Origin of the sequence: Brevibacterium ravenspurgense (assembly GCF_001584615.1) — a bacterium.
In the GTDB taxonomy this organism is placed as follows: domain Bacteria; phylum Actinomycetota; class Actinomycetes; order Actinomycetales; family Brevibacteriaceae; genus Brevibacterium; species Brevibacterium ravenspurgense.
In genome coordinates, this window is sequence record NZ_LQQC01000007.1 from 56480 (window position 1) to 104220 (window position 47741).

Here is a 47741-nt window from a genome sequence, read left to right on the forward strand (position 1 = left end):
AAGCGAGAAAAAGCGGTTGTCGCCCAGGCACAAGAAGCTGACTCCGGCAAACACCCCGACGGCTTCCTCGCTCACCTGAACCTCAAACCAATCTGGTTCTTCATCGCTTTTGCAGCACTCATCGGAGTGATGTTCATTCCCACCGGTGACGACCTGACGTTTGCTGGGAAAATGGGTCTGGCCGTGCTGGCCTTCGCAATCGTCATGTGGGTGACAGAAGCAGTTTCCTACACGGTCTCGTCCATCCTGATCGTCGGAATCATCACCGTCATGCTGTCCTTCACGCCAGCACTCGACGGTGAATCCCCCGAGGCGATGGGCACAACCGAATCAATCAAACTGGCACTGAGCGGATTCTCCAGCGCCGCCGTTGCGCTCGTCGCCGCAGCACTTGCGCTCGCGGCCGCGATGCAGGCCACCGGCCTGCACAAGCGCCTGGCCCTCTTGGTACTGAAAGTCGCCGGCGAAAAGACCAGCAGCGTGCTCATCGGCGCGATCGTCATTTCGACGATCCTCGCGTTCTTCGTCCCCTCCGCAACAGCCCGCGCAGGTGCCGTCGTGCCGATTCTTCTGGGCATGGTCGCTGCCTTCGGCCTGCCCACCAACTCACGACTGGGCGCCCTGCTCATCATCACAGCAGCCCAGGCCGTGTCCATCTGGAATGTCGGCATCAAAACCGCAGCAGCACAGAACCTCGTGGCCACAGGCTTCATCGAAACCTCCATGGGCCAGTCGATCTCCTGGGGGCAGTGGTTCTTGTGGGCCGCCCCGTGGTCGGTTCTTATGAGCATCGCGCTGTTCTTCATCATGCGCCGCGTCATCAAACCCGAAGTCGATCACATACAGGGTGGCCGGGCAGTTGTTGAAAAAGAACTCGCCGAACTCGGCCCCATCACCGGAAAAGAAATCCGCCTGGTCATCGTCGCCGTGTGCCTGCTGTTCCTGTGGGCAACCGAAGAAGTGCTGCACCCATTCAGCTCGGCAACCGTCACCATCGTCGCCATCGGCTTCCTCCTGCTTCCCCGCGTGGGAGTGTTCTCCTGGAAGACCGCAGAAAAGCTCATCAACTGGGGCACGCTCATCGTGTTCGCCGTCGGAATCTCGCTCGGCTCGCTCCTGCTGAACACGGGAGCGGCAACGTGGCTGTCAGAGAAAACCTTCGGCGCACTGGGTGTGACCGACATGCCGATGCTCGCCATGATCGCCCTCGTCGGCATCTTCACAATCCTCATCCACCTGGGATTCGCATCGGCAACATCCCTCAGCTCCGCGCTCATCCCGGTGTTCATCGCACTCGCCCAGTCCATCCCCGGTGCGGCAGGCGGCGGAATCGGGTTCGTCATCATCCAGCAGTTCCTCATCTGCTTCGGATTCCTGCTTCCCATTTCCGCCCCGCAGAACATGCTCGCCTACGGAACCGGCGCGTTCACGGCCAAGCAGTTCCTCAAATCGGGCATTCCGATCACCATCGTCGGCTACCTGCTGGTCCTGCTTCTGTCCGCCACCTACTGGAAGTGGATAGGCCTGGTCTGAGGACCGGGTTAGGGTGGAAGTCCACGCAGTTTGACCATGGCGGTCAATACCCAGGGAGGTTCAATGACGAACGCACAAGCTCACACAACAGCAGCCATGCCCGTGAGCGAACAGCTGGTGCTAGTCACCGGTGCCGCACGCGGGCTGGGCGCTGCTCTCGTCAAAGCCTTCCACGCCGAAGGTGCGGCTGTTGTCATCAACTACCGCAACTCGGAAGACCAGGCGGTTCGCCTTGCCGAACAGATCCGGGCGCAAGGCGGCGAGGCGCTGGCCGTGCGCGCGGACGTCACTGACTTCCGCGAGGTCAAGGCCATGTTCGATGCCGCACGCGAAGAATTCGGCAGGCCCGTCACCACCGTGGTCAACAACGCGCTGGTCGACTTTTCATTCAACGGCGACGAACGCCCGGACGCGGACTCCATTTCCTATGCCGCTTTTGACGACCAGTTCCGCGGCACCATCAGCGGCGCGGTGCACGTCATCCAGGCGGCTATGAACGGGTTCCGGGAAATCGGCTCGGGCCGGATCATCAACATCGGGACCAACCTGTTCCAAAACCCCGTCGTGCCCTACCACGACTACACAGCCGCCAAAGCTGCCCTGCTGTCGCTGACCCGCACCTTCGCAAAGGACCTCGGCCCTCTGGGCGTGCGCGTCAACATGGTCTCCGGCGGTCTGCTGCGCACCACCGACGCTTCGGCCGCCACTCCGGACGAAGTCTTCGACGCAATCGCAGCAACAACACCGCTGGGCCACGTGACCACACCGGAGGAATTCGCCTCGGCCGCCACGTTCTTCGCCCAGCCGGCATCGCGCGCGGTCACGGGCCAGAACCTCGTGGTCGACAACGGCCTCGTCATGGACTGAGTTCGGCAGGGGAGCCCGGGGCCCGGTGGGCGAGGCGTAACACGGCTGCCCTCGTCTCCGGGGCCGCCGCCCCACTTTTGGGGCTGTCGCCCTCACCCCAGCATCTGCTGCAGCAGCCGGCGGGCGGCGTCTTTGTCCAGCGGCTCATTGCCGTTGCCGCACTTGGGGCTCTGCACGCAGCTGGGACAGCCGCTGATGCATTCACAGCTGGTCAAAGTGTCCAGAGTGGACTGCCACCACCGGCGGAACTCAGCGAAGCCACGTTCGGCAAAGCCCGCCCCGCCGGGCTGACCGTCGTGCACGAAGACCGTCGCCATGCCAGTGTCGGCGTGCCTATCGGATGACACCCCGCCGATGTCCCACCGATCGCACCCTGCAAACAGCGGCAGCAGGCCGATCGCGCAGTGTTCAGCCGCGTGAACCGCACCCGGCAGATCAGCTGCCTCCACCTCGGCATCGGCAATCAGCCCCTCCGGGGCGGTCCACCACACAGCCGAGGTCTGCAGGGTGCGAGCCGGCAGGTCGAGCTCGAATTCGCCCAGCCGGACTCCAGTGCGCTTCTGTTTGCGCACAAACGAAGTCACCTGGTCAGTCACATCGACTATCCCGCTGAAAACCCGCACTCCGCTGGGCAAGGCGAACTGGTCGTGGGTTTCGACAATGTTGATTTCCGTTGTTGACTGCGCCTGCGTTGTGAAGTCGACGGAAACCTGCTGGACCATCGCGAGCGAGTTGTCCAAATCGAGATCCATCACCTGATATTCGATGCCCTGGTGGACGTAGATCGCACCGGTGTGGGTTTGCGTGTGCGCGCTGGCGTCGTCAACCGTGCCCAGCAGCTGCCCGGTTTCGTGTTCCACAAGCCGCACCTGGCCGCCGCCGGAACCGCGGATGTCGGTCAGCGCTGCCGCCGATTCCGCTTTCGTCCAGAACCACCCGGTTGGGCGGGCCCGCAGCATTCCGTGTTCGGTCAGCTGGGCGACAAGCTGGGCTGCCTGGGATGACGAGGCGCCGCCCGGTTCTTCTGTCTGTTCCGGCTGGTCAGGGGTGGAGTGGTGGGCGCTGGGGCTGTCGGCGGTGGGCTGGTGGGCGCTTGGGTGAGTATGGGCGTCGAAACGGGGGAAGTCGGCGGTGGTCAGCGGCAGTTCGGCGGCTGCGGCCAACAGGTGACCCGCTAGGACATAGGGGTTGGCGGGGTTGATGACGCCGGCGTCGACAGGGGTGTCAAAGATCGCCTCGGGGTGGTGGACCACGTAGGTGTCCAGTGGGTCATCGCGGGCGATGAGAACCGCGGACCACTGCTGGCCGGAGCGGCCGGCCCGTCCCGCCTGCTGCCACAGGGCGGCCAGGGTGCCGGGCCAGCCGGCCATGACGACCACATCGAGCCCGGATATGTCGATGCCCAACTCCAGAGCGTTCGTCGACGCGACCGTGCGCAGCTTGCCGTTGCGCAGGGCGGTTTCCAACATGCGGCGCTCTTCTGGCAGATAGCCGCCGCGGTAGGCCGCAATCGTCTTCGTCAGTTCCGGTGCGATGGTTTCGACTTCCTGGCGGATGGCCGAGGCGAGGGCTTCCGTTCCTTTTCTTGAGGCGATGAAGGCAATCGACCGGTAGCCGGCGCACGTGGTGTCGGTGAGCATGTCGGCAGCTTCGGCAATCGTGGAGCGGCGGGCTGCGTCTGCGGGGAGGGCGTCGTCGGCGTCGTCGGACCCGGGCGGCGAGGTGTCAGGGGTATTTGCTGGATCGGTGGGTTCCGGTGTGGTCGGCGCGGTCGGTGCGGTGGAGGGAATTCCGAGGTTCCCGTCGTCAGAGCCTGGCAGCAGCGGCGGTTCCCACAGGATGAATTCTCCGGCGGCGCGCGGGGAGCAGTCCTCGGTGATTGTCGTGGCTGGTCGACCGGTCAGCCGAGAGAAGGTTTCGGCCGGTTCGCTCATGGTGGCCGATGCGCCGATGACCACCGGCTGGGCACCGTAGTGTTCGGCTATGCGCAGCAGTCGCCGCAGCACGAGTGCCACGTGCGAACCGAAAACACCCCGATACCGGTGCGCTTCGTCGACGACGATGAACCGCAGGGACTTGAACCAGCGGGCATAGCGGGAGTGGGCCGGAAGGACTGAACGGTGCAGCATGTCCGGATTGGTGAACAGCAGGTTGGCCCACCTGCGCGCCCAGTCCTTTTGCTCGCGTGAGGCGTCACCGTCGAAGGCCGCCGGCCGCAGTCCCTGCAGGGGCAGGTTCTTCGCTGCCGTCAGCTGGTCATGCGACAGGGCTTTGGTCGGCGCCAAATATATGGAGGTCGCCGGCCGGATGCTGTCGCGGGTTCGGGCTATGGAATCGAGGATCGGCACCAGGAAGGTCAGGGACTTACCTGACGAGGTGCCGGTTGCCACCACTGTGTCAGTGCCTGATGCAATGCTGTTCACAGCTTCGACTTGGTGCTTGTACGGCTTGGTGATGCCCGTACCGGCGAATACGGCGGTGACGTCGTCGTGCACCCAGTCGGGCCAGTCACCGGTAACTGCTTGCCGCTGCGGAATGCTCTCAATGTGCGTCACGCGGTCGGCACGTTCGCCAAAGCGAGTGAGGAGGTCGGTAAGAGCGGACGGCATGCGCGCATTCTCTCACGTGCCCGGTTGTGCGTAGGCTTGATATGCGCTGTCTGCCGCCTGCTGTTGGAAGGAAATATGCGAAGCTCGCTGCCCGCTGTGCCCCGGATTGACTCTGCAGGGGCTGCTGGAACGTTCGCAGGCTGTGAAACATCCGCGGGTTCTGGCAGCCCCGTGGCCGCTGGCCAGACCGCGGGGTCTGCGTGGCCCGCGCAGCTGCGCGTAGCTCTGGAAGGTCTGGAGTACACACAGCCTGGCCTGAAAGCACTGTGGGGACCGGACGTTGACCACGCGCTGTCGACAAACGATGCCGCGCCCGCCCTGTGGTTTGCGCGCACAAGCTCGGCATCGCTTGCTGTTGTCGCACGGCTGTTTCTGCTGGCGGATGCTGTTCCCGCAGCCAGCGCTGAGGACGCTCTGGGCGCCGAACTCGTCAGTGCGCTGCAAGCTGCTGGCCTGCTGGTTTCACCCGATGCTGGTGAGTCCCACTCAGGTGACCCGAGCCCGGGTGAGTGCTCGGAGGAAAGCGAGCGGCGCCTCGTGAGTTCCGTGTCGATCGCTCCGTACTCCCTGCCGGTGGGTGTGCCGCGGCTGGCTGGCAGGCGCAAACCTGACACCCTCTACCTGGCATCGGATTTCGGGACGCTCACACGGCCGGAAGTGCTTGACGGCGACTTCGTGCTGGGACTCGGCGGAGCAGGGCGCACTCTCATCGAGATCACACCGCGCGAAGCCGTGACAACAGCGGCTGACATTGGCACGGGCTGTGGGATTCAGGCGCTCGCTCTGGCGCTGCACGCAGACACCGTCATCGCAACCGATATCTCTGAGCGCGCCCTGGAGTTCACGCGCCTCAACGCAAAGATCAACGGGATCGGCAACATCGAAACCCGGCAGGGAAGTCTGCTGGAGCCTCTGCACGGACAGACGGTCGACCTCTTGGTGACTAACCCGCCGTTCGTCATCACGCCGCAGGCTGCCCGCGGGCAGTTTGAATACCGCGATGGCGGGATGCCAGGCGATCAGCTGATGCGCTCGCTCGTGCGCGACATTCCGCATCATCTGAGCGACGGCGGGCAGGCCGCCATGCTCGGCAACTGGGAGGTCGGCCAGCCGGATGCCGAGGCCGGTCCTGCTGCCTGGCACAAGGCGGCGCAGGATGAGGCCGCATCAGCAGACGAGGCGGCGGTTGGCACAGCTGCCGCCGGCCAGACATCGCTCATGGTGATTGAACGCGAGCAGCTGTCGCCTACCGCCTACGCGCACACGTGGATTCGCGACGGCGGTGTGGTTCGCGCCAGCGACAAGTGGAACGCAGATACCGCCGCCTGGCTTGACGACTTCGCTTCGCGCGGCGTCGAGCAGATCTCGTTTGGGTGGGTGCGGTTCAAGAGGGGCGCTCGTGGCGTGCCGGTTGTTGCCGCGCATCGTGTCAGCGGACCGCTCGGGGCGAATTCGGCAGGGGTGGCGGCGTTTCTCGACACCCGTATGGCAATGCTCGAATGGCTTGCCGGTGCCGAAGACTCGGAAATAGCCGACACGGCTTTTGTTCGCGGCTCCGACATCGTCGAACACCGGCACCACACACCGGGCACCGAAAATCCCTCCGTCATCGAAATGGCGCAGGGAACCGGTTTCGGGCAGACGCTGACAGTTGACACCGCGCTTGCCGCGTTCATCGGAGTGGCCGACGGGACCATGACTCTGCGCACCGTGGCAGGGGCGCTCGCAGCCTTGCTCGAAGTGGATTCTGACAAGCTGTGTCAGCAGCTGGTAGAGCAAGTGCGCGACATACTCCCGCTTGGATTCGTCTACCCTGTACTCGAGTAGGACCGTTACAGTCAGGTGACGGCTGCAAGAAGCCTGGATGTGGCTATCAGCATCAACGCCGTGTCAGTGCCCGGTGCTACATTCGCAGCGTATCCGTGGAAAGGAAAACTGTGGCTGAGAAGAAACCACGTCGTTTGGTGATCGTCGAATCCCCGACGAAAGCGCGGACGATTGTCGGCTTTTTGGGCGACGGCTACACCGTCGAAGCCTCAGTGGGGCACATTCGGGATCTCCCACAGCCCTCTGAACTGCCCGCGGACATGAAAAAAGGGCCCTACGGCAAATTCGCAGTCGACGTCGAAGACGGCTTTAAGCCCTACTACCGGGTGGACCCTGACAAGAAGAAGGTCACCGAGCTTCGCAAGCTGCTGAAAGAAGCCGATGAACTTTATCTGGCAACAGATGAGGACCGCGAAGGTGAAGCCATTGCGTGGCACCTTCTGGAAGTGCTCAAGCCGAAAGTCCCGGTTAAGCGCCTGGTGTTTCACGAAATCACCCCGGAAGCCCTTGAACGGGCACTCGAAAACACCCGCGAAATCGACTACGACCTCGTGTACGCGCAGGAAACCCGCCGCATCCTCGACCGTCTGTACGGCTACGAAATCTCGCCCGTTCTGTGGCGCAAGGTCCGTGCCGGTCTATCCGCCGGCCGTGTGCAGTCCGTTGCCACCCGCCTGGTTGTCGAGCGCGAACGTGAGCGCATGGCGTTCGTTTCGGCTGATTACTGGGACCTCGACATCGATCTGCAGGCTCCCGGGCAGGCCGAAAGCTTCGCGGCTAAGCTCACCGCCGTTGACGGGCAGAAGATCGCCCAAGGCCGCGACTTCACCGACGAAGGCACGCTGAAACCGCGCACTAAGGCGCGCATTCTGGGCCAGCAGGACGCCGAAGAACTCGCTGCCAAGCTCAGCGGTGAAGCCAAAGACCGACTGTCAGTCACGGCACTTGAGACCAAGCCGTACTCGCGTCGTCCCGCGGCGCCCTTCACCACCTCGACCCTCCAGCAGGAAGCCGGACGCAAGCTGCGCATGAGTGCTCGTCAGGCCATGCGCACCGCCCAGTCGCTGTACGAAAACGGCTACATCACTTACATGCGTACGGACTCACCCGTGCTGTCATCGGAAGCGCTTTCGGCTGCTCGCCGTCAGGTGGGTGAGCTCTACGGCCCCGAATTCGTGCCGTCGAAGCCGCGCATCTACGCCTCCAAGCAGAAGGGCGCGCAGGAAGCCCACGAAGCCATCCGCCCCGCCGGTGACCACTTCCGCACGCCGGCCCAGGTGTCGAGTCAGCTGCGCGGTGACGAATTCAAGCTCTACGAACTCATCTGGAAGCGCACTGTCGCATCGCAGATGGCCGATGCCAAGGGTTCGACCGCAACCATGCGGATCAACGCGGACCTCGGAAGCGGCAGCAGCGCCGAACTGACCGCAAGCGGCACCGTCATCACGTTCAAGGGATTCCTCGCCGCCTACGAAGAGGGCCAGGACCTCGAGCGCTATGGCTCGGACAAGAAGGACAAGAGCCGACTGCCGGACGTCAAAGAAGGCGACGCCCTGTCGGTCGACCGCGTGGAAGCCGATGGGCACACCACGGCACCTCCGCCGCGCTTTACGGAAGCCAGCCTGGTCAAGCGCATGGAAGAGCTCGGCATCGGCCGTCCTTCGACCTACGCGGCCATCATCTCCACCATCCAGGACCGCGGCTACGTCACCACGCGCGGCAACGCGCTCATTCCCAGCTGGTTGGCGTTCTCGGTGGTCAAGCTGCTCGAAGAGCACTTCGATGACCTTGTGGACTACCAGTTCACCGCCGGGCTCGAAGCTGATCTCGACGAAATCGCCAAGGGCCAGGAAGACAGCGCCGAATGGCTGCGTGATTTCTACTTCGGCAGCACGGCCGAGGACGGTCACGATGCGCCGGCTGGCATGGACTCCGACGTCGGTCACGCGGGGCTGAAGTCGATTGTCGACAACCTCGGAGACATCGACGCGCGTGAACTCAACACCGTGAACATTGCCGATGGAATCAACCTGCGCGTTGGCCGCTACGGCCCGTATCTCGAAGCCGAAGGCGACAACCCGGATCAGCCCAAGCGAGTGTCGCTTCCGGATGACCTCGCCCCGGATGAACTCACGGCAGAAAAAGCTCGTGAGCTCATCGAAAAGCAGGGCGACGGCGACCGTGAGCTCGGTGCCGATCCCGAAAGCGGACACACGATTGTGGCGAAGAACGGCCGCTTCGGCCCCTATGTCACCGAGGTTCTGCCGGAATCTGACGAAAAGCCCAAGCGGGGAACCAAGAAGCCCAAGCCGCGCACAGCAAGCCTGTTCAAGTCGATGGACCTCAACACCATTGGTCTTGAAGAAGCGCTGAAGCTGCTGAGCCTGCCCAGGATTGTCGGCCAGGACGCCGAAGGTGTCGACATCACCGCGCAGAACGGCCGCTACGGTCCGTACCTGAAGAAGGGAACCGACTCCCGGTCTATCGAATCTGAAGAGCAGATCTTCACCATCACGCTTGAAGAAGCCGAAAAGATCTTCGCTCAGCCCAAGACCCGCGGACGCCGTGCTGCGAAGCCGCCGTTGAAGGAATTCGGCACCGATCCGAACTCCGAAAAGCCGGTTGTGCTCAAGGACGGACGTTTCGGCCCGTACGTCACCGACGGCACCACGAACGCAACTCTGCGCAAGGACGACACCGTCGAAGGCATCACCGCCGAACGCGCATTCCAGCTGCTGGCTGAAAAGCGCGCTAAGGGGCCGGTCAAGAAGAAGACGACCACGCGGAAGACAACGGCGCGTAAGACGACTGCGAAGAGCACTGCGTCGAAGACGGGCACGGCGAAGAAGACAACCGCGAAGAGCACTGCGAAAAGCAGCACCGCGAAGAAGTCGTAACAGCGGACTGGCCAGGCCGAGTGTCTTCCATGCGCGGTTGCTCTTCGACCGTCGGCGCAGAGAATCCTTGATATGCCCTGAGAACGCTCCTTGCGCCTTGAAGGTGCAGGGAGCGTTTTCCTAGTGTGAACGAGGTACGGATTTCTCAATACGACCTCACAGGAGGCGCCGTGTTCACTCGTTCCGTTAACGATGTCGAAGCTGTTGAGTGGGGTGCTGGAACCAGCCAGCGCGTCCTGACTGCAAAAGACAATATGGGCTTCGCCGTTGCCCGCACCGTTGTGCGCAAGGGCACCGAATCGAAGCTTGAGTACCGCAATCACCTGGAAGCCTGCTACTGCATTTCGGGCTCCGGCAACGTTGAGGACACGGAGGGCAACGTGTACCCCGTGACTCCCGGCGTCATCTATGTCCTGGACAAGCACGACCCGCACTACCTGCGTGCCTCCGACCACGAAGACATGGAGCTGCTGAGCATCTTCAACCCGCCGATCGACGGCACCGAGAAGCACGTGCTCAGTGAGGACGGTTTCTCGAGCTACTGAGCTGCGACAGACTGAGCTTGTAAAGACAGCGCCCGGTCAGCATGCAGTTGTGCACGCTGACCGGGCGCTTCTGTGTCTGGTTGCTGGGCGGGGCTGTGTGCGGTGGCGGGGTGGGGCTGAAGATCAGCCGCGGCGGCTCGGTTGGATTTACGCTTTAATGCGGATTTGCGCTTTAATGCGGCGCATTAGCGCGTGAGGTTGCATTTAAGCGTGAGTTTGGCGTTGTTGGGCGCGTGAAGTGTGCCCGGTGTCGGCTCATCCGCGCCGCCCTGCCCAGCCCTTCAGCCCGTCCGGCACCTCCGCCTCGTCCGTTCCTGCTGCCAACCTGGATTTACGCTTTAATGCGGATTCACGCTTTAATGCGGCGCATTAGCGCGTGAGGTTGCATTTAGGCGTGAGTTTGGCGTTGTTGGGCGCGTGAAGTGTGCCCGGCGTCGGCTCATCCGCGCCGCCCTGCCCAGCCCTTCAGCCCGTCCGGCACCTCCGCCTCGTCCGTTCCTGCTGCCAACCTGGATTTACGTTTTAATGCGGATTTGCGCTTTAATGCGGCGCAGTAGCGCGTGAGGTTGCATTAAAGCGTGAGTTTGGCGTTGTTGGGCGCGTGAAGGCTGCTAGTGCTGACTCGGGTCGGCAACGAGACTGGTTTTGCGCGCAGATGCAGATTCACGCTTTAATGCGGCGCATTAGCGCGTGAGGTTGCATTTAGGCGTGAGTTTGGCGTTGTTGGGCGCGTGAGGTTGGCGTTGTGGGATGCCCGCACCTCCGCCAAAAAGTTATCCACAGATTGCGAATGCCTCTTGTGGAAACGCTGCTGTTTCGGTGACATAAAAGGATGCATAGCGTATTCACCAACAACATGGCAGCGACCTGCGGCATCCAGATGGGAGAGTTGAGGTCAGCTGCCTCGTGCTGCGTCGAGCGATTGCATCGAGGGATGTACGCGGTCGTGAAGCTGTGCTCGAGACACCCGCTTTTTACACAACTCGCAGATCAGACGATGGTCGATTTGTTCGCCCGCGCGGATGCACAGAAGCGCAACCCTGCATGGCGAAAGGCGCAAACAAACCTCCACACCGCGAAAGCCGAACTCATTGCTGAGTCAGCACACCCGGACGATGTGCTCAGCCATTCCACCGCAGCCCTGCTGCACGGCCTGCCGATCAAAGCCGTGCCTGACGCTGTCGAAATGATCAACCCCAACCTGTCACGCGCAGGAGCCACTTTTCGCAGGCGCTACAGGCAGATCGGCGAAAGTGAAATCGATGACTGGCGCGGTTTCGCCATAACCAACCCCGTCAGAACCGCTGTAGATCTCGCCGCAGATGAGTCCATCGAATACGGCACAGCAGTCCTCGATGCGATCTTGCGCGAGGCACCTCTTCAGCGCGAACAGCTGCTTGCCCAGGCTCACGAAATCGCTGAAGCCTACGGCCGTCGGGCAGGATGCGCGCGTGTGCGCAGCGCCCTGAGCTTCGCCAACGGACTTGCTGAGTCCTACGGCGAAAGCGTGTGCATGGTGAAGCTGCGCATGCTTGGGATCGACAACCTCGAACAGCAAGTCGAAATCTTCGACGAAGACGGAATCTTCGTTGCCCGCGTTGACGGGCTGATCCGGGATAAGCACATCATCATCGAGTTCGACGGCGCCGTGAAATACCTATCCACAGCCGACGGCGGCTTCAATGGCGACGGAGACCAACTGCTGCGCGAAAAAGAACGCGAACATCAACTGCATCGGCTGGGCTACACGGTCGTGCGGATTATGTGGAATGACCTGTTGGGCCTCGACCGACTGCGCGCCCGACTCAAAGCGCTCGGCATTCTTTCCTGAGCCCACGCCGGACACGCGGGCAATCTGTGTACTGGTGAGCACCACCTCGTGCGCGGCAGCGGGGCTGGTTTTGCGCGCAGATGCAGATTCACGCTTTAATGCGGCGCATTTGCGCGTGAGGTTGCATTTAAGCGTGAGTTTGGCGTTGTTGGGTGTGCGAATGGTGCCAGTGGTGATCCGCACCGCCAGCGGGGCTGGTTTTGCGCGCAGATGCAGATTCACGCTTTAATGCGGCGCATTTGCGCGTGAGGTTGCATTAAAGCGTGAGTTTGGCGTTGTGGGGTGTGCGAATGGTGCCAGTGCTGATCCGCACCGCCAGCGGGGCTGGTTTTGCGCGCAGATGCAGATTCACGCTTTAATGCGGCGCAATTGCGCGTGAGGTTGCATTTAAGCGTGAGTTTGGCGTTGTTGGGTGTGCGAATGGTGCCAGTGCTGACTCGCGCCGGTACCCGGGCTGGTTTTGCGCGCAGATGCAGATTCACGCTTTAATGCGGCGCATTTGCGCGTGAGGTTGCATTAAAGCGTGAATCTGGCCTGTCGGCTAAGCGGGTGGGGCCGAGTATCAGCCGCGGCGGCGAGCCAAAGCGCGCAGGCCGAAGCCTCCGCCGATGAAAGCAGCCGCCGCAGCAAGTGCCGCAGCGATGCTCACACCCGTGCGCGGCAGAGCTCCGCCCTTCGAGGAGGGCGCCTTCGCCTTGGGGCCGGCCTTGTCGCCGGCATTGCCGGTGGCCTTGTCGCCGGCCTTGTCAGTCGGCTCGTCGCCGGCTTCGTCTGCGCCGCCATCACTGCCAGCATCGCCGGAGTCTCCCGAGGTGCCGCCCTCCTGGCCGTCTTCAGAGCCTCCCGTGGGGTCATCGGAGGGGCCGTCAGCGTTGTCATCGCCCGGCTCTTCTTCTGCAGGGGGCGCATCTTCGCCGAAGACCTTGCCCAAGCGCAGGAACACAGTTTCACCGGTTGCGTCATCGAGAGCGTCGTTGTCGGTGACGGCGTAGGCCTCGCCGTCAGCCGCGATGGTGAAGCCTTCCAGCTTTTCCTGCGTCCAGCCGTTGAGCGCCTGCAGCTTCGGCAACACGTCAACCGCAACAGCCTTCTTGACCTTCTGCGGCTTTGCGCCTTCCTCTGCACCGCCGGCCGCGCCACCCGAACCCGAGCCGTCGGCACCCGGAGCGCTGCCGCTGCCGGCGATTGGCGCCTCGTCAGCCGAATCAGCCTCAACTGCACCGCCCGCCTCAGCGCCATCAGGCAGCGTGACCTTCATGATGCGCTTAATCGCAGCGTTGGGGCCGTTCTGCTTGTCGCGTTCGATCACGGCGAGGGTGTTCTTGTCGACCACGGTGAGTTCGGACAGACCGATCCAGTCGCCGTCCTTGTCAGCGGAGTCGAGCTCGTAGGAGAACCACTCCCAGGTCTTGTCGGTGGTGCTGTAGCGGCCGATGCGCACAATGTTGTCGCCCTCGAGCCCTTCGAGCGGCTTGGCTTCGGAGTCTTTCCACAGGGGACGCTGGATTGCGGCGTAGACGTATTCGCCGCCCTTGCCGTCGTCAATTGCGTCAACGCCCTCAAGCCCCCACTTGCCGATGTGCTTGGCAACATCGTCCGGCAGGCTGATGGTCTCCTTGATGTTGAGCTCGCCGTCCGTGCGGTGAATCGCATTCTTGTCACCGGTCTTGCCTTCTGAGGCAATCCAGAAACCGCCGTCTTCACGTGCGGAAATGCCCTCAATGTCGAGGCCCTCGGCAGGCTTGCCGTCCTGCATGACGGAACGAGCGTCAGTGATGCGGGCGGGTGCGTTCTTGTCGCTGACATCGACCGTGTACACGCGGCCTTCGGCCAGAGCGGAGTCCGATGCGGCGTACAGGGTCTTTGCGTCAGTCGGGTGGGCGGTCAGAGCGCCCAGAGCGCTGAAGCCCAGTTCGGACTTATCCGCCACGATTGACGGCTGGGGGTCCTTCTTGTCGGACAGCTGGTAGACGTTGACGGCCGAACGCACGCCGTTCTTGGCTTCGTCGACCTCGCTGGAGACCAGCAGCATGTTGCGGTTCTCCACCGGCAGGATGCCCTCGGGACCGTTGGTGGTGAACAGCAGCTGCACGAATTCGGGCTTGGCAGGGTTGTCGACGTTGTAGACGGCTACGAAGTTCGAACGCTCCGAACCGACGAAGGCGTAGCGGGTGCCGTTCATGGTGGCCGTTGCAATGCCCTCGATTTCCGGGCCCTTCTTTTCGGCGCGCTTGTTGTTGTGCAGGCCGTAGCGGTTGGCGATGTCCTCAATCGACGAACCCGCATCCCACACGACCTTGCCGCTGCTGTCGAAGACCGACCATCCGCGGCTGCCGCCCTTCCAGTCGCCCTCGTTGGCGGTGGCCAGGTGCTCATCGTCAATCCAGGCAATCGCATCGGGCTCACGCGGCACGCTCTTCAGCGAGTCCGTGGGCTTGATGAGCTTGTCCTTCTTGGCGTCGACGTTCTCAAGGTCAACGCTGCCGGTGCTGAAAACGCTCGTAATTTCGTTGGTGTTCAGGTCGATGATCGCCACACCGTTGTTTTCCTGCAGCGTGACGGCCAGCTGGTTGCGGCCGTTGATCGACACGTACTCAGGTTCGAGGTCCTCAGGAGTGTCAAGACCAGCCTCGGCGACCTTGGGCAGGGGAGTGCCGTCCTCATTGTGGAAGCGAACAGGTTCGGGCTTCCAATCCGAGGCGGGGTCGCCTTCGAGCTTGATCGTCTGGACGAAGCCGGCAGGCTGCTGGGGGAGCCCGCCGTCGCCCTTGTCTTCGTCACGTTCGTTTTCAATCGCAATTGCGGCGCGCTTGCCGTCGGGGCTGATGGCAATCGAGTCGGGCTGGCCGCCCAGATCGTAGGAGCCGACCTTTTTGTGGTCGCTCAGCTTGATGACGTCAACGCGGCCCTTGGGGTTTTCGTAGTCCTTGCCGGTCTCGCTGATGACGACGAGCACGTATTCGCCGACCACTGCGACCGAGGTCGGTTCATCGTCCGCGTTGCCAAGGGTTGCCAGGCTGACAGTGCCGAGGCCCTTGGGGCTGCCGGGGTCGCTGACATCGAGGAATCCGATGCGCTTGCCCGCAGCGTCGGTGTAGACCATCGTCTTGCCGTCTTCGGAGATGTCGGAGATCTCGGCAACGGTTTCGTCTGCGATGTCGACGCCGTCAGGGCGGTTTTCGTAGACGGGGTAGGTCGCGGTCCGGGCGAACGAGGCGCCGGAAGCGGCCGTCTGCGCGTTTGCCGGGGTCGTGTCTCCGGATGCGCTGAGGACAGCGGGGGTGATGCCGATGCCGGCGATCAGACCGGCGGCGAGTACTGCGGGGGCAAGACGAGTGAGCTTCACGGGTGAACTTTCTGCAGGCCGAAATCGAACCTATTCACCGTCGTACTTGCTGGTGAACTCACCGTTTCACTGAGAGTAAAACTGCGTGAACGGGCTGGGCGGGGGAGTGCGGAGCGGCGGGCCGTTCTCACGCTTTAATGCAACTTCACGCGCTGATGCGCTGCATTAAAGCGCAAATCTGCATCAGCGCGTGGATTCGAGCTGGCTGACCGAGTTGTACGCGCCGGCCGCCTCGATTTCCTCGGCTGAGAACTCCGACGGCTCAAGGTCATAGCCACGCGCATATTCCGCCAGAAAGGCCTGCTCGACCGCATCGACAGTGACGTCCGGATGGATTTCGCTGATCGCCCCGCCGGTAGCGGGGTCCCAGTCGACCCCGAGCGCCGCCTCGACATCCGTCAGGACGGAGCGGATGGGGGCCGGGTCGGTGATGATGACCGACGATGAGAACAGCCACCCCGTCTTCGTCACCCGCTGTGCCGTGCCGATCGCCTTGATCTTCCCGGCGACGTTGACGCTGTGTTCACCGGGACAGTACTCGCCGGGGATCTCCCCAAGCCGCGCGTCGACCCCCACTGACTGCAGGGCCCGCACATACATGTCACCGAACGAGGTGAAGCGTGCCTGAGTGCCCGTGAACATCTGGTCTGCGGGCTCCACGTGGTCGATCACGAGGCTGCCGTGGTGGTAGGCCGCAACTCGTCCGCCGAGTGTGCGCAGCAGGGGAGTGAACCCGGCCTCAAGCGCCTTGCCGACCGCGTCGTCGAACCCTGCGAGGAACCGGTCACGCCCGCCGAAAACAACGGTCGACTCGGGCCGGTAGATGCGCAGTGCACCGGGCCTGCGCCCCGCACGCACCGAGTCGAGGAGCACGCGAGCCAGGGACAGCGTGGTCAGCGGGTCGTCGTGACCTCGGGGCAGAAAATGGAGTGTCGACACGAAAACACTGTAGCGGGACGCTTTCGAACGGTGTGTGTTCAGCGTCGTGTCAGAGGGTCAACGTAGGCTGGGATGGTCAGGACACAGGAGGTCATCAGATGAGCAATGACAAGAGGCTTTCGGCCAAGCAGCCCTTCGGCGGCCCGAACGCAGACACCTCTGACCGGATTGCGGCCATCACCCCGCAGCGCGGTGTCATCGGGCATGCGGTTCTTGAAGCCGCGACGTGGCTGGCCGTGATGTCCTCTGTCCTGCTGACGTATTCTCTGGCCGGTGTCGTGGGCTTTGCATCTTCGGCCCGCGGGGGCGCGCTCGCAGCCGTTGTGCAGCGCGAAGCTGATGGCGACTTCAACCGCAATTTCGCCAATCCTGCGTACTTGGCGGTCATCGTGCTTTTGGGCATTGGAAGTTTCCTGCCGCTCAAGCGGGTCCGCTCGATGGAGTTTTCGCAGCGCACTCTGATTCTGACCATCACGTCCGTGCTGACGGGCATCACCCTTATTGTCTTCGGCGTGTACTCAACTGTGTGGATGGGTGCGATTGCCGCGTTGTTCCTCGGTGCGCTGATTTCTCTGCAGGTCATTCACACCCCGGAACTGCACACCAAGCCCTGGCGTGCAGGCACCGTGTCTGCGGTGATCTTCTTCTTCATCGGCGCAGTCGCCCAGATTCGGGCGGGCATCGGCGCCGGCATGCCCGCCGTGCCATGGACGGTCTTCGCTTCCGGCATTGTCATCATCCTGGCCGGTGTGCTCATCATCGTTTCGCCGCTGCAGCGCTCTCGCATTCCCTCCACCGGGGCGTTCCCGCTGACCCGTGCGCTGCAGCAGGCTCGCGCCCACGTGGATGTCGGTGCACCGTGGCCGGTATACGCGCTGTTCGGCGTGATCGGCTCAATTTTCGTGGTGATTGTGCCTACTGCTTCTGACGAATCGTTCGGCATCATGAGCCTCGGGCTCATGGTGTGTGCCGTTCTGGTCGGTTGGGCTGCCGGGTACGAGGCGGGGCCGACTTTCGCTCCCGGCATGACCCGGCCCAGGCTCACCGCCTTTTCGCTTATCGGCGCGGGCGTTCTCGCCATTCTCGGCGGCATGGTTCACGAAGTCTCCGGCACTGCGCTGCTGTTCGCCGCGGCTGCCTTCGCCGTCGGTGTGGGCGTGCGGGCGCAGGACTACCAGATTTCACGGCGCATCGGCCTGGGCATCGGTGCCATCATCACACTGCTCATCCTCAGCCTGGACGCACGCTTCACAGTCGTGCTGAGCGAAGCCTCAACCTGGAACATCACTGGCTCTGCAGTCGCAGTGTCCAGCGTTGGGCTCCTGGCCACCGTCGGCGGCATCATCGCGCTGTTCCTGTTCTCACCCACCGGTATTCACGGCATCGGCGTCGACATCGTCCACGCGTTCCGCACGCGGACAGCAGACGGGCAACCGGGTCAGTCTGCCGGTTCTGCAGGCGCGCACGGCCCCAAACAGCCGCACGCACCGGCCGCACCTGCTGGGCACGGTGGGCAGGCGGCTCAGTCCGGTGGCGGCCTGCAGACGCCCTCCGTGCGGACTGCGCAGAGCGGTTTCTTCATCGCGGTCGAAGGTCCCGACGGTTCGGGCAAGACAACGCAGATCGACTTCATCCGCAAGCACTTGGCCGACCGCGGCCTGCACAATGTCGAAACCACCCGCGAACCCGGCGGCACCGACAAGGGCAAGCAGATCCGCGCCGCAATTCTCGACGGCCAGGGAGTCACCCCGAAGTCCGAGGCGCTGCTGTACGCCGCCGACAGGTCACACCACGTGGCCTCGCTGATCGACCCCACCCTGAGGTCCGGCGGAGTCGTCGTCACCGACCGCTACATCGACTCCTCGCTTGCCTACCAGGCGGCCGGCCGCGAACTTGCAGAAGAAGACATCTTCGCCCTGTCCGCGTGGGGAACTGATGGGCTCATGCCCAATCTCACACTGCTGTTGGACATTTCCCCAGAAGCCTCCGCACAGCGCACATCACAGCGCGGCAATGAAAATCACCTGGACAAACAGTCCGCAGAGTTCCGTGGCCGAGTGCGCGCACGTTTCCTGTCTCTTGCGGAAGAAAACCCGCACCGCTACGTGGTCATCAACGCCGATCAGCCCGCACAGAAGGTCTCTGAGGACATCGCCGCGGCTCTCGATGCGGCACTTGATGCTGCGGGCCTGGGCCGCAGGCCGCAGGCGCAGCAGCCGGGCTCGCAAACGCAGCGACGCTCCTCAGCGGATCTGCTGACATCGGACGATCCCGATGCCACACAGGCCATGCCTTCGCTCGAAGCTGAGAATGTTCCTGCCGAATCAGAGCAGCGCTCACAGGGCGCGTCTGGCCAGTCAGCTGCGGCGCAGGGTCCGGCGGTTTCGCAGATGCCCGTCGTGAAACCGGCAGAAGAACAGCAGAAGGCAGCTGACGGATCGCAGGAAGCAAGCGAAGGCCAGAAGCCAGCTGACGTTCAGTCGAAACCCGCGAAGGAACAGCAGGAGTCCGCTGAACCGGAACACGTCGAAACCGCTGCGGGCAGTGCTGAAAGCGCTGACACTGCCGCAGACTCTGACAGCAGTGTTCCGCCGAAGCCGGAAGCGAAACCTGCTCCCGTGCCGGAAGCTGACACGATCCTTCCGGACACACCGTCTGTGAGCGCTGACGACGATGCCGCAACTCGCATCCTGCCGTCCCAGCCGGAACAAAGCGCTGAAAAGCTGCGCAAACAGGCGGAAATCGAGCGTCAGGCGCGTGAACGTCTACGTCAGGCCCGCAGGGGCAAACGGTGAGTGTGTGGGACGACCTCGTCGGCCAAGAAGCAGCCATCAGCGAACTGTCCGCTGCTGCTGCCGGCCAGGGGATGACACACGCGTGGCTCATCACCGGCCCACCCGGTTCGGGCCGATCAAATGCGGCCCGGGCCTTCGCCGCCGCGCTGCTCACTGAGGACCACGGCGCAAGCCTCAGCCCGGAGGCTCAGCGAGCCCTGTCCGGCACGCACGAATCGATGACAATGCTGCGCACCCAAAAATCCGTCATTTCGATTGACGAAGTGCGCCAGCTGGTCAGCACCTCGCAAAGCTCACCGGTCAACGCCGATTGGCGCGTCATCATCATCGAAGACGCTGACCGTATGGCTGAGCGCACCTCCAACGTACTGCTCAAAGCCATCGAAGAACCACCGCCGACCACGGTGTGGATCCTCTGCGCGCCCAGCCCCGAAGACGTCCTGACCACCATCCGGTCGCGCTGCCGGACCGTGGGCCTGCGCATCCCTCCGGCAGAAGCCGTCGCCCAGCTGCTGGTCAACCGCGACGGCGTCGACCCCGAGCGAGCCAAATGGGCTGCTGCCGCCGCCCAAAACCACATCGGACGGGCCAAACATCTGGCACTTGACGACGATGCGGCGCAGGCTCGCCGCCGAATCCTCGAAATCCCTCAGCGGCTCACATCCGTCGGCGCAACAGTGCGGCTGGCGGGTCGAACGGTCGAAGCGGCGTCCGAACGCGCGGAAGAGCGCACAAAAGCCCGCTCAGAAAAGGAACGCGCTGAACTGCTTGAAACCTTGGGAGTCGAACCCGGCAAAGCAGTGCCGCCAGCTCTGCGCCCGCAGGTAAAGAAATTAGAAGAAGAACAGAAGCGTCGAGCAGTTCGCGCACGGGCTGACGAACTCGACTCGATCATGCTGGAACTTCTTTCGCTGTACCGCGATGTTCTGCTGACCCAGCTGGGCAGCGGCGACACACTCATCAACATCAGCGAAGCCGAACTCATCCGCGAAATCGCTGCACAAGACGACGCCACAACTACGCTCAAGCGCATCAACGTGCTTGAACTGGCCCGCGAACGCCTGCAGACCAACACCGCACCCCTGCTGATCGTCGAAGCCGCGTTCATTGGTCTGGCCAACCCCTGGCTGGAAACTCACACGACGCTCTGAGCCGATGCCCTGAGTCCGCGCGCTCGGGAGCAGTACGCAGGAACGGCGCTGCCAGCAAACGGAGCCCCGCATAGCACCTGCCGCACCACATCACCTCAGCGAACGGGCGGCTTCCACAAGCCGGCGAAGCCCCGTGTGCAGTTCGTCCTCCGGCCCGCCGAAGCCCACAACAATCCCATCCGGCAGTCCACCGTCACCCACACCGCCAGGCCCCTGCCCAGCCCAGTACTCCGACAGCGGCTGCACCCGAACCCCGTGCGATTGAGCCGCGGCAACCAGCTCAGCTTCCGGCAGATCGACCGTGACAACAGCGGCGAGGCCGCCCGGCACCTCGTCAACATGGAATCCGGGAACCCGCCCCAGCACCGTCCGCACAACATCCAACTTGATCCGATGCTGTGCGCGCACCGCCGCCGCGTGACGTTCCAAACCACCCGACTCAATGAGTCCAGCCACTGCCCGCTGCAGAATCCGGCTCACCGGCGCTCCCAGCTGTGCGCGCAGAACCGCAAGATCCTCGATCCACTTCACCGGCACGTGCAGGTGGCCCAAAGCAATGCCGGGGCTGATGAGCGACGCCAATGATGACAGCAGAACGACCGGTGCGCGCTCCGAAACCGCAAGCCCAGCCAAAGTCGGCAAAGGCGCTGCGTCCCATCGGAACTCGGCGGTGTGATCATCCTCGATCACAGTGAAACCATGCGCTTCGGCTGCAGCCAATACCGCCAGGCGCCTGGCCAGCGGCAGCGAACCGCCCAGCGGGTACTGGTGCGACGGCGTCACAATGAGCGCGTCCAGACCATCTGGGATCTGCTCGGGAACCAGCCCGTGATCGTCAACGGGCACAGGAATCAGCAGGTGCCCCAAAGCCTCGACAGCTCGTCGCAGGCCCGGATACCCGGGGGACTCAATGCCGATGTTCAGCACTGGCCGTCCAACTGACACTGCCGACCCGGTCGCGTCTCCACCTCGTCCCATCCGGTGCTGCAGACAGTCCAGAACCAGGCGAAGGCCGTCGCGAGCACCCGCGGTGACGACAACTCGCTCGGCAGAGGCGGGCATACCGCGCACACGCCGCAGCCGGTCGGCAAAAGCGACTCGCAGTTCGGCAAGACCCAGTGGTTCTGAGCTCCCCTCCCGGAAGTCTTCTTCGGCTTCACGCGCGGCCGACCGCCAGGCCGCCCGCCACGTGGGCGACACCACCCCAGAGCCGTCCACACGGGAGGGCAGGAGGCTGATTGACGAGGTGGAGCCCGCTCCTGCGCTGCCACGGCTGCTCCTGCGGGCCGCGTCGGTCTGGCCATTCGCACGGAACTCGTCGGCCGCTGCGCCTTCACTCTCACTTTCGCGAGATGCCCGAGGTGCCTGCCCGCGGTTGTGCGGCTTGGTTGGGGTCGGCGGGTGCTCGGCTGCCGCTGGGCGTGGGACCGCGGCGAGGTCGGGGCTGACGATCGTGCCAGAGCCTTCTGCCGACACAATGCACCCCTCAGCGGTCAGCTGTTCGTAGGCGGCGACGACGCTGCCACGGGATACTCCCGCCAGGCGGGCGAGGCTGCGGGTTGACGGCAGTTCGGATCCGGGAGCAAGAGTCCCGGTTTCGATGAGTGCGCGCAGCTGACCGGCGATCTGAACGGGAAGCGAAACGCCTGTGCTGCGGTCAACAGAAACCGGAAGCGTCACTGGGCGAGGGGCGCGGGCCATGCTCAGACAGTAGCCGCCCACTGTCTAAGTGGTCTAATGCTGGGATGCAGAACTGGACCTGGCTTTGATCCGCTTTACGGGCCACGATGGGCGAAGTCACATCAGTTGGCCGCCCCGGCACAGTGCCGCAAATGTCGCAGGCATCGCACGCCCAAGCGGCCGAAGCCCGAAAGGATTTCCCATGGCAGCACCCGGACATCAGACAGCCGCTCAGTCGAGCATGGTCAAGCGAGGCCTGGCAGACCAGTTCAAGGGCGGCGTCATCATGGACGTCGTCACTGCCGAGCAAGCTCACATTGCCGCTGATGCCGGTGCGTGTGCCGTCATGGCCCTTGAACGCGTGCCTGCCGACATCCGCGCGCAGGGCGGTGTGGCCCGCATGTCCGACCCGGACCTCATCGACTCGATCATCGAAGCCGTTGACGTGCCCGTCATGGCCAAGGCCCGCATCGGCCATCAGGTCGAAGCGCAGGTGCTGCAGTCGCTCGGTGTGGACTTCGTTGACGAATCCGAAGTTCTCAGCCCCGCCGACTACGTCAACCACATCGACAAGCACGCTTTCGACGTTCCGTTTGTCTGCGGTGCCACCAACCTGGGTGAAGCGCTGCGCCGCATCAACGAGGGTGCCGCCATGATCCGCTCCAAGGGTGAGGCCGGCACGGGCGATGTTTCGGAAGCCACCAAGCACATCCGCACGCTCAACCGCGAAATCAACGAAATCGCAGCCCTGTGCGAAAACGCGCCCGACGAACTCTACGTCCGCGCGAAGGAACTCCAGGCGCCGTACGAACTGGTCGTCGAAACCGCCCGTGAGCGTCGCCTGCCGGTCCCGCTGCTGGTTGCCGGCGGTGTCGCCACCCCGGCTGATGCCGCGTTCATGATGCAGCTGGGTGCTGACGGCGTGTTCGTCGGTTCGGGCATTTTCAAGTCCGGCAACCCCGAAGCACGCGCCAAGGCCATCGTGACCGCCGTGCAGAACTACAACGACCCGACCGTCATCGCGGATGTGTCTCGCGGCCTGGGCGAGGCGATGGTCGGCATCAACGTCGCAGACCTTCCCGCGCCGCACCGCCTGGCCGAACGCGGTTGGTGAGCCTTCTGGGCTGACCCGGGCCCAGCACGGCCCGTGTCAGCCCAGAGTAGCCTGGCTCAGTCCAGCCCGGCTCAGCTTGGCAGACCTTCTGTCAGCAGGTGTTCGAGCATGCCGGCGGTCAGCGTGGTGCGCGGACCGATCCAGTCGACGAGCGCGTGTTCGTCATCAGCGTGCGAACCCCCGCCGACCGTGCCGAGACCATCAACGGTGGGCACTCCGATACCGGCGGTGAAGTTGCCGTCGGACCCTCCGCCAACCGAAATCGGCCGTACTTCCGGCAGTCCCTGACTGTCGGCGATGTGCTGAGCCAGTTCGATCAGCGGTCGGCTGGAACGCTCTTCCATGGGCGGGCGGTTGATGCCGCCGGTCAGTTCGACCAGCGCCCCGGGCAGGTGAGGGGTGAGCGAATGCAGTGCCGAATCGACGCGCAGCTGTTCGGCGACCGTCAGTGCGCGCGAATCAATGTCGAGCTGCGCCTCTGCCGGCACGGTGTTGGTTGTAGTGCCCGAGTGCATGGCAGTGGGGATGACGGACGTGCCGACTTCGGGATTGTTCAGGCGTTCAACTGTGAGGATCTGGTGGGCGGCTTCGACGGTGGCGTTGATGCCGCGTTCGGGTTCAACGCCCGCGTGGGCGGCCCGCCCGGTGATGTTCAGCCCGTAGAGTGCAACACCCTTGCGCGCGGCTTTGAGCTCACCATCTGGCCCGCCGGATTCGAAGACCAAGGCGGCCGAAGCCCCGTGGGCCTCCGTTTCGATCAGGTGGCGTGACGATGGTGAGCCGAGCTCCTCATCGCCGTTGATGAAGATCGACAGCCCATCGAGTGAGCCGAGTTTCTTCTGCACGCGGGCGGCGGCGTACAGGGCGATGAGGTTGCCGCCCTTCATGTCGTCGGTGCCGGGGCCGGTGATGACGCCCTTGTTGACGGCAAACGGCATGGTGTCGAGCGTGCCGATGGGCCACACGGTGTCATGGTGGCCGATCATGACGACCTTCCGCGGCTGTGTGCCGAACCGCCACAGCAGGTGGGGAGTGTCGGAAACCGTGATGATTCGCGGCGCCACGCCCAGCAGTTCTTTGCCGACGGCGGCGTGAACTCTGGCGGACTGTGACAGTGCGTAGTGGTCCATCGACGGTGATTCGCATTCCACTAGCGTGCGGAAATGGCGGATGAATCGGTCGAGTTCCGTGCTGTCCACTGGTGATTCCCTGTCCTGATTCTGCTTACTGTCGACTTGTGTGTGCGTGCCGCCTGTCATGCGGCTGGTGGGGTTGCCCCTTGTCACCTTACTGGGTGGGTGCGCGAGGGCTTTGTTCGTTTTGCTCTTGTCTTTGCGTTCGAGTATCATTTTCCGAGTTGCCGCCTTAGCTCAGTCGGCAGAGCGATTCACTCGTAATGAATAGGTCGCCGGTTCGATTCCGGCAGGCGGCTCGGCACAGAGAAGCTCCCCTTCCGAATTCAGAAGGGGAGCTTCTTTTTGTCTCACGAGGCGCCGCTGGGCTTCGCGCTGTTCTCGCACCAATGTGCACGCGCTCGCCTCACCGGCCGTTCGGATGAATCCGGCCGCATCCTGCTCCTGGGTGGCAGGCCCGTCGAAGAGGAAATGCGCTCTCCGCCTCGTGTGCCGTGGGGGAGTGTGGTCCGGGTTACAGTAGGGTGCAGGAAAGGCAGACCTTCTACCGGGAGTGCTACGTGAAGATCAGCGGAGACGTCGTCGTCGGAATCGACGGTTCTGGTTCAAGCCGCAAAGCGGCACAGTTCGCCGTGGACAACTTCGCGCAGGACGCTCCCATTGACCTTGTCACCGTCATCAAAACCGAACGCCCGGCAGGCGACTACGAACACAATCTGCCCGGCACTTTCTCAACCGTCGGAACGCCGGAAGAACGCGAAAAGGGCGAAGCTGCAATTGAGCGCGTCATGTCTAAACTCGACATTCCCGACGGCGCTTCAGTGAAATCCCGCGTGCTGTTCGGCGATCCGGCAGAAGAGCTCGACAGGTGCGGTATGGACGCCGGCCTGCTGGTCATCGGCCACCATGGATCAGACCAGCCCGTTGCAGGAAGGATCGGCACCGTCAGCCGCGGCTTGCCGGGACACGCGCTGTGCCCGGTTCTCATTCACCGACCCGTTGACGATTCTGAAGACAGCGAAGACGGCCGTGACGAACGCCCCGTCATCGTCGGCATGGACACCTCGGAGTATTCGGCGGTTGCCGCACTCGACGCAGCGGAATTTGCGCAGTGGGCGGGAGTCCCCCTCCAAGTGGTCGTCGCCACCGGAACTCTGGAAAACTCTGACCGGGCCAACTCGCAGGTCGACTTCGACCTCACGTGGCTGCGCTCAGAATTCCGCGACCTCAAGGCCTCCGCGAAGTTCGTCGAATCTTCCAACCCCGTCGAAGCGCTCGCTGAGGCTTCTGCCGACGCGCAGCTTCTGTGCATCGGCAAGCGCGGAGTGAACCTGTTCCACGGCATGGCGGTCCAGCTGGGCCGGGCCGCTGCCGGACTGGTGACCGAAGCGCGCAGCTCGCTGCTGCTGTCGACATTCCGCGACGACCCGCGCTTGGCCAGCCGCCGCATCATCAACTGACTGTCCACTGACACTCCGCGCGACCGTGGTCTGCGTGTGCGCGGTGCTCCGCTGGGTGCTTCACCCCAGGCGGAGCGCCGCGCGGGCGGCGTCGCGCAGATGCTGCTCGATGACGTCTTTGTCGAGCCTGCGCACCACGTAGGGCGTCGAATTGAGCATCCCGATGACCGCCTGAACAAGCACCCGCACCCCGGCCCCTTCAAGGTCGGGGTGCACGTGTATCAGCACGTCTTCCCAGCCGGTCATGTATTCCCTCTGCAGGCGGCGCACGCGTTTGCGGTCGCCTTCCTGCAGGGCCTCGAAGTCGCGGTCCTGAATGCGGATGAGCTCCGGTTCGTTCACCGCGAATTCCACGTGGAAGGCCAGGAGCTCTTCCATTGCCTCGCGCGGCTGTGCGCCACTGTGGGCTGCGACGATGCTGCTCATGCCAGCGTGCAGTCGTTTGGAAATGCCGACCAGAAGTTCGGCCAGCAGCGCTTCTTTTGAATCGAAGTGCCTGTACACCGCAGGCCCGGAAATCCCCGCGCCCGCGCCGATGTCGTCAATGCTGACGGCGCGGAACCCTTGACGGGCAAACAGCTTTTTGGCCGAATCGAGGATCTGCTGGCGCCTGCGCTCTTTCGCGGCCTGCCGCTTAGTCGGGGCCGGTGAAGCTCCCGAGGTGCCGCCGGCTTCACTGCCTGCTGTCATCTGATTGCCGAGTGCCTGGGCGTTGCCGGGGCGGGTCGCGCCTGTTGCGCTGCGTGTCATGCCGCCCTCCTTTGCTGGGCTCTTTCGCCGCCGGTGTTCTTGCTTGTGTCTGGAGACACATCGACATACTATACTTTCAGTTAGTGGCAATTCACTGAAATCGGCAAGCGGCAGTCAGAAAGCACATTCTGAAAGCCCGTCTGAAGGTCTGAAACCTCACGGCCCAGTGGAATCCAGTACGAAGGAGTTCGGATGAAGACACTTGGCACGCCGCCTGATGCTGCGGTCGGCGCCGAACGCGCGGCGGCACACCAGACGCTCATTGACGAACTGCGTGAGCGCATTGCCCAGACCGCCCTGGGCGGTTCTGAGCGTTCACGGCAGCGGCACATCGACCGCGGCAAACTGCTGCCGCGCGACCGCGTTGAGCAGCTGCTCGACCCGGGCACTCCGTTCCTGGAGCTTTCACCGCTAGCGGCCAACGGCATGTACAACGACGACAGCCCCGGTGCGGGAATCATCACCGGCATCGGCGTGGTTGCCGGCCGCACCTGCGTGATCGTCGCCAACGACGCCACGGTCAAGGGCGGAACCTACTACCCGATGACCGTCAAGAAGCACCTGCGCGCCCAGGAAGTTGCGCGCGAAAACCAGCTTCCCTGCATCTACCTAGTGGACTCCGGCGGCGCCAACCTGCCGAACCAGGACGATGTCTTCCCGGACCGTGAGCACTTCGGCCGCATCTTCTACAACCAGGCGACCCTGTCTGCTGCCGGCATTCCGCAGCTGGCCGCCGTCATGGGCTCCTGTACCGCCGGTGGTGCCTACGTTCCGGCGATGGCGGACGAATCGATCATCGTCAACGAACAGGGCACGATCTTCCTGGGCGGACCGCCGCTGGTGAAGGCCGCAACCGGTGAAGTCGTCACAGCTGAAGAGCTCGGCGGCGGTGCTCTGCACTCACGCACCTCGGGTGTTACCGACCACCTGGCGGCCAATGACGAGCACGCCCTGGAGATCATGCGCGATGTCGTGTCCACCCTGCCCCCGCAGGAAAGCCTCACCCCGGCGTGGGCGCGCAGGGAACCGCGCGAACCGCTGTTCAGCCCGGACGAACTCACCCAGGTGGTGCCGGCCGACCTCAAAACCCCGTACGACGTCCGCGAAGTCATCGCCCGTCTGGTCGACGGCAGCGAGTTCCATGAATTCAAAGCCGAATACGGCACAACGCTTGTGACCGGTTTTGCCCACCTGGACGGGCACCCCGTGGGCATCATCGCCAACAACGGTGTGCTGTTCGGCGAATCCGCGCAGAAGGGCGCGCACTTCATCGAACTGTGCGACCAGCGCGACACCCCGCTGATCTTCCTGCAGAACATCACCGGCTTCATGGTCGGCCGCGACTACGAAGCCGGCGGTATTGCCAAGCACGGAGCGAAGATGGTCAACGCAGTCGCCACCGCCCGCGTACCGAAGTTCACCGTCGTCATCGGCGGTTCCTACGGAGCCGGCAACTACTCGATGTGCGGGCGGGCCTACAGTCCGCGTTTCCTGTGGATGTGGCCGCACACCCGCATTTCCGTCATGGGCGGCGAACAGGCAGCCAGCGTGCTCTCAACCGTCAAACGCGACCAGATTGAAGCTCGCGGTGAAGAATGGTCGGCTGAAGAAGAAGCCGAATTCAAAGCGCCTGTCCTGCAGCAGTACGAAACCCAGGGTGTGCCCTACTATTCGACCGCACGGCTGTGGGATGACGGCATCATCGAACCCGGCGACACCCGCCAGGTGCTCGCACTGGCTTTGGAAGCCGCCCGCTACGCCCCGCTTGCCCGCCCCAACAACGCGCCCGGCTACGGCGTGTTCAGGATGTGATCGCTGTGTTTTCAACAGTTCTCATTGCCAACCGCGGTGAAATCGCCCTTCGCGTTATGCGCACCTGCCGTGCGCTGGGCATCAAGACGGTTGCCGTGTATTCCGATGCCGACGCCGAGGCGGCACACACCAAGGCCGCCGATGTCGCGGTCCGCTTGGGTCCGGCTGCCGCTGCGGAATCGTACCTGCGGATCGACAAGGTCATTCAGGCCGCCAAGGACACCGGGGCCGAGGCGATTCACCCCGGCTACGGCTTCCTGTCGGAAAACGCCGAATTCGCTCAGGCCTGTGAGGACGCGGGGATTGTGTTCCTCGGACCGACCGCCGAGGCCATCCGCACGATGGGCGACAAGATCACCGCCAAGCAGGCTGTGGCTTCGCGCAATGTGCCGCTGGTTCCCGGTGTGGCCGAAGCCGGTCTGACGGACGAACAGCTCATTGAGCGGGCTGACGAGGTGGGCTTCCCCATCCTCATCAAGCCCTCAGCCGGTGGCGGCGGCAAGGGCATGCACGCGGTGCACGACCCGAAGGACCTCAAAGACTCCCTTGCGGCGGCCCGCCGCGAGGCAGCGTCGAGCTTCGGCGACGACACCCTGTTCATTGAGCGCCTGGTTGCCACGCCGCGGCACATTGAAGTGCAGATCCTCGCTGATGAGCACGGCAATGTCATTCACTTGGGCGAACGCGAATGCTCGCTGCAGCGCCGCCACCAGAAGGTCATCGAAGAAGCCCCGTCGGCGCTGCTGGACGAAGAAACCCGCGCGGCCATCGGCCAGGCGGCCTGCGACACGGCTCGCTCCGTGGGCTACCGCGGTGCCGGCACGGTCGAATTCATCGTCTCGGCTGACAAACCCGATGAGTTCTTCTTCATGGAGATGAACACCCGCCTGCAGGTGGAACACCCCGTAACGGAAGAAGTCACGGGTGTTGACCTGGTCGAGTGGATGCTGCGGATCGGCAATGGCGAAGAGCTTTCGCTGAAGCAGGAAGACATCACGCTCACCGGCCACTCGATCGAAGCGCGCCTCTACGCGGAAGACCCCTCCCGCGGCTTCCTGCCCACCGGCGGAACGGCACTCGACGTGCAGTTCCCTGAAGGTGAGGGCATCCGCATTGACGCCGGTCTCGAAGCCGGTCAGCGGATCGTGTCCGACTACGACCCGATGATCGCCAAGGTGATCGTCACCGCTGATGACCGCGAAACCGCGCTGTCACGCCTGGACTCTGCGCTCGCACGCTCAGCCGTGCCGGGCATCACGACGAACATCGACTTCGTTCGTCGCCTGGTCCGCCGTGACGATGTTGTCGAAGGCAAACTCGACACGGGCCTGATCGACCGCATGACGGAAGACGAACTTGCCCACGCTGCCGGAGACATCGACAAACTGTTCGCCGCGGCGTTCGTGGTGAGCACCCGGGGAGCCGCGGGAACACAGAAACTCGGCGGCACCTCGGCAGGGGAGCGCACAGAAGCGCCCAGTGCGTGGGCTCGGCCCAGCGGATGGCGATCCAGCCGCCAGCCTGCCGTGAGCGTGAAACTGGCCCACGGCGGTGAAGTCGAGACCGTCGTGTGGCGCGGCGAAGAGCTCACGCCAGTCACCACGGAAGCCGGTGACACGGTGTACAAGCTCACGATCGACGGCGTGCGCCACACCGCGATGCTCTGGGCCGACCCGGACACCCGCATGATCTGGGTCGCCAGCGAACGAGGCGTCTACAGCTTTGCGCGCCCCGTTGCCGAATCTGAACTCGACCCGGGTGCCGCCGGTGCCGACATCTGCGCACCCATGCCGGGATCGCTGACCCAGCTGCTGGTCGAAGACGGGGCGGAAGTCGCAGAAGGCGACCCGATCGCCGTCGTGGAGGCCATGAAGATGGAGCACGTGCTGCGCGCACCCGCCGCCGGCACCGCTCACGTCAAAGCGACGGTCGGCGCCCAGGTGGCACTGGACGAGGTGCTCGTCACGATCGTCGACGAAGAAGCAGAAGAAGACTGACCAAGAACTTAAGGAGAGCCCATGAGCTTCACCCCAGGAGTGCTGCCGGAGGAATACGAAAGCCTCCGCAGGGCAGTTGCTGATTTCACCGACAACGAAGTCGCCCCCGTATCAGCCGAACTCGACCGCAAGCACGAATTCCCGTACGAACTCGTGGCGAAGATGGGCAAGATGGGCCTGTTCGGCCTGCCCTTCCCGGAAGAGTACGGCGGCATGGGCGGAGACTACTTCGCACTGTGCCTGGCGATTGAGGAAATCGCGCGTGAAAACCAGTCGCTGGCCATCACGCTCGAGGCCGCTGTTTCGCTCGGTGCCATGCCCATCTACCTGTTCGGCACGGAAGAGCAGAAGAAGGAATGGCTGCCCAAGCTCACGGACGGTTCCGGTCTTGCATCCTTTGGCCTGACGGAACCTGAAGCCGGTTCGGACGCCGGCGGCACCCGCACCAAGGCGACGCTGGAAAACGGCGAATGGACGATCAACGGTTCGAAGTCGTTCATCACCAACTCCGGCACCGACATCACCCGCCTGGTCACCGCGACCGCCGTCACCGGCACCCGCGTGGGCAAGGACGGGAAGGAAAAGCCGGAGATCTCCACCATCATGATCCCGGCCGGCACTCCCGGCTTCACGGCTGAGCCGCTGTACGACAAGGTCGGGTGGAACTCATCTGACACCCACCCGCTGACCTTCGACAACGTCAAGGTTCCCGAAGAGAACCTGCTGGGTGAGCGCGGTCGCGGCTACGCAAACTTCCTGCGGATCCTCGATGAGGGTCGTATCGCGGTTGCCGCCCTGTCGGTCGGTGCCGCGCAGGGCTGTGTTGACGCGTCCGTGAAGTACGCGCAGGAGCGCACCAGCTTCGGCAAGCCGATTGCCAGCTACCAGGCTATTTCCTTCAAGATCGCCCGCATGGAAGCCCGCGTTTCGGCGGCCCGTGCGGCCTACTACGAAGCAGCCTCGAAGATGCTGGCCGGCGAACCGTTCAAGAAGGAAGCCTCCATCGCCAAGCTCATCGCTGGCGAAGCAGCCATGGACAACGCGCGGGACGCCACACAGGTCCACGGTGGCTACGGCTTCATGAACGAATACCTGGTGGCCCGCCACTACCGCGACTCGAAGATCCTCGAGATCGGCGAAGGCACCACCGAGGTGCAGCTCATGCTCATCGCCCGCGCTCTCGGACTGTGATCTGAGGGCGGGCTGACGAGGTGGGGCTTGGCTTGAGCTGAAACTTCGGCTGCCGAGCCCGTACCGCTGACCGAAGCGGAGGCCGGGGTGTTTCGACCCCGGCCTCCGCTTCTGTCTAGGCTGAAACTGTGCCGATAACCCATTCGATTCTCACCACCGCCGCCGAACATCCCGGCCGTCCGGCGATCGTCGGCGAGCACGCCTGTCTGACCTACGCGGAACTTGCCGAAGACGGCCGCCGCGTTATCGCCGCCGTGCGCCACCTGCTGGCCCAGGCGCCGAACCTGCCCAAACCCGCCCCCGAAACCCAGGGGGCGCCGGTGATCGCGGTGAGCTCCACCTCGGCATTTGAGGCAGCCCGCATTATGGCGGGCCTGGCCGGCTACCGTGCGGTGTCGGCAACCATCGACCCGCGCTGGCCGGTGGACCACCAGCGGCACGTGATTGCCGAAGTCGGCATCGGCCTGGTGATCGTCGATGATGACCAGGCGGAGGCCCGCCTTCTTTCCGCCCTCGGTTCGGACTGGGGTGGGGTTGTTGTGCCCGTGCAGCGCTTCAGGGAAATCGAGGCGCAAGTGCAGCCGGCTGAACCGCCGCAGGTGCGGGATGCTGCCGAGCCGTATCTCATGCTTTTTTCGTCCGGTACGACCAGCAGCCCGAAGGCGTTTCTTAAAACCCGCGGCCAGTACAGGGCGAACTTCGTGGTGTCCTCGCGGTACTTGGAGCCGCTGCCCGGAGTGGCGACTCTTGCGCCTGGGGCATTTGCTTATTCGCTGACGCTGTACGCGGCGGTTGAATGCTTGGCCAGCGGGGGAGAGGTCCACCTGGCTGACGAGCTTTCGCTGCCCGGTCTGGGCAAGCGTGTGGCGCAGCAGCAGATCACGCGGATTGTCACAGTGCCGGCGGTGCTGCGCGGCATCATTGCCCAAGCCACCCGCGGGCCTAAGGATTTTGCGGGGCTTGAACTCATTGTGGTCGGAGGGGCTAACCTGCCGAACGAACTGCGGAAGGACCTAGCTGAAGTGCTGCCGCACGTGCGGCTCATCAGCTACTACGGGGCAGCCGAAATCGGCTTCATCGGGGATGCCCGCGGTGAGGACAGCACGTGGAACCAGATCTACGACGGCATCCAGGTCGAAATCCGCGATGATGCGGGAGCCCCTGTGCCCGATGGTGAAATCGGCACACTGTGGGTGCTTGCCGAGTCTCGCTCCGATGACTACATTGCCGGCACCGCAGATGTCCACCTGCTGGATGAACGAGGTTGGGCAACTGTCGAAGACCAGGGCCGGGTTGCCGTGGTCGACGGCAAACGCCAACTGCAGCTTCTGGGACGCAAGGGTGACATCATCAACGTCGGCGGACATAAGGTTGCACTGCCGGAAGTCACACGCGCCTATGCGGGACTCACTCTTGGCGGCCACCACCGTGAAGCCGTTGCCGTGGGCGTGCCGGATGCTGCACTCGGAACCGCTGTCGCTTTGGTTGTCGAAGTCGGCGATCTTCTGTGGTCAGACTCACAGGAAAAGGGCGGCTCACGGGAACAGAACGGCCCCGCCCCGGTGTTGCCCGAAGAGTTGAGCAAATCCGCACTGCGGGAACACGGGCGCAAAAACTTGGCGCCACAGTTTGTTCCTGCGAAGTATTACGCCGTGGAAGCACTGCCGCGCACGGTCGGCGGTAAAGTGCGAGCCACTGAAACAGTGGGGCTCATTGAGGCCGGTGGGAAAGGAGTTGTCCGTCTGTGAACGCGCACCACTCTGAACCCAGCCGTGTCTGGATTACCGGCACGGGCGCTATCACGCCCAGCGGTCTCAACGTTGCCGACACCTGGCATGCCGTGCAGCACGGACACAGCGGAATTGGAGCGCTCGAAGGCCAAGAATTCGAAGGCCTCAGCGTGCGCATCGGCGGACAGGTTCGCGGTTTCAACGCCGAACACCACGTGCCCCGGCACCTGGCCCGACGCTTAGAAGACTTCCACCTGTGGGCCATCGCAGCCGCCGACCAGGCCCTAAAGCAAGCCGCAGACATACAGGCCAGCCCAAGTGGCACCTCGTCAGCTGACCTCCCGTGGGATCCCGCCCGGGTCATGATCGTGACAGCCACCGGTTCTGGTCCCATCCGCCCTCAACAGCGCTCGGCGCTCGCCTACGCCGAAGACGGCCAGCGCGGCGTACCGCTGACCCTGTCCATGCACGGCGCACCGGATTCCCCGGCAGCACTCATCAGCCAGCGGTACGGAATCACCGGCCCCGCTCACGCCGTGTCCGCCACCTGCGCATCCGGGGCGGTGGGCCTGGGCGAGGCGCTGCGAGCTTTGCGCCACGGCTATGCGGATGCAGCGATCGTCATCGGCGTCGAAGACTGCATCAACCCCGCCAACCTCGCATCGAATGCGAACATGCGCGCACTCGCCTCTGGTTTCAACGACCGCCCGCAGGAGGCTTCGCGCCCCTTCGACCGCGATCGGGCCGGTTTTGTCATGTCCGCAGGCGCAGCTGCCGTCGTGCTGGAAAGCGATGCCGCTCTGCACCGCCGCGGTGGGCAGGCACTGGCCGAGCTGGCCGGATTCGGCTCATCATCCGATGCTCACCACGCCACCGCCCCAGACCCAGAAGGACGAGGCGCCGTCGCGGCTATGCGGGCGGCTTTGGCTGACGCTGGTCTCACCCCGGAGGAGTTCGCCACGGGCGGTCCCGCAGGGGCACCCCTGGGGCACGTGAACGCGCACGGGACCTCCACCTCGGCGGGGGATGCTGCAGAAGCCCTCGCCCTGGAAGCCGTGTTCGGTGATGCTGTCAGCCAGATTCCCGTGACGGCCGTGAAGTCGTCCACCGGGCACCTGCTGGGAGCCGGGGGAGTGCTCGAGGCGATCATCAGCGTGTGCGCCCTGCGTGACGGCGTGATCCCACCGACCGTCAACCTTGACGTGCCCGATTTCCCGAAGCTCGACGTCGTCGCAGCTCGCAAGCCGCTCGACCGTGCTGGTCCGTGTATGAGCGCGGTGCTGTCGAATTCCTTCGGCTTCGGCGGACACAACGGTTCAGTTCTCATCCGAACCGTCTGAGCGAAGGCTCCCACGGGGTGGTGGCCTGAGCTCCCCGCCACCCAACCTGCAGACAGGCTGGTCAGCCGTCAGAGAAACGATGCACCGCGGGTGTTGCCCCCTCATCCGTTTCTGCATTCAGGAGCTTCACCGTGTCGACGACAATCGGCAAGGCCGCGCAGATGGCGCAGGCCGAAAAAGACGAAAAGAAGGCCGCGCAAACCGCTCAGGCCAGTGCGCAAACCGACGAAACAACAGACCAGACCCAGCCGAAGAAGCGCTGGGAAATGCCGCACCTGCTGTGGCTCATGTTCATCATTCTGGGTGCGGCCACAGCCGCCGGCTATCTCATTCCCGCGGGGGAATATCAGAAGAACCCCGACGGTTCGATCAACCCGGACGACTTCCGCTATCTGGAAGACCAGTCGCCTGTCAGCCCCCTAGGCGCACTCATGATGCTGCTGACCGGGGCGGTCAACATGGCGCCGGTTGCCTTTGCTGTGCTGTCGGTCGGGGCGAACGTTTCCGTGGTTTTGGAATCGAAGGCGTTTGAGAATCTGCTCGATGCGACCATCTACAAGCTGCAGGACAAGAGCACGCCGCTGCTGGTGTCGGGACTGTTCTGCCTCATGGTCTACATCGGCGGGTTCTCCGGCAATGACGCGCTGATTGCGATTGTGCCGATCGGCGTTCTGTTCGCTCGCAAACTCGGCCTCGACGGGATCGTGGCGGTTGCTGTGACAACATTTGCCGCGCTCATCGGGTTCGGCACGGGACCCACGCACATGGCGGTGTCGCAGATGCTTATCGGCCTGCCGCCATACTCCGGCTTCGGCATGCGCATGCTCATCATGAACATCTTCATGCTGGCGGGCTTGGCCTTTGTGCTGATGTACGTGCGCCGTATTCAGAAGGACCCCACGCGTTCGCTCATGTGGAAGCACGGCTGGCGGCCGCACGGTGCTCTTGCTGCAACCGGAGGTGAGGCTGGCGCTGAAGGCGAGGCTGACGCTGAAGGAGACGCCGCAGTGGACGCCACAGGGGAAGCCGGCACCGTCACCGCGACGAAGCTGCAGCTGCGGTCAGTGCTTGTTCTGGCGCTGTTCATCGCGCAGTTCGGTGTGGTTGTGGGCTATTCGCTTCTGGTGGATTCGAAGCAGGTCATCGAAGTGATGTTTGCAACCAACCTGGTGTCGGCGATCATCATCGGCAAGGCTGCGGGCTTTAAGTGGAACCCGCTGGCGGAGTCGATTGCCCGCGGTATTTCCAGCATGGGCTTCATTGCCATCATCATCGGCATGGCGGGCTCGATTTCCGGCCTGCTGAAGGAAGCGAAGATTCTCGACACGATTGTCTACACGCTCACGCTGCCGCTGCGCGATGTGGGCCTGGGCTGGTCGGCAGTGCTTATGGTTCTGCTGTTTGCGGCGATCAACTTCATCATTCCGTCGACTGCAGCGAAGGCTGCGATTCTCATTCCGCTTCTTGCTCCGATTGCCACAGCTCTGGGCATGCACCACCAGCTGGCGCTGCAGGCGTTCCAGCTGGGTGATGGGCTGACGAACATCCTGTCGCCGGTGCTGGCGTGGCTGGTCGGTTCGTGCGTGACCGCCGGAGTGCCGTATCTGACGTGGGTGCGCTGGGCCGCGCCGAAGATCGGTGTTTTCCTGGTGATGTCCGCTGCTCTCATGTTGGGCCTAACGGCACTAGGCTGGACGGGAGGAGTGGCGTGACCAGCCACACGGATGAACTGCAGTCGGGTCTGGCGTTGATCCGACAGGAGGATGTATGACTGACCGCGAACAGCGACTTGTGGAACTCGAAGACAAGTACCTGCCGGACGACCTTTTGGAGCGCTTCCGGGAGCGTGCCGCACAGTATGACCGTGATAACGCGTTCTTCTTCGAAGATCTGGAAGAACTTGAACAGCGTGGCTATCTGACGCTGTTTGTGCCCGAAGAGCTCGGCGGTCCGGGCTTGGGTATGAACGAAGTGTCGCGCTTGCAGCAGCGGCTGGCGACTGCCGCCCCGGCAACCGCGCTGGGCGTGAACATGCACTTTGTGTGCACCGGCATGATGCGGGCCATGTGGAATCGCGGCGATAAGTCGCTGCAGTTCGCGCTGGAAGAAGCGCGTGACGGCGAGGTCTTTGCCTTCGGTGTTTCTGAGCCGGGCAATGACTGGGTTCTGCAGGGTTCGAACACGAAGGCCGTGCCGCAGGAGGATGGTTCCTACCGTCTGTCGGGCGTGAAGATCTTCACGTCGATGACGCCTGCCTGGACCAGGCTGATTGTGCACGGCAAGGATGAAACCGCCGCCGATGGTCCGGAGCTGGTCTACGGTTTCCTCACCCGCGGTACGGAGGGTGTTAAGTCCTCGGACGACTGGGATGTTCTGGGTATGCGCGCCACGCATTCGCGGGCCACGATCCTGGAGGATGCCGTTCTCGAGGCTGACCGGGTTGTGCGCCACATCCCGGATGGTCCGAACCCGGATCTGCTGACTTTCGGCATCACCGCGAACTTCCAGCTGCTCATCGCTTCGGTGTACGCGGGTCTTGCTCGCCGTGCTCTCGAGGTCGCTTCGGAGGCTCTGCGCAAGCGCCGTTCGGCTAAGAACGGGGGAGCGCCGTATACGGAGATCGGTGAGTTCCGCGTGCGTGTTGCCGATGCGGCTCTGGAGTTCGCTGCAGTGCCGGCCCAGTTGGATTCCTACACGCGTGATTTCGATGAGTGTGTGGACTACGGTCCCGCGTGGGCGCAGCGCTTTGTCTCGGCTAAGTACATGGCACAGAAAGCTGCCAGGGCGAACGCCGAGGCGGCTCTGCACTGTGCTGGAGGTGCGGGCTTCGGGAACGCTGCCGAAGCATCGCGTCTGTACCGGGATGCTGCTGCGGGCATCTTCCATCCGCCAGCTCCCGAGGTGTCGCGAGCCGTATTCGCCAACGCTTGGCTGGATGACTGAGCTGGTGTGAATGACAGTGGGCGCTGTGCTGAGGCACAGCGCCCACTGTTTTGTACGGCAAAGTACTTTCTGCGCGCGGTTTATCCCTACTCGCGTGGGGATCACGGCCGAGCGTCCCTGCCAGTACACCGACAACCCGGCTCATCCCCACCTGCGTGGGGAACACCGCCGGTACGTTCGGAGTTGACCAGCTCATCCACAACCCAGGCCACGGACAGCTCTGGTATCCAGAAGCCGACTGAGGCGTCAGCGGTTCTCGAAGTAGAACTGCTGATCGGAGACAGCAGGAGGCCGCTCGGCCAAGCTGTTCCCACCGCCGCTCAGCGGCCGCCTGAGATCACCGACTCCGATCTGGAACAGGTCTTCGCCGCCGATTGTCGCGGCAAAGACCTGTTCCGTACCAGACGCAATGTCAGCGTCCGATGTGATTTCCCATATCCCTGCCGGGTCGGACCCTTCGTCAGGGGTGTTCTCACCAATGAATCGGACGGACGTGGGCAGCGGATCCTCGCAGACCCTTGTCGTACTAGCTTCTGGAACCTCGCTGGGCCGGATGGAGAAGTCCTCAAGATCCTCAGCCTGCAACGGGCCCTTGCTGTCCTGAGGGTCGCGCACAACGATGAGAAGCAGCTTGTGCGGGTCCATGCCCTCATCTCCGGAATGTGCGCTCTCATTCAAGCCATATCCGATGTTTTCCCAGTCGGGCTCCTCCGCGAAGACCGGGATCACCTGGTGTGCGACAGGTCCCAGTGATGTCTGCATCGGGAAGGATTTGTCGCGATCACCTGCAGAATATGGGCAGCCCTCTTGCGGTGTCCTCTGGGGTGGCACCGATGGTGTGGGGCGGGAGTATGTCCGCTCCTCGGTGGAGTCGGGACCTCCGATAGGCGGCCCGTTCGGCTCTGGAGTACAACCGACCAGCAGCGCGACTGAGCAAACAGCCCCTGCGATTCTCAGCGTGGTGGCGGGAAGGCGCATAGGCCAATTCTATCTGTCGTTCAAAACTCTCCAGATCAAGCCACCCGATAACCTTCCCCATCCATAGGGGACCCAGAGCTGTCTCGCCCACCGTCCGCCCGTGCGGTATGCGCTCAGTCACGGAGTTGTGCCACGCCACACGGAACCCGTCGAATCTCCCTTGTCCCATCGCTGTGATGGCTCCACTCCCAAGGCACGTGATCGTCAGCGCTCTCGTGCGGATTGTGCGACCACACCACCGCACGGGCTTCTCTCCACTCCTCCGCACTCCCCCACGCGGGTACAACCTCAGGGCACCTATGCCCCTCCCGCCAGTGTCGCGCCACCGTACTCTTGGGAACGCTCAGAGCTGCCGCCGTTTCACGCACCGATAGTCCGGCCTCCCGTGCGTCGTAAATCGCCGTGTGCAGCGTGTCTGCCTCCAGCGCTGCGGCCACACTCGCACGCTCCCGAGCCTTACGGAACGCCTCCGCTGAGCTGATGAACTCCTGCTTCATGCCGATCTTCCTCCGTCTGTCCCACCGTGGGACACTACCGCAACTGTCCCACGGCGGGACGGGCGTAGTCAATGCTGTCGCGCCTGTCAGAGGAGGTATGACTCCCACCCAGATGTGTCCCAAGAGTGGCCGCTGGATCAGAAGAGCGTGGCTGTTATTGGTAATGGGAACGTGGCGTTGGACGTGGCGCGCATGCTGGCTAAACAAGCAGATGACTTGTTGACCACCGAGATTCCGGACCACGTGTACCAAGGGCTGAAGAAGTCCCAGGTGACCGATGTTCACGTGTTTGGACGTCGTGGGCCTGCCCAGGCCAAGTTCACGCCGCTGGAAATCCGTGAACTGGGTCAGGTCAAGGATGTCGACATTATTGTGTATCCGGAGGACTTTGAGTTCGACGAAGGGTCAATGAAGTCGATCAAGGAGTCTAACCAGGTCAAGCAGGTGACAAAGACGCTCACCGACTTCACGATCCGTGAGCCAACTGGAGCTAAGCGTCGCCTGCACTTGCACTTCTTGCACTCGCCTGTGTCGATTCTGGGTGACGAAGAAACTGGAGTCACTGGCCTGCGTACCGAGCGTCAGGAGTTGGATGGCACCGGCAACGTTACCGGGACCGGTGAGTTCCACGACTGGGACGTGACCGCTATCTACCGGGCGGTTGGGTACTTTGGAACGCCTCTGCCACAGCTTCCGTTTGATGCCCGTAAGGGTGTGATCACCAACGTTGAAGGTCGTGTGGTGGACGGCGAGCGCCAGATGACAGCGAATGAAGCCCCGGTTATCCCTGGCGTGTACGTCACGGGGTGGATCAAACGTGGCCCGGTAGGGCTCATTGGTCACACCAAGGGTGATGCGCTGGAGACGATTGGGCACGTGATCACCGACTTTGTCGAAGGGAAACTGCCGGAGCCAGACAACGCGGATGAGAGTGCGATTGTTGAGCTGCTGAAGAGCCGGGGAGTGGACTTCATCGACTGGGAAGGTATCCACCGACTTGAGGCGGCGGAGCGCGCATTCGGTGCCCCGCACGGCCGCGAACGTATCAAGGTAGCTACTCGTGAAGGCATGCTCGCGGCCGCCCGTGAAGCAGTGTCGAACGAGGAGTAGTTTGCGAGGTTAGCCGGCTTAGAGGGCTTTAGAAACGTCGATGCTTAGGCCACCGTCAGGGCAAATATCCACACGAGAGTGCACTTGGTAGACATCTCTGAGCATCGGGGGTGTGATGACATCGTGGCCCGGTCCTTCTGAGTGAACCGATCCTTGATGAAGCACTACCACGTTGTCGGCGAAGCGGGCAGCATGGCTTAAATCGTGGATTGCGACGATCACGACGGCAGGTTGCTCTCGTGCGAAAGTCAGTACGTGGTCGAGCAAGACGAGTTGATTTCGCAAGTCGAGCGCACTGCTTGGCTCGTCAAGCAAGAGAACGGAAGGTTTTCTCACGACAGCTTGGGCAAGGCTAACTAGTTGTCGCTGGCCACCAGAAAGTTGGTCCATTGCACGGTTGGCAAATTCAACTAGGCCTAAACGTTCAATGACCTCCTGAACGCGACAACGCGCAGAACGAGTAACGCGAAGATGCCCAATACCGGATTTTCCTTGTTGGTGCGCAACTAAAACGGATTCAAAAACTGACAGCGACGATGGAGGGGGCGGATCTTGTGGAAGGTACAAGATCTCTTCCGGATGTGCGGGACGGTAGTTCTTTTCCAAACCTGCCACACATCGTAAGAACGTCGACTTTCCTGCGCCGTTGGGCCCAACAACAGCCGTGACAGATCCGAGCTGACATGGTTTGATGCTGACGTTGTGAAGAATCTGAGTCTTTCCGCGTCTGCACGAAACGTTTTGGATCGTAAGTTCATTCATGACCAAACCTTTCTTCTTCGGCTCAAAATCAAGGTGAGAAAGACGGGTACACCTACAACGGCTGTAATGATTCCCACGGGTAGAATTACTCCGGGCTGAATGATTTTTGCCACCATCGATGCAGAGGTAAGAAGCAATGCGCCAGTCATGGTTGAAGCAGGCAAGAAGAATCGCTGATCTTCGCCTACCAAAGTCCGGGCTATATGAGGGCCAATCAACCCGATAAAACCAATTGTTCCGGCCATAGATACTGCGGTCGCAGCTAATAACGAAGCTACTAGTAGGGCCTGCGAGCGTGTGCGTTCTACAGGTATGCCCATCGAGCGGGCGCGATCGTCTCCCATTCGGAAGGCGGTCAGTGTCCACGCCTTTGAGACAAAAAAGAATCCCCCAATCGTCAGCATGACTCCCATGAGTGCGATTTGTGGCCATGTCGCACGGGTCAAGCTGCCAAGCGTCCAAAAGACTACCTGCTCAAGTTCCACAACGGATGCCATGTACTGCATGAGGGCCAGGAGTGCGTCAAAAAAGAACACGATGGCGATTCCCACAAGAATCATGCTTTCGGCGCTCGGGCCGCGTAGTTTTGCGATTCCCAGGATGATGCCATAGCCAATAATGGCGAATACCCAAGCGGATCCTGCGACGCCCAGGACTGACCCAAGTGCGGTAGAACCGAATCCCGTGACTACCGCCAATGATGCGCCAAAACTTGCCGCCGAGGCGATGCCGAGTGTGTACGGCTCTGCCAGGGGGTTTCCTAAGGTTGTTTGCATCTGTGCTCCGGACATCGCCAAGGCGGCGCCGCAGGTTATTGCTGTTGCGGTCATGGGCAAGCGCACATCCCAAACGATTTGGGTATCGATTTTTTCGCTGGTCGCTGGACTTATAAGCGCATGGAAAAATGCCTCGGCGGGCATTGGGGCACCCCCAATCCAAGCATCTGCAAATCCCGCAACAATAAGAAGTGTGGCAAGCAGACCGAGGACGCCCAAGCGTCGTTGTGTAGAGCGAATATGAGCATGTACCGAAGCGCCCTGTTCAGCTGATGTTCTGTTATGAAGAATCACGGTAGACCTGTCCAGAACGTTCCGTTTGCATCAACGGGGAGAAAACGTGTGTGTAGCTCTTGGAAGTCTCGTTCGGGCTCTAGGTCCGCGAACTCGCGTGGATGAATTGCTTGTGCAAACCATTCGACGGCAAGGAAGTTGTATGGGGAGTCGTAGAAGTGATGCCACGCAACATACGCGCGCTTGCTTTTCACCGCTTGAACTTGGTTGATGACAGTCTGCTTTTCAAGTACCTTTTTCCACTCTTGGGCTACGCTCTTCGGGTCTGCTGAATATCCGAGAGGAACATACGTGCCCGGCTTTGCGGGGCTTGACTCGCTTGACCAGTTTGCTCCTGTTGCAATGACGACATCGGGTGCCGCTTTTGCTACTGCTTCTGGCGAAAGGGTGCCCTGTTGGCTACTGAGCAGGTTGTCACCTAGATTCGTGCCTCCTGCTGCCGTGACAATTTTTGCGAGGTTAGACTCTTTAAAAGTTTGGCAACAGTCAAAGTAGCCTGGGGCGCGCCATAGAAAAACGCGTTGTTCCTGAGGCTTTGTGCGTTCCAACGTGTCGGTGACATTCTTGATTTTGCTTTCGTAGAACTTGACGAATTCTTCAGCGCGCTGTTGCTGTCCAAACAGTTGACCCATGATCCGGATACTTGGCACGGTGTTCTTGATTGGTTCAACAAAGTAGTCAATGACGACGGTTGGGATTCCAGCCTTTTCAAAACCGCTGATGATGCCTGCTTCTTCAGCGGCTTTAAAGCTTGAAGCGCTGATTACGAAAACTTGCGGTCGGGTTTGCAGTGCTTGCTCAAGTGAAAATGAGTTGTCCCAGATTTCGCCTGTCGTCTGTATCTCTTTGAGCTTTGGAAACTTTTCGGCGTATGCGTGGTAGGTGTCGGGGTCATTCTCAAGCAGATCATTGGGCCAAGCGACGATCTTGTCGAGAGGATTGTCCGGGTTAAGGATGGCCGTGGTGTACAACTCTCGCTGCCCACCAAGCAGAATCCGGTCCGGATTCTTAGGTAGTTCGACGGTTCGACCAAGCGCGTCGGTCAGTGTTTGGGTGCCGGTAGCGGAATCGGCCGATTTCTGTGGTGAGCAGGCCGTGAGGGTAAGAACGAGGGCCACAATGGTGGCGATGATGGTCCTAATGGACGAGTGTTTTGATTGTGTCATGGTGATCATGCCTCGGTTGGTTGGAATAAGGGTGTTGCGGGCGTGCGCCAGCGAAGGTGGCGCAGACGTGTGGGTGAGAATGCCGAGATGTCGGTCTCAGTTGAGCTATCCAAAGCAAGGAGAGCGCCAAGTTCGCCGATAGCGGGTGCATACTTGAACCCTTGTCCGCCGAACCCTGCCAGAACCGTGATGTTCGGGTAGTTCTGTGCGGGGCCGATGATGAATTGGCCGTCGGGTGTTCGTGCATTCATGCATGGATGCCCCGAAGTCTGTGCATCTGCGAGTTCTGGAATAGCTTGGGCACATGCCTCGATCACAGGGGCGATATCGGAGGGGCGAGCAGGTGTCCAGTTGTGTTCGACCTCGGCGAGCCACGGTTTTTGGGCGTTTTTTACGCCGATCTTGACTCCCCGTCCGTCAACGTCAGGAATTCCCCAGAGGTTGATCTGACGGCTGTCGCGGATAAAGAGCGGAAAGCGTTGTGGGCCGTAATCATGTGTATGGTCGGCCGATGTGCGGAAGTGAACTGGGACAGTTCGTTGTACCCGGATCGGTATGTGTTCGTCTGGGAGGAGCTGTGTGCTCCATGCGCCCGCGGCTACGATGACGCGGCGAGCAGTAATGGTGTGGGTTGACGTGCTGATAACGCAGTGAGATTTCCGTGCAGCGAGAGAAGTGACGTGTGCGTCGGTTAACAATGTGGCGCCTGCATGCGTAGCAGATTCAACGGCGGCCCGAATGCTGTGCTCGGGATGAAGCACGCAGGCGTTCGGTTCAAACAGGCCGCAGTCGTCTGAAAAGAGCGCATGTTGGGGGAATCTCGCGCGTAATTCTTCGCGACTGAGTAACTCCACTTCTGCTCCGCCCGCTTGGGCAGCCCGTTGAGCGTCATTCAGAAAGTCGCTATCGGTAGCACCGATGGTTAAGCCTCCAGCCTGAACGCGCAACTGTGAGGTGGATGATTTATCGAGCTCGTCCCACAACTCGAGTGCGCGACTTGCGAGAGGAACATAGTGGGACCCTTCGAATACAGTGCGTCGGAAAATTCGTGATCCTCCGTGAGAAGATCCCCTGTCATGGCCCGGTTTGAACCTCTCGATTCCAACGATGGAATCGTGCGGTGCTAAGCGAGTAATCTGCCACAGCGCCATGGATCCCATCGCGCCAAGCCCTACTACGGCGATATCGAAATCAGTTGCGACCATTTATGGCCAAGGCCCTTCCTGTTTTCCTGTCGTTCATGGAGAACAACCAATGCTTAACTTAGCTTAGGCTAACCTAACTCATTGAGAATGGGAAGTGATCCCTCGAGCGGAAGTTGAATGGTCGATATCGATTCCGTCAATCACATTGCGCGCGACGCGAAAGGGAACAAATCACGGCAGACAGCGTTGATTGAAGTATCAACTATGTGCGTGATGGAGGTGCCATGGAGTTCGGGCTGTTTTCAGTAAGTGACGTGACCCGTGACCCCGTTTCGGGAGAAACCCCAAGCGAAGGGGCGCGGATTCGCAACCTGGTCACACAGGCGGTTTTTTCGGAAGAAGCCGGTTTCGACGTCTACGCGATCGGTGAACACCACAATCCGCCGTTCGTGTCGTCAAGCCCAACCACGCTGTTGGCCACGATCGCTGCGAAGACAACGCGCTTGAAGGTCTCTACGTCAACAACTCTGATCACCACCAATGACCCGGTGAAAATCGCTGAAGATTACGCCATGCTCCAGCACCTGAGTGACGGGCGCATGGACCTCATGCTGGGACGCGGAAACACGGCGCCGGTATACCCGTGGTTCGGACAAGACATTCGCCAAGGGTTGCCGCTGGCCCTAGAGAACTACAACCTGCTCCACCGCCTGTGGCGCGAAGACGTGGTTGACTTTGAAGGGTCATTCCGCACGCCTCTTAACGGATTCACCTCAACACCTCGGCCCCTGCACGGCGTGCCACCGTTTGTGTGGCACGGGTCGATTCGCACGCCCGAAATCGCGGAACAAGCCGCCTACTACGGCAACGGGTACTTCGCCAACCACATTTTCTGGCCGTCCGAACACTCACTACGCTTGGTTAACTTCTACCGGCAACGCTACGAACACTACGGACACGGCTTAGCAAAACAAGCCATCGTGGGGCTGGGTGGGCAAGCCTTCGTTGCGCGAAAGTCACAAGAGGCGTGGGACCGGTTCCGACCGTACTTCAACGAAGCTCCGGTGTACGGGCACGGTCCATCGCTCGAAGAGTTCGTCAGCCAAACACCACTGAGCGTGGGAAGCCCGCAGGAAATAATCGAGAAGACTTTGACGTTCCAAGAAACGTTTGGAGACTACCAACGCCAAATGTTCCTCGTGGACCACGCGGGTATGCCCCACAGCATGGTCATGGAACAGATCGAACTACTGGGATCAGAAGTCCTGCCCGTTTTGCGGAAAGAACTCGAATCCCGTCGCGACCCGGAAGTCCCCGACGCGCCAACTCACGAAAGCCTGGTACGGGCTCGCTACGGTGACACACCACCTCGGGAGCCACGACCTCGGGCTAACCGCGGTGACAACGTCACTGGAGGCTCGCCCTACCTCGACACATACCAGGAAGGATAGTCACGATGCCGAACGCCACAGTAGTGGTGATCAACGCAGGAACCAGCGAAACGTCATCGACCGCGATGTTGCTTTCGCAGATCGCTAAGAGCGTCCAAGAAGCGGGTGACAACATCACGTGCACCTCAATCAACGTGCGCGACGTGGCCCAGGATGCGATGACCGCACGGGTGAGCGGGCACAAGTCGGCTGCGCTCCAAGAGATTGAGGCCACGTTGCTCAACGCGGACGCGCTCATCGTGGGAACGCCGGTGTTCAAAGCCGGCGCAAGTGCTGTCTTTATGGCGTTCTTCCAAGCGCTGGATAACGACCTGCTTATTGGGACCCCGGTTTTGCTGGCAGGTACAGCGGGAAGCCAACGTCACGCGCTGGTAGTCGATGATCAGATACGCGGCCTGTTCGCGTACTTGCGCACATACACGACACCCACTTCGGTGTTTGCGGCCCCAGATGACTTCAACGACCCCAAATTGCGCACCCGCAGTGCTCGAGCGGCAGGCGAGCTGCTGGCGCTCATCCGCGCTGATGTGCGCGGAACTGCACGGAATACTACGTGGGACCACTACCAGCACTCGTACGGTTCGGCCAGTGATACGGAGCTGTCGATCGACCTCGACAGCGACCTCATGCGACTGGCCACAGGCAACAGCTACAACGCGGGGTAGCGCTGCGACACTCAAGCACGGCATAACGCTAGGAAGGACACTCACACCATGGCAACTACGGCACGCGAAGAAGGCGCTCACGGGTCATATGTAAAACCTGGTGAGAGCTTTGAGCGAGACACCACGTACATTGAGGACCGGATTGTGTCCGAGGACGTTGGGGCGCTCCCTGAACCGCCAGCATCCAAGGTGGGCAGTGTTGGGTATGGCCTGTCCAAAGGTGCTCAAGCCTGGCCGGTAGAGCCCGGTCGTTATCACCTGGTGGCTGCGCGGGCCTGCCCGTGGGCTAACCGCACACTGATCGTGCGCAGGCTTTTGGGGCTAGAAGACGTTATCAGTATTGGACTACCCGGGCCTATTCACGACTGGAAGTCGTGGACTTTTGACCTGGACCCAGACGGGGTGGACCCGGTGCTTGGTAACCATCACCTGCGTGACAACTTCCTCAACCGCTTTGCTGACTACGACCGCGGAATCACCGTTCCGGCGATCGTAGACATTCCCACCAAGGCCGTTGTCACCAATGACTACCCGCAAATCACCCTGGACTTTTCGACCCAGTGGCGCGAATTTCACCGTCCTGACGCGCCTGATCTGTTGCCAGAAGATGGTAGGGACGAAATGTTCGACATCATCACCCGCATCTTCACCGAGGTGAACAACGGGGTTTACCGGTGTGGTTTCGCAGGAAGTCAAGAGGCGTACGAAGAGGCCTTTGAACGCTTGTTCGTGGCTATGGACTGGTTGGAAGAGCGCTTAGCAACGAGACGCTTCCTCATGGGTGACACGATCACTGAGGCCGACGTGCGCCTGTTTACCACGCTGGTGCGGTTCGACCCGGTGTACCACGGGCACTTCAAGACCAACCGCAACAGGCTCACAGAGTTTGAAAACCTGTGGGGATACGCACGTGACCTATTCCAAACCCCGGGCTTTGGTGACACGGTGGACTTCAACCAGATCAAACAGCACTACTACGGGACTCACACGGACATTAACCCCACGGGAATTGTGCCGGTGGGTCCGGACGTGAGCGTGTGGCTTACCCCGCATGAGCGTGAGCGTTTGGGCGGTGAACCGTTTGGTGACGGCACGCCGCCGGCACCGGTGCGGGACGCAGAAAAGCCTAAGGCAAACCCGCTGTTTAACTGAGTGAGCCGACGTGCGTGCTAACTGTACTGATCGGGGAGGTTAGTTAATCGTGTGATTGGTGGCTGGCCTCCGCATGCGGAATGGGGTCGGTGGTGATTATAGTCGTGGAGCCATTTGCCAAGTGCGTTGTTGCGTTCGTTTTCTGATTGGTAGCACCTGGCATAAGCCCACCCATCTGTGAGCGTTCGGTGAAAGCGTTCGATCTTGCCGTTCGTCTGCGGTCGGTAGGGTCGTGTCCATTTCGGAGTGATGCCC

Annotated in this window: 32 protein-coding genes, 1 tRNA gene and 1 pseudogene (1 of these 34 cut by a window edge); 22 read left to right on the forward strand and 12 right to left on the reverse strand. The window is 62.1% G+C overall.

The features are described from left to right. Both Bravens_RS03005 and Bravens_RS03010 read left to right on the forward strand, forming a co-directional pair. Positions 1-1533: the 3' portion of an SLC13 family permease gene (locus Bravens_RS03005; RefSeq protein ID WP_062020159.1), read on the forward strand. The gene continues 69 nt to the left of window position 1, outside the view; the window shows 1533 of its 1602 coding nt (coding positions 70-1602); its start codon lies beyond the left edge, outside the window; it ends in the stop codon at positions 1531-1533. A 63-nt stretch (positions 1534-1596) separates the two neighbouring features. Further along, positions 1597-2400 (forward strand): 3-oxoacyl-ACP reductase, encoded by an 804-nt coding sequence (locus tag Bravens_RS03010; protein WP_244878104.1) that lies wholly within the window; start codon positions 1597-1599, stop codon positions 2398-2400. 92 nt (positions 2401-2492) lie between these two features. Here the strand turns inward: Bravens_RS03010 and Bravens_RS03015 are convergent, their stop codons facing one another. Then, positions 2493-5009: a DEAD/DEAH box helicase gene (locus Bravens_RS03015; RefSeq protein WP_062020160.1), complete on the reverse strand. Its 2517-nt coding sequence runs from the start codon at positions 5007-5009 to the stop codon at positions 2493-2495. A gap of 75 nt (positions 5010-5084) precedes the next feature. On the opposite strand from Bravens_RS03015, the gene Bravens_RS03020 reads away from it, so the two are divergent. The 4 genes from Bravens_RS03020 (at position 5085) to Bravens_RS03035 (ending at position 12109) form a co-directional block, all read left to right on the forward strand. After that, complete coding sequence (locus tag Bravens_RS03020) at positions 5085-6836, forward strand: DUF7059 domain-containing protein (RefSeq protein WP_062020162.1); 1752 nt, start codon at positions 5085-5087, stop codon at positions 6834-6836. Positions 6837-6946: 110 nt separating this feature from the next. Next, complete coding sequence (gene topA / locus Bravens_RS03025; RefSeq protein WP_062020164.1) at positions 6947-9733, forward strand: type I DNA topoisomerase; 2787 nt, start codon at positions 6947-6949, stop codon at positions 9731-9733. A 170-nt stretch (positions 9734-9903) separates the two neighbouring features. Next, positions 9904-10278 carry an ectoine synthase gene (locus Bravens_RS03030; RefSeq protein ID WP_062020166.1) on the forward strand — a complete coding sequence of 125 codons (375 nt, stop codon included), beginning with the start codon at positions 9904-9906 and terminating at the stop codon, positions 10276-10278. Between the two features lie 997 nt (positions 10279-11275). After that, positions 11276-12109 (forward strand): PDDEXK family nuclease, encoded by an 834-nt coding sequence (locus Bravens_RS03035; RefSeq protein ID WP_062020168.1) that lies wholly within the window; start codon positions 11276-11278, stop codon positions 12107-12109. Between the two features lie 562 nt (positions 12110-12671). On the opposite strand, the gene Bravens_RS03040 is transcribed toward Bravens_RS03035, so the two are convergent. Together Bravens_RS03040 and Bravens_RS03045 are read right to left on the reverse strand one after the other, a co-directional pair. Then, entirely contained in the window at positions 12672-15455 is a 2784-nt protein-coding gene (locus tag Bravens_RS03040) for an esterase-like activity of phytase family protein (protein WP_062020170.1), read from the reverse strand. 183 nt (positions 15456-15638) lie between these two features. Further along, positions 15639-16394: a lipoate--protein ligase family protein gene (locus tag Bravens_RS03045; RefSeq protein ID WP_062020172.1), complete on the reverse strand. Its 756-nt coding sequence runs from the start codon at positions 16392-16394 to the stop codon at positions 15639-15641. 98 nt (positions 16395-16492) lie between these two features. Here Bravens_RS03045 and tmk point away from each other — a divergent pair, with 98 nt between their 5' ends. Together tmk and Bravens_RS03055 are read left to right on the forward strand one after the other, a co-directional pair. After that, positions 16493-19189, forward strand: coding sequence for a dTMP kinase (gene tmk, locus Bravens_RS10765; RefSeq protein WP_062020174.1), 2697 nt, complete (start codon positions 16493-16495; stop codon positions 19187-19189). Further along, entirely contained in the window at positions 19186-20340 is a 1155-nt protein-coding gene (locus Bravens_RS03055) for a DNA polymerase III subunit delta' (protein WP_062020176.1), read from the forward strand. Before tmk ends, Bravens_RS03055 begins: the two co-directional genes overlap by 4 nt. A 90-nt stretch (positions 20341-20430) precedes the next feature. Here Bravens_RS03055 and pdxR read toward each other — a convergent pair whose 3' ends face one another. Beyond that, positions 20431-22041 carry a MocR-like pyridoxine biosynthesis transcription factor PdxR gene (gene pdxR, locus Bravens_RS10770; RefSeq protein ID WP_157452691.1) on the reverse strand — a complete coding sequence of 537 codons (1611 nt, stop codon included), beginning with the start codon at positions 22039-22041 and terminating at the stop codon, positions 20431-20433. 181 nt (positions 22042-22222) lie between these two features. On the opposite strand from pdxR, the gene pdxS reads away from it, so the two are divergent. Next, on the forward strand, positions 22223-23134 hold the full coding sequence (gene pdxS / locus Bravens_RS03065) for a pyridoxal 5'-phosphate synthase lyase subunit PdxS (protein WP_062020180.1): 912 nt from the start codon (positions 22223-22225) through the stop codon (positions 23132-23134). A 71-nt stretch (positions 23135-23205) separates the two neighbouring features. On the opposite strand, the gene Bravens_RS03070 is transcribed toward pdxS, so the two are convergent. Further along, complete coding sequence (locus tag Bravens_RS03070; protein ID WP_082790996.1) at positions 23206-24333, reverse strand: M20 family metallopeptidase; 1128 nt, start codon at positions 24331-24333, stop codon at positions 23206-23208. 160 nt (positions 24334-24493) lie between these two features. Between Bravens_RS03070 and Bravens_RS03075 the strand changes: the two genes are divergently transcribed. Continuing rightward, positions 24494-24566, forward strand: a tRNA-Thr gene (locus Bravens_RS03075). Positions 24567-24827: 261 nt separating this feature from the next. Continuing rightward, positions 24828-25727 carry a universal stress protein gene (locus Bravens_RS03080; RefSeq protein WP_062020182.1) on the forward strand — a complete coding sequence of 300 codons (900 nt, stop codon included), beginning with the start codon at positions 24828-24830 and terminating at the stop codon, positions 25725-25727. A 60-nt stretch (positions 25728-25787) separates the two neighbouring features. Here Bravens_RS03080 and Bravens_RS03085 read toward each other — a convergent pair whose 3' ends face one another. Then, a complete protein-coding gene (locus Bravens_RS03085) occupies positions 25788-26477 on the reverse strand; it encodes a TetR/AcrR family transcriptional regulator (RefSeq protein WP_082790998.1) in 690 nt (229 codons plus the stop codon). Between the two features lie 192 nt (positions 26478-26669). Here Bravens_RS03085 and Bravens_RS03090 point away from each other — a divergent pair, with 192 nt between their 5' ends. From Bravens_RS03090 to Bravens_RS03120, 7 genes are all read left to right on the forward strand, one after another. Then, positions 26670-28289 (forward strand): carboxyl transferase domain-containing protein, encoded by a 1620-nt coding sequence (locus tag Bravens_RS03090; RefSeq protein ID WP_062020184.1) that lies wholly within the window; start codon positions 26670-26672, stop codon positions 28287-28289. Positions 28290-28294: 5 nt separating this feature from the next. Continuing rightward, positions 28295-30286: an acetyl-CoA carboxylase biotin carboxylase subunit gene (locus tag Bravens_RS03095; RefSeq protein WP_062020225.1), complete on the forward strand. Its 1992-nt coding sequence runs from the start codon at positions 28295-28297 to the stop codon at positions 30284-30286. A gap of 21 nt (positions 30287-30307) precedes the next feature. Further along, positions 30308-31477 (forward strand): acyl-CoA dehydrogenase family protein, encoded by a 1170-nt coding sequence (locus Bravens_RS03100; RefSeq protein WP_062020186.1) that lies wholly within the window; start codon positions 30308-30310, stop codon positions 31475-31477. Positions 31478-31605: 128 nt separating this feature from the next. Further along, positions 31606-33225, forward strand: coding sequence for a class I adenylate-forming enzyme family protein (locus Bravens_RS03105; RefSeq protein ID WP_062020188.1), 1620 nt, complete (start codon positions 31606-31608; stop codon positions 33223-33225). Next, entirely contained in the window at positions 33222-34547 is a 1326-nt protein-coding gene (locus Bravens_RS03110; protein WP_062020190.1) for a beta-ketoacyl-[acyl-carrier-protein] synthase family protein, read from the forward strand. The genes Bravens_RS03105 and Bravens_RS03110 overlap by 4 nt, the downstream gene beginning before the upstream one ends. Positions 34548-34678: 131 nt before the next feature. Further along, on the forward strand, positions 34679-36259 hold the full coding sequence (locus Bravens_RS03115; RefSeq protein WP_062020192.1) for an AbgT family transporter: 1581 nt from the start codon (positions 34679-34681) through the stop codon (positions 36257-36259). A 55-nt stretch (positions 36260-36314) separates the two neighbouring features. Then, a complete protein-coding gene (locus Bravens_RS03120) occupies positions 36315-37490 on the forward strand; it encodes an acyl-CoA dehydrogenase family protein (RefSeq protein WP_062020194.1) in 1176 nt (391 codons plus the stop codon). A gap of 246 nt (positions 37491-37736) precedes the next feature. On the opposite strand, the gene Bravens_RS03125 is transcribed toward Bravens_RS03120, so the two are convergent. Next, positions 37737-38135: a hypothetical protein gene (locus Bravens_RS03125; protein ID WP_156474285.1), complete on the reverse strand. Its 399-nt coding sequence runs from the start codon at positions 38133-38135 to the stop codon at positions 37737-37739. A gap of 926 nt (positions 38136-39061) precedes the next feature. Here Bravens_RS03125 and Bravens_RS03135 point away from each other — a divergent pair. Next, a pseudogene (locus tag Bravens_RS03135) lies at positions 39062-40075 on the forward strand (ferredoxin--NADP reductase domain-containing protein); the annotation flags it as partial. A gap of 18 nt (positions 40076-40093) precedes the next feature. Here the strand turns inward: Bravens_RS03135 and Bravens_RS03140 are convergent. From Bravens_RS03140 to solA, 4 genes are all read right to left on the reverse strand, one after another. After that, a complete protein-coding gene (locus tag Bravens_RS03140) occupies positions 40094-40837 on the reverse strand; it encodes an ABC transporter ATP-binding protein (RefSeq protein WP_062020199.1) in 744 nt (247 codons plus the stop codon). Continuing rightward, positions 40834-41832, reverse strand: coding sequence for a FecCD family ABC transporter permease (locus Bravens_RS03145; RefSeq protein ID WP_209435910.1), 999 nt, complete (start codon positions 41830-41832; stop codon positions 40834-40836). The genes Bravens_RS03140 and Bravens_RS03145 overlap by 4 nt, the downstream gene beginning before the upstream one ends. Positions 41833-41903: 71 nt before the next feature. Then, a complete protein-coding gene (locus Bravens_RS03150; protein ID WP_062020203.1) occupies positions 41904-43082 on the reverse strand; it encodes an ABC transporter substrate-binding protein in 1179 nt (392 codons plus the stop codon). Further along, positions 43079-44278: an N-methyl-L-tryptophan oxidase gene (gene solA, locus Bravens_RS10380; protein ID WP_070776738.1), complete on the reverse strand. Its 1200-nt coding sequence runs from the start codon at positions 44276-44278 to the stop codon at positions 43079-43081. Before solA ends, Bravens_RS03150 begins: the two co-directional genes overlap by 4 nt. A gap of 224 nt (positions 44279-44502) precedes the next feature. Here solA and Bravens_RS03165 point away from each other — a divergent pair, with 224 nt between their 5' ends. The 3 genes from Bravens_RS03165 to Bravens_RS03175 are packed head-to-tail and all read left to right on the forward strand — an operon-like array spanning position 44503 to position 47486. Then, positions 44503-45669: an LLM class flavin-dependent oxidoreductase gene (locus Bravens_RS03165; protein ID WP_062020207.1), complete on the forward strand. Its 1167-nt coding sequence runs from the start codon at positions 44503-44505 to the stop codon at positions 45667-45669. Between the two features lie 5 nt (positions 45670-45674). Continuing rightward, positions 45675-46334 (forward strand): NAD(P)H-dependent oxidoreductase, encoded by a 660-nt coding sequence (locus Bravens_RS03170; RefSeq protein WP_062020209.1) that lies wholly within the window; start codon positions 45675-45677, stop codon positions 46332-46334. 48 nt (positions 46335-46382) lie between these two features. Continuing rightward, positions 46383-47486, forward strand: coding sequence for a glutathione S-transferase family protein (locus Bravens_RS03175; RefSeq protein ID WP_062020211.1), 1104 nt, complete (start codon positions 46383-46385; stop codon positions 47484-47486). Positions 47487-47503: 17 nt separating this feature from the next. Here the strand turns inward: Bravens_RS03175 and Bravens_RS10385 are convergent. Beyond that, positions 47504-47741 (reverse strand): integrase core domain-containing protein (locus Bravens_RS10385; RefSeq protein ID WP_157452692.1); only part of this gene is annotated, 238 nt, incomplete at its 5' end.

Bases quoted from the DNA above. Each gene is read 5' to 3' on its own strand.
- Bravens_RS03010 (WP_244878104.1), top strand. From the start codon at position 1,597: ATGACGAACGCACAAGCTCACACAACAGCAGCCATGCCCGTGAGCGAA.
- Bravens_RS03015 (WP_062020160.1), bottom strand. From the start codon at position 5,009: ATGCCGTCCGCTCTTACCGACCTCCTCACTCGCTTTGGCGAACGTGCC.
- Bravens_RS03020 (WP_062020162.1), top strand. From the start codon at position 5,085: ATGCGAAGCTCGCTGCCCGCTGTGCCCCGGATTGACTCTGCAGGGGCT.
- Bravens_RS03035 (WP_062020168.1), top strand. From the start codon at position 11,276: ATGGTCGATTTGTTCGCCCGCGCGGATGCACAGAAGCGCAACCCTGCA.
- tmk (WP_062020174.1), top strand. From the start codon at position 16,493: ATGAGCAATGACAAGAGGCTTTCGGCCAAGCAGCCCTTCGGCGGCCCG.
- pdxR (WP_157452691.1), bottom strand. From the start codon at position 22,041: ATGGCCCGCGCCCCTCGCCCAGTGACGCTTCCGGTTTCTGTTGACCGC.
- pdxS (WP_062020180.1), top strand. From the start codon at position 22,223: ATGGCAGCACCCGGACATCAGACAGCCGCTCAGTCGAGCATGGTCAAG.
- Bravens_RS03085 (WP_082790998.1), bottom strand. From the start codon at position 26,477: ATGACACGCAGCGCAACAGGCGCGACCCGCCCCGGCAACGCCCAGGCA.
- Bravens_RS03090 (WP_062020184.1), top strand. From the start codon at position 26,670: ATGAAGACACTTGGCACGCCGCCTGATGCTGCGGTCGGCGCCGAACGC.
- Bravens_RS03100 (WP_062020186.1), top strand. From the start codon at position 30,308: ATGAGCTTCACCCCAGGAGTGCTGCCGGAGGAATACGAAAGCCTCCGC.
- Bravens_RS03120 (WP_062020194.1), top strand. From the start codon at position 36,315: ATGACTGACCGCGAACAGCGACTTGTGGAACTCGAAGACAAGTACCTG.
- Bravens_RS03125 (WP_156474285.1), bottom strand. From the start codon at position 38,135: ATGGACCCGCACAAGCTGCTTCTCATCGTTGTGCGCGACCCTCAGGAC.
- Bravens_RS03140 (WP_062020199.1), bottom strand. From the start codon at position 40,837: ATGAATGAACTTACGATCCAAAACGTTTCGTGCAGACGCGGAAAGACT.
- Bravens_RS03150 (WP_062020203.1), bottom strand. From the start codon at position 43,082: ATGATCACCATGACACAATCAAAACACTCGTCCATTAGGACCATCATC.
- solA (WP_070776738.1), bottom strand. From the start codon at position 44,278: ATGGTCGCAACTGATTTCGATATCGCCGTAGTAGGGCTTGGCGCGATG.
- Bravens_RS03165 (WP_062020207.1), top strand. From the start codon at position 44,503: ATGGAGTTCGGGCTGTTTTCAGTAAGTGACGTGACCCGTGACCCCGTT.
- Bravens_RS03170 (WP_062020209.1), top strand. From the start codon at position 45,675: ATGCCGAACGCCACAGTAGTGGTGATCAACGCAGGAACCAGCGAAACG.
- Bravens_RS03175 (WP_062020211.1), top strand. From the start codon at position 46,383: ATGGCAACTACGGCACGCGAAGAAGGCGCTCACGGGTCATATGTAAAA.